Source organism: Actinomyces glycerinitolerans, assembly GCF_900098745.1.
Taxonomy (GTDB): Bacteria; Actinomycetota; Actinomycetes; order Actinomycetales; family Actinomycetaceae; genus Actinomyces; species Actinomyces glycerinitolerans.
In genome coordinates this window covers 518,717-576,387 of record NZ_FQTT01000009.1, presented here as the reverse complement: position 1 = coordinate 576,387, position 57,671 = coordinate 518,717, and the positions used below count along the sequence as shown (strand labels likewise).

At 67.3% G+C, this 57,671-nt stretch carries 45 protein-coding genes (1 of these 45 cut by a window edge); 33 read left to right on the top strand and 12 right to left on the bottom strand.

The features are described 5' to 3' along the window. The 9 genes from ACGLYG10_RS06435 to ACGLYG10_RS16615 all read left to right on the top strand — a co-directional run. Nucleotides 1-33, top strand: the 3' portion of a protein-coding gene (locus ACGLYG10_RS06435) for a nucleoside/nucleotide kinase family protein (RefSeq protein ID WP_073329180.1). 693 nt of this gene lie to the left of the window's left edge; the window shows 33 of its 726 coding nt (coding positions 694-726); the start codon falls outside the window, past its left edge; it ends in the stop codon at nucleotides 31-33. Further along, nucleotides 30-1,490: a PTS mannitol transporter subunit IIBC gene (locus tag ACGLYG10_RS06430; RefSeq protein ID WP_073329178.1), complete on the top strand. Its 1,461-nt coding sequence runs from the start codon at nucleotides 30-32 to the stop codon at nucleotides 1,488-1,490. Before ACGLYG10_RS06435 ends, ACGLYG10_RS06430 begins: the two co-directional genes overlap by 4 nt. Next, nucleotides 1,487-2,743, top strand: a complete 1,257-nt coding sequence (locus ACGLYG10_RS06425; RefSeq protein ID WP_073329175.1) for an alcohol dehydrogenase catalytic domain-containing protein — start codon at nucleotides 1,487-1,489, stop codon at nucleotides 2,741-2,743. The genes ACGLYG10_RS06430 and ACGLYG10_RS06425 overlap by 4 nt, the downstream gene beginning before the upstream one ends. 97 nt (nucleotides 2,744-2,840) lie before the next feature. Beyond that, nucleotides 2,841-4,553 (top strand): DNA repair helicase XPB, encoded by a 1,713-nt coding sequence (locus ACGLYG10_RS06420; protein ID WP_073329173.1) that lies wholly within the window; start codon nucleotides 2,841-2,843, stop codon nucleotides 4,551-4,553. Between the two features lie 124 nt (nucleotides 4,554-4,677). After that, the gene (locus tag ACGLYG10_RS06415) at nucleotides 4,678-5,178 is read left to right on the top strand and encodes a YbaB/EbfC family nucleoid-associated protein (RefSeq protein WP_170866471.1); all 501 of its coding nucleotides are present in this window, start codon (nucleotides 4,678-4,680) and stop codon (nucleotides 5,176-5,178) included. Nucleotides 5,179-5,249: 71 nt separating this feature from the next. Next, nucleotides 5,250-5,561 carry a type VII secretion target gene (locus tag ACGLYG10_RS06410; protein WP_170866470.1) on the top strand — a complete coding sequence of 104 codons (312 nt, stop codon included), beginning with the start codon at nucleotides 5,250-5,252 and terminating at the stop codon, nucleotides 5,559-5,561. Between the two features lie 65 nt (nucleotides 5,562-5,626). Next, complete coding sequence (locus ACGLYG10_RS16335; protein WP_244542593.1) at nucleotides 5,627-7,351, top strand: Tox-REase-5 domain-containing protein; 1,725 nt, start codon at nucleotides 5,627-5,629, stop codon at nucleotides 7,349-7,351. 128 nt (nucleotides 7,352-7,479) lie between these two features. Beyond that, a complete protein-coding gene (locus ACGLYG10_RS06400; RefSeq protein WP_083565645.1) occupies nucleotides 7,480-8,082 on the top strand; it encodes a hypothetical protein in 603 nt (200 codons plus the stop codon). Nucleotides 8,083-8,534: 452 nt separating this feature from the next. Next, nucleotides 8,535-8,843, top strand: coding sequence for an NTP pyrophosphohydrolase (locus tag ACGLYG10_RS16615; protein ID WP_244542592.1), 309 nt, complete (start codon nucleotides 8,535-8,537; stop codon nucleotides 8,841-8,843). Between the two features lie 34 nt (nucleotides 8,844-8,877). On the opposite strand, the gene ACGLYG10_RS06390 is transcribed toward ACGLYG10_RS16615, so the two are convergent. After that, nucleotides 8,878-9,786 carry a type 1 glutamine amidotransferase gene (locus ACGLYG10_RS06390; protein ID WP_073329158.1) on the bottom strand — a complete coding sequence of 303 codons (909 nt, stop codon included), beginning with the start codon at nucleotides 9,784-9,786 and terminating at the stop codon, nucleotides 8,878-8,880. 309 nt (nucleotides 9,787-10,095) lie between these two features. On the opposite strand from ACGLYG10_RS06390, the gene ACGLYG10_RS06385 reads away from it, so the two are divergent. The 12 genes from ACGLYG10_RS06385 (at nucleotide 10,096) to ACGLYG10_RS06330 (ending at nucleotide 27,135) form a co-directional block, all read left to right on the top strand. Continuing rightward, nucleotides 10,096-12,192: a TPM domain-containing protein gene (locus ACGLYG10_RS06385; RefSeq protein ID WP_073329155.1), complete on the top strand. Its 2,097-nt coding sequence runs from the start codon at nucleotides 10,096-10,098 to the stop codon at nucleotides 12,190-12,192. Between the two features lie 295 nt (nucleotides 12,193-12,487). Beyond that, entirely contained in the window at nucleotides 12,488-13,351 is an 864-nt protein-coding gene (locus ACGLYG10_RS06380; RefSeq protein WP_073329152.1) for a PspA/IM30 family protein, read from the top strand. 200 nt (nucleotides 13,352-13,551) lie between these two features. Then, complete coding sequence (locus ACGLYG10_RS06375) at nucleotides 13,552-14,376, top strand: alpha/beta hydrolase family protein (RefSeq protein ID WP_073329149.1); 825 nt, start codon at nucleotides 13,552-13,554, stop codon at nucleotides 14,374-14,376. Nucleotides 14,377-14,588: 212 nt separating this feature from the next. Further along, the gene (locus tag ACGLYG10_RS06370; protein WP_073329147.1) at nucleotides 14,589-15,044 is read left to right on the top strand and encodes a PTS sugar transporter subunit IIA; all 456 of its coding nucleotides are present in this window, start codon (nucleotides 14,589-14,591) and stop codon (nucleotides 15,042-15,044) included. A gap of 60 nt (nucleotides 15,045-15,104) precedes the next feature. Continuing rightward, nucleotides 15,105-15,413: a PTS sugar transporter subunit IIB gene (locus tag ACGLYG10_RS06365; protein ID WP_073329144.1), complete on the top strand. Its 309-nt coding sequence runs from the start codon at nucleotides 15,105-15,107 to the stop codon at nucleotides 15,411-15,413. Continuing rightward, complete coding sequence (locus ACGLYG10_RS06360) at nucleotides 15,410-16,702, top strand: PTS sugar transporter subunit IIC (protein WP_073329142.1); 1,293 nt, start codon at nucleotides 15,410-15,412, stop codon at nucleotides 16,700-16,702. The genes ACGLYG10_RS06365 and ACGLYG10_RS06360 overlap by 4 nt, the downstream gene beginning before the upstream one ends. Nucleotides 16,703-16,712: 10 nt before the next feature. Further along, a complete protein-coding gene (locus ACGLYG10_RS06355) occupies nucleotides 16,713-17,150 on the top strand; it encodes a hypothetical protein (RefSeq protein ID WP_073329139.1) in 438 nt (145 codons plus the stop codon). Nucleotides 17,151-17,222: 72 nt separating this feature from the next. After that, complete coding sequence (locus ACGLYG10_RS06350; RefSeq protein ID WP_073329136.1) at nucleotides 17,223-18,068, top strand: class II fructose-bisphosphate aldolase; 846 nt, start codon at nucleotides 17,223-17,225, stop codon at nucleotides 18,066-18,068. A 23-nt stretch (nucleotides 18,069-18,091) separates the two neighbouring features. Next, nucleotides 18,092-18,733, top strand: a complete 642-nt coding sequence (locus tag ACGLYG10_RS06345) for a P-loop nucleotide/nucleoside kinase family protein (RefSeq protein WP_211482989.1) — start codon at nucleotides 18,092-18,094, stop codon at nucleotides 18,731-18,733. 6 nt (nucleotides 18,734-18,739) lie between these two features. Next, nucleotides 18,740-20,650, top strand: coding sequence for a BglG family transcription antiterminator (locus tag ACGLYG10_RS06340; protein WP_073329131.1), 1,911 nt, complete (start codon nucleotides 18,740-18,742; stop codon nucleotides 20,648-20,650). A gap of 1,455 nt (nucleotides 20,651-22,105) precedes the next feature. Continuing rightward, nucleotides 22,106-26,653, top strand: a complete 4,548-nt coding sequence (gene hrpA, locus ACGLYG10_RS06335; protein ID WP_139240872.1) for an ATP-dependent RNA helicase HrpA — start codon at nucleotides 22,106-22,108, stop codon at nucleotides 26,651-26,653. A 212-nt stretch (nucleotides 26,654-26,865) separates the two neighbouring features. Beyond that, complete coding sequence (locus ACGLYG10_RS06330; protein ID WP_073329368.1) at nucleotides 26,866-27,135, top strand: ribbon-helix-helix domain-containing protein; 270 nt, start codon at nucleotides 26,866-26,868, stop codon at nucleotides 27,133-27,135. A 405-nt stretch (nucleotides 27,136-27,540) separates the two neighbouring features. Here the strand turns inward: ACGLYG10_RS06330 and ACGLYG10_RS06325 are convergent, their stop codons facing one another. Both ACGLYG10_RS06325 and ACGLYG10_RS06320 read right to left on the bottom strand, forming a co-directional pair. Next, nucleotides 27,541-28,923: an ABC transporter permease gene (locus ACGLYG10_RS06325; protein WP_073329128.1), complete on the bottom strand. Its 1,383-nt coding sequence runs from the start codon at nucleotides 28,921-28,923 to the stop codon at nucleotides 27,541-27,543. Then, nucleotides 28,920-29,792, bottom strand: a complete 873-nt coding sequence (locus ACGLYG10_RS06320) for an ABC transporter ATP-binding protein (protein ID WP_170866468.1) — start codon at nucleotides 29,790-29,792, stop codon at nucleotides 28,920-28,922. The genes ACGLYG10_RS06325 and ACGLYG10_RS06320 overlap by 4 nt, the downstream gene beginning before the upstream one ends. Nucleotides 29,793-29,932: 140 nt before the next feature. On the opposite strand from ACGLYG10_RS06320, the gene ACGLYG10_RS06315 reads away from it, so the two are divergent. Both ACGLYG10_RS06315 and ACGLYG10_RS06310 read left to right on the top strand, forming a co-directional pair. Then, nucleotides 29,933-31,330 carry a sensor histidine kinase gene (locus ACGLYG10_RS06315; RefSeq protein ID WP_170866467.1) on the top strand — a complete coding sequence of 466 codons (1,398 nt, stop codon included), beginning with the start codon at nucleotides 29,933-29,935 and terminating at the stop codon, nucleotides 31,328-31,330. Nucleotides 31,331-31,430: 100 nt separating this feature from the next. Beyond that, complete coding sequence (locus ACGLYG10_RS06310) at nucleotides 31,431-32,207, top strand: LuxR C-terminal-related transcriptional regulator (RefSeq protein ID WP_073329127.1); 777 nt, start codon at nucleotides 31,431-31,433, stop codon at nucleotides 32,205-32,207. A 66-nt stretch (nucleotides 32,208-32,273) separates the two neighbouring features. Here ACGLYG10_RS06310 and ACGLYG10_RS06305 read toward each other — a convergent pair whose 3' ends face one another. From ACGLYG10_RS06305 to ACGLYG10_RS06285, 5 genes are all read right to left on the bottom strand, one after another. Then, the gene (locus tag ACGLYG10_RS06305) at nucleotides 32,274-34,370 is read right to left on the bottom strand and encodes a phosphatase PAP2 family protein (RefSeq protein ID WP_073329124.1); all 2,097 of its coding nucleotides are present in this window, start codon (nucleotides 34,368-34,370) and stop codon (nucleotides 32,274-32,276) included. A gap of 92 nt (nucleotides 34,371-34,462) precedes the next feature. Further along, nucleotides 34,463-36,175: a hypothetical protein gene (locus tag ACGLYG10_RS06300; RefSeq protein WP_211482988.1), complete on the bottom strand. Its 1,713-nt coding sequence runs from the start codon at nucleotides 36,173-36,175 to the stop codon at nucleotides 34,463-34,465. 13 nt (nucleotides 36,176-36,188) lie between these two features. Further along, entirely contained in the window at nucleotides 36,189-37,043 is an 855-nt protein-coding gene (locus ACGLYG10_RS06295; RefSeq protein ID WP_073329119.1) for a carbohydrate ABC transporter permease, read from the bottom strand. Between the two features lies 1 nt (nucleotide 37,044). Beyond that, nucleotides 37,045-37,998: a carbohydrate ABC transporter permease gene (locus tag ACGLYG10_RS06290; RefSeq protein ID WP_244542591.1), complete on the bottom strand. Its 954-nt coding sequence runs from the start codon at nucleotides 37,996-37,998 to the stop codon at nucleotides 37,045-37,047. Nucleotides 37,999-38,071: 73 nt separating this feature from the next. Continuing rightward, nucleotides 38,072-39,430 (bottom strand): ABC transporter substrate-binding protein, encoded by a 1,359-nt coding sequence (locus ACGLYG10_RS06285; RefSeq protein ID WP_083565638.1) that lies wholly within the window; start codon nucleotides 39,428-39,430, stop codon nucleotides 38,072-38,074. Between the two features lie 306 nt (nucleotides 39,431-39,736). Between ACGLYG10_RS06285 and ACGLYG10_RS06280 the strand changes: the two genes are divergently transcribed. Further along, nucleotides 39,737-41,008 (top strand): glycoside hydrolase family 28 protein, encoded by a 1,272-nt coding sequence (locus ACGLYG10_RS06280; RefSeq protein WP_083565636.1) that lies wholly within the window; start codon nucleotides 39,737-39,739, stop codon nucleotides 41,006-41,008. 49 nt (nucleotides 41,009-41,057) lie between these two features. Here ACGLYG10_RS06280 and cls read toward each other — a convergent pair whose 3' ends face one another. Beyond that, complete coding sequence (cls, locus tag ACGLYG10_RS06275) at nucleotides 41,058-42,575, bottom strand: cardiolipin synthase (protein ID WP_073329114.1); 1,518 nt, start codon at nucleotides 42,573-42,575, stop codon at nucleotides 41,058-41,060. A 57-nt stretch (nucleotides 42,576-42,632) separates the two neighbouring features. After that, nucleotides 42,633-43,685 carry a hypothetical protein gene (locus tag ACGLYG10_RS06270; protein ID WP_244542590.1) on the bottom strand — a complete coding sequence of 351 codons (1,053 nt, stop codon included), beginning with the start codon at nucleotides 43,683-43,685 and terminating at the stop codon, nucleotides 42,633-42,635. 103 nt (nucleotides 43,686-43,788) lie between these two features. On the opposite strand from ACGLYG10_RS06270, the gene ACGLYG10_RS06265 reads away from it, so the two are divergent. Next, nucleotides 43,789-44,319: a SprT-like domain-containing protein gene (locus ACGLYG10_RS06265; RefSeq protein WP_073329111.1), complete on the top strand. Its 531-nt coding sequence runs from the start codon at nucleotides 43,789-43,791 to the stop codon at nucleotides 44,317-44,319. A 71-nt stretch (nucleotides 44,320-44,390) separates the two neighbouring features. On the opposite strand, the gene ACGLYG10_RS06260 is transcribed toward ACGLYG10_RS06265, so the two are convergent. Then, a complete protein-coding gene (locus ACGLYG10_RS06260; RefSeq protein WP_073329109.1) occupies nucleotides 44,391-45,401 on the bottom strand; it encodes a LacI family DNA-binding transcriptional regulator in 1,011 nt (336 codons plus the stop codon). 400 nt (nucleotides 45,402-45,801) lie between these two features. Between ACGLYG10_RS06260 and ACGLYG10_RS06255 the strand changes: the two genes are divergently transcribed. The 8 genes from ACGLYG10_RS06255 to ACGLYG10_RS06220 all read left to right on the top strand — a co-directional run bounded on the left by ACGLYG10_RS06255 (nucleotide 45,802) and on the right by ACGLYG10_RS06220 (nucleotide 56,877). Further along, a complete protein-coding gene (locus tag ACGLYG10_RS06255) occupies nucleotides 45,802-47,127 on the top strand; it encodes an MFS transporter (RefSeq protein ID WP_073329106.1) in 1,326 nt (441 codons plus the stop codon). A gap of 131 nt (nucleotides 47,128-47,258) precedes the next feature. After that, a complete protein-coding gene (locus ACGLYG10_RS06250) occupies nucleotides 47,259-49,769 on the top strand; it encodes an alpha-L-rhamnosidase-related protein (protein ID WP_073329103.1) in 2,511 nt (836 codons plus the stop codon). 898 nt (nucleotides 49,770-50,667) lie between these two features. Continuing rightward, nucleotides 50,668-51,186, top strand: a complete 519-nt coding sequence (locus tag ACGLYG10_RS06245) for a flavodoxin (RefSeq protein ID WP_073329100.1) — start codon at nucleotides 50,668-50,670, stop codon at nucleotides 51,184-51,186. 239 nt (nucleotides 51,187-51,425) lie between these two features. Beyond that, nucleotides 51,426-51,800 (top strand): hypothetical protein, encoded by a 375-nt coding sequence (locus tag ACGLYG10_RS06240; protein ID WP_073329097.1) that lies wholly within the window; start codon nucleotides 51,426-51,428, stop codon nucleotides 51,798-51,800. Nucleotides 51,801-51,856: 56 nt separating this feature from the next. Then, nucleotides 51,857-54,010 (top strand): DUF6571 family protein, encoded by a 2,154-nt coding sequence (locus tag ACGLYG10_RS06235; RefSeq protein ID WP_073329095.1) that lies wholly within the window; start codon nucleotides 51,857-51,859, stop codon nucleotides 54,008-54,010. Between the two features lie 33 nt (nucleotides 54,011-54,043). Further along, nucleotides 54,044-54,847, top strand: coding sequence for a hypothetical protein (locus tag ACGLYG10_RS06230; protein ID WP_139240870.1), 804 nt, complete (start codon nucleotides 54,044-54,046; stop codon nucleotides 54,845-54,847). Nucleotides 54,848-54,955: 108 nt separating this feature from the next. Next, the gene (locus tag ACGLYG10_RS16835) at nucleotides 54,956-56,116 is read left to right on the top strand and encodes a DUF6571 family protein (RefSeq protein ID WP_211482987.1); all 1,161 of its coding nucleotides are present in this window, start codon (nucleotides 54,956-54,958) and stop codon (nucleotides 56,114-56,116) included. A 62-nt stretch (nucleotides 56,117-56,178) separates the two neighbouring features. Then, nucleotides 56,179-56,877, top strand: a complete 699-nt coding sequence (locus ACGLYG10_RS06220; RefSeq protein WP_073329087.1) for a hypothetical protein — start codon at nucleotides 56,179-56,181, stop codon at nucleotides 56,875-56,877. 62 nt (nucleotides 56,878-56,939) lie between these two features. On the opposite strand, the gene ACGLYG10_RS16605 is transcribed toward ACGLYG10_RS06220, so the two are convergent. Then, the coding region (locus ACGLYG10_RS16605) for a hypothetical protein (RefSeq protein ID WP_244542589.1) at nucleotides 56,940-57,671 on the bottom strand (732 nt) is incomplete at its 5' end.

Below are 57,671 nucleotides of genomic sequence, written 5' to 3'. Positions count from 1 at the left end.
GACGGGCTTCTACACGAAAGTGACCACGCATGACCACTCACCAATCCACTGCACCCTCGCCCTCGGGACGCGCACGCCTGCAGGCATTCGGAGGTTTCCTCACCGCCATGGTCATCCCGAACATGGGCGCCTTCATCGCCTGGGGCCTGATCACCGCGCTATTCATCCCCGACGGATGGATCCCCAATGAGAGCCTCAATACGCTAGTTGATCCTCTCATCAAGTACATGCTCCCCCTATTGCTGGCGTACTCGGGAGGCCACCTCGTGCATGGCCAGCGCGGCGGCGTCGCCGGCGTCATCGGAACCATCGGACTCGTTGTCGGCTCCGACATACCGATGTTCCTGGGCGCGATGGTCATGGGCCCGCTCAGCGCCTGGATCATCAAGAGGTGGGACGGGATCATCCAACCCCGAATCCGCCCCGGCTTCGAGATGGTCGTGAACAACTTCGGCCTGGGCATCATCGGATTCGTCCTGTGCATCATCTCCTTCAAATTCATCGGCCCCGTCATCGAGTCGCTAAACAGCGGTCTGACCTGGGTGATCAATGCCCTTGTGAACACCGGCGTGCTCCCCCTGGTCGCTGTCCTCAACGAGCCCGCCAAGGTGCTGTTCCTCAATAACGTCATCGACCAGGGCATCTACTACCCGCTCGGAATGCAGGCCGCCCAGACGGCCGGCAAGTCGATCTTCTTCGTGCTCGCCTCCAACCCCGGCCCCGGCCTGGGCCTGCTCATCGCCTACTGGCTCTTCTCCGGCAACAAGATCATGAAGGAGACCGCCCCGGGCGCCATGATCATCCACTTCCTCGGCGGCATCCACGAGATCTACTTCCCGTACGTGCTCGCCAAGCCGATCACCCTGCTCGGCATGATGGCCGGCGCGGCCTCAGGCATCGCCACCGCGCAGGTCTTCAACGCCGGCCTGGTGGCCGGCCCCTCGCCGGGGTCGATCTTCGCCTACATCATGCTCACGCCCCGCGGCAACCACCTGGGCATCGTCGCCGACGTCGTCGTAGCCACCCTCGTTTCCTTCCTCGTCAACGCAGCCCTGCTGCGCGCCTCCGCCCGCAAGGACGCCGCCATCGGCGACGCCGAGTTCGAGCAGGCGCGAGCCCGCAGCGCCGCCATGAAGCAGGAGGGCAAGGGCCTGCTCGCGGCCGTAACGGCTGACGGAACGCAGGTTGCGACCAAGACCATCGGCAAGGTCATCTTCGCCTGCGACGCCGGCATGGGATCGTCCACCATGGGCGCCAGCCTGTTCCGCAAACGGCTTGACGAGGCCGGCATCAGCGTCGAGGTCGGCAACACCGCCATTGAGAGGGTTCCCGACGACGCTGACGTCATCGTCACGCACAAGAACCTCGCCGAGAGAGCAGCCAATGCCAACCCGGGCGTTGAGATCGTCTCCATCGAGAACTACCTCTCCGACGCCCACATCGACGACCTCTACTCCCGGATCGAGTCCCAGCAGGAGGCGGACAAGTGAAGACCAGGGCCGTCTACATCGCAGGCGCTCACAAGGCGGTACTAGCCGAGAATGAGCTGCCGCCGCTCGGACCCCGCGAGGTTCTCATGAAGGTAGCGGCATCGAGCATGTGCTACTCGACCTACAAGGCGTACTGCCTCGGCGCCGAGCACAAGCGCGTGCCCGACGACGTGGCCGAGCACCCAGTCATGACCGGCCACGAATTCAGCGGAGAGATCGCCGAGGTCGGCTCGGAGTTGACCGGCCGCTACCGGGTGGGGCAGCGCATCGTCATCCAACCCGCTATGGGACTGCCCTCGGGCTACTCCCCCGGTTACAGCTACCCGGCCTACGGCGGGGACGCGACGTACACGATCGTCCCCGAGGTCGCGATCGACAAGGACGCGATCCTCCCCTACGACGGCACCTACATGGCCAATGGCTGTCTCGCCGAGCCGCTCATGTGCATCATCGGCGCCTTTCATGCGAGCTACCACACAACCCAGTACGTCTACGAGCACGAGATGGGCATCAAGAGGGGCGGGGCACTCGCTCTCCTAGGAGCGGCGGGCCCCATGGGCCTGGCCGCCGTCGAGTACGCGCTCAACGGCCCGTACCAGCCCACTCTGATCATCGTCACCGACATTGACCAAACGCGTTTAGATCGCGCGCGACGACTCCTGCCGCCCGAACGGCTGGAGGGAACGGGCCGCCGGCTGGTGTACCTCAACACGGCGGGCTGCGACGACCCCGTTGATCTGCTGCGCGGACACACCCCCCATAGCATGGGCTTCGACGACATCATGGTCTTTGCCGCCAGCCGCCCCTTGTTGGAGATGGCGGACCGGCTCAAGGGCCGAGACTGCTGCCTGAACTTCTTCGCCGGGCCGACCGACAAGGACTTCTCCGCGACATTCAACTTCTACGACGTCCACTACGAGTCCGCGCACGTAGTGGGCACATCCGGTGGGGCACGGTCTGACATGCTCGAGGCCCTCCAGCTGACCGCCGAGGGCAAGTTGAACCCCTCCCTGATGATCACCCATGTGGGCGGGCTCGACGCCGTTCCCCACACTTTGGAGCACTTCAAGGAAACTCCCGGCGGGAAGAAGCTCTTCTACCCCTGGGCAACCATGCCGCTCGTGGCACTCGCCGATCTGCGAGCCAAGGCCGCCCAGGACCGCAGATACGCGACTCTTGCCGACATCGTTGAAGCCAACGATGGCATCTGGTGCGAGGAGGCCGAAGCCTTCCTTTTGGAGAACTTCTCCTGACCCCGCGACGCACTTCTCGTGGGCGCCGCTCCGCTGGCGGTGAAGGCGTCGCCTGGGTCACGGCGGGCGGCGGTCCACGGCTGCGATACTCCCGCCCATGTCAGATTCCGGCTACTCCCCCACCCTGCCCGACGGTCCCCTGATCGTCCAGAGTGACAAGACCGTCCTGCTGGAGGTCGCCCACCCCGACGCCCCCGACGCCCGCCGCGCCATCGCGCCCTTCGCCGAGCTCGAGCGCGCCCCCGAACACATTCACACCTACCGGATCACGCCGCTGGCCCTGTGGAACGCGCGCGCCGCCGGCCTGGATGCGGAGACGGTGGTCCACGTGCTCATCACCTACTCGCGCTTCCCGGTGCCGCACGCCCTGCTGACCGAGATCGCCGAGACCATGGGGCGCTACGGCCGGCTGCAGCTGGTGACCGACCCGGCGCACGGGCTGGTACTGCACGCCACCGACGCCCCCGTCCTGGCGGAGGTGATGCGCTCCAAGCGCACCAAGGGACTGCTGGGTACGCGCCTGGGCGATGCGGACGTGGTGGTGCACCCCTCCGAGCGCGGGCACCTCAAGCAGGAGCTGATCAAGCTGGGTTGGCCGGCCGAGGACCTGGCCGGCTATGTCGACGGCGAGGCGCACCCGATCGCGCTGCAGGACTCGGCGGCGGATGTGGCCGCGGGCGTGCCGGACGCCTTCGCGCTGCGCCCCTACCAGGCCCAGGCGGTGGACGCCTTCTGGGCGGGAGGCTCCGGCGTCGTCGTACTGCCGTGCGGGGCCGGCAAGACCCTGGTGGGGGCGGCCGCCATGGCCCGCTCCTCCACCACCACCCTGATCCTGGTGACTAACGCCGTTTCGGCGCGGCAGTGGAAGCAGGAACTGCTGCGCTTCACTTCCCTTACCGAGGACGAGATCGGCGAATACTCGGGCTCACGCAAGGAGATCCGGCCGGTCACGATCGCCACCTACCAGGTGCTGACTACCAGGCGGAAGGGCGTCTACCCGCACCTGGATCTGTTGGACGCCCGCGACTGGGGGCTGATCGTCTACGACGAGGTCCATCTGCTGCCCGCCCCGATCTTCCGCATGACGGCGGACCTGCAGGCCCGCCGTCGGCTGGGGCTGACGGCCACGCTGGTGCGTGAGGACGGGCGGGAGGACGAGGTGTTCTCGCTGATCGGTCCGAAGCGCTACGACGCCCCGTGGAAGGACCTGGAGAATCAGGGGTGGATCGCCCCGGCCGTGTGCACGGAGGTGCGACTCACCCTGGACGCCGGGGAGCGGATGGCCTATGCCACCGCCGAGGCCGACGAGCGCTACCGGCTGGCCGCCTCCACGCCGGCGAAGCTGCGCATCGTGGACTCCCTGCTGGCCCGGCACCCCGGGGAGTCGGCGCTGGTGATCGGCCAGTACGTGGACCAACTGGAGGAGCTGGCCGAGCACCTGGGGGCGCCGCTGATCACCGGGGCGACGACGGTGCGTGAGCGCCAGCGCCTGTATGAGGCCTTCCGCTCCGGCGAGGTGAGCACACTGGTGGTCTCCAAGGTCGCCAACTTCTCCATCGACCTGCCAGGCGCCTCGGTGGCGGTGCAGGTGTCGGGCTCCTTCGGGTCGCGGCAGGAGGAGGCGCAGCGGCTGGGACGGATCGTGCGCCCCAAGGACGACGGGCGGCAGGCGCACTTCTACACGGTGGTCGCCCGCGACACGGTGGACCAGGAGTTCGCCGCGCACCGGCAGCGCTTCCTGGCCGAGCAGGGCTACGCCTACGAGGTGGTCGACGCCGAGGATCTGGAGGGGCTTCAGGCCCCCAAGTAGTCGGCGCAGACGGCACCGGGGATCTCGCTGTGGTGGCTGCTTGATGGCCTCGGTGGTGGATTGTGGTTATTGTCACGTGGGGTTTGGGTGGTGCGGGCGTTATGGGGTCGTTTCCGTCGCGGGTGTGGAGGATGTTTCCCTGGGGGCGCGTTTGGCGCGGATTCGTGCGGATGTGGAGCGGTCTCGGCGGGATGCGCGGGCGGCTGCGCGGATGCAGGAGCGGGCTGAGGGTATCCGGGCTCGGGGTGTTTCGCGGGGGCGTGAGGTGCGTGTGGAGGTTGATGTGGCGGGCCGGCTGGTGGGGATCACGTTCCTGCCTGCTAGTGAGGGCTTGTCGTTGCGGGGCCTGTCGGAGGCGGTGATGGCGGCTTTGGCGGATGCGCGTCGGCGGGCGACCGAGCAGGTGCGGTTGGTGGTGGATGAGACCCTGGGGGCGGACTCGGCTCTGGGCCGCCGGGTGCTGGAGTCCTACCAGCAGGACACTGCTGGTGGTGGGGCCGGTGGGGGCGCGGCCGCCTCCGGTCCTGGCGGGGGCGCGTCCGGTGGGCGGCCTGCGTGGGGGGTGGCGCCCATGCCGGTGCGGCCTGCGGGCTGGGATGGGCCTGGCGGGTCGGGGCGGCGTTGAGGTCGTGCGGCTGTCTGGTGTTTGCCTGAGTGAGTGTTCGTTTCGTTTCGGTGCGTGGGGAGTTGATGATTGTGACTGCTGGTATTGAGGTTGATACCGGTGTGCTGCGTTCGGGTGGCGGTGACGCCCTGGGGGTGGCTGACGGTGTGGACGTGGCGTTGGATGCCGCAGGGCAGGCGCTGGCCTCGGACGCGTTCGGGGTGATGTGCTCGCCTTTGTTTGTGCCGGCTTATGCGTTGTTGTCTACGGCGGTCAATGGCGCGGTTACCGGTACGGGTGAGAGTGTGGAGGAGGCGGGCATGGACTTGCGCACTGTGGCGCAGGAGTTGGATGAGACCGACGCCGATGCTGCTGCCGGCGCCCGGGCGCTGAGCGGCTGGTAGCCGGCGGCCCCGGCACTGGGGCGTCGCTGCTGTTCCTGAATTCGTAGCTTTAATGGAGAGTCCCTGTGAATAAGTACTTTGAGCTGATGGGTGATCCGGCCACCGGCCAGCCCATCACCACCAGCACCGCCAGCGCCAGCGATGGTGGTGGCACCACCGGTGGCGCCACCACTGCTACCGCCACCGCCGGTACTGCTACCGCCACTACGGCTGCTGGTAGTAGCAGCAGCTTCGGCGCCGGTGGCGGTGGTGGTTTCGGTGGCGGTGGTGGCAGCTTCGGCGGCGGTGACGGTGCGGGTGCGGGTACTGGTGGTTTGCCTGCTGGGGAGTACGGGGGCGGTACCGATGGTTACGCCGGTGGTGGTTACGCCGGCGGGGGCGGGTTTGGTGGCTCCGGTGGTTACGCCGGTGGTGGTTCCTTCGGCGGTGGTGCTGGTGGTAATCCGTTGGTTGCGCAGGCGGAGGATTCGTCGACGGGGTTGTCGGGTCTGCGTCTGGTTGAGGATGGCCAGGATGTTGTTGATGCGTTGAAGACGGATTCGTGGGTGGATGATGCGCTGGCTGGTTTCGGCACGGTCGCCGACACGGTCGCTTTGGTTGCTGACCCGATCGGTGAGGTGCTGGGCGCGGGGATCGGGTGGGCGATTGAGCACCTGGATCCGCTCAAGACCTGGTTGTATGAGCTCACTGGTGATCCGGGTCAGGTGACTGCGGGTGCGGACACGTGGGCGAACATCGCCACCAAGCTGGATGCGTGTAGCGTGGATTTGACCGACTCGATCCAGGTGCGCCTGGCCGGGCAGTCCTCCGAAGCAGTCAATGCGTATAAGTCGTTTCAGACGGATAACGCGGCCCGGTTGTCGTTGGCGGCCTCCCTGGCTGGGGGTATCTCCAAGGGGTTGACGGTGGCGTCGGTGATCGTGCAGATCGTGCATGAGATGGTGCGTGATGCGATCGCTGATGTGCTGGCGAAGCTGACCACCAAGCTGGCCGCCACCGCCCTGACTGCGGGGGCGGCGGCTATCTGGGCGATCCCCTCCCTGGCGTCGGACGTGTTCAAGTGGGCTACCCGGTTGAAGCGTGAGGTCACCGCGGTGGTCAGGTCCGCCTCCAGCCTGGGGGACGTGTTCAAACGAGCCACCACGTTAATGGACAACCTGTCCGACGGGCTGAAGGGCCTGGGCCCCCACCCCGCCCTGGCCACAGCCGGCTCCACACCCCGCGCGCCCCGCACCCCGTGGGCCTCCCGGGCCTCCAGCACCCCCTCCCGACCCAAAGGAGGCGGGACAGGCACCGGCAGCGGTGGTGGGCGTCCGCGTGGGGGTAAGGGTGCTGATTGTCCGTATGCGCCGCGGGACGGGATTCATTATCCGGGTGTGCGCAAGCCCACCCGTGGTGCTAGTGATGGTGGTCCGGGCGAGTGGGGGCCGGGTAAGAATTACAGTAACTCTAATCGCTCCCAGGCGTATGAGGAGCAGGTCACCGGCGTGACTATTGAGGACTCCTACTATGTCAACGGCGTGGAGTTCGACGGCTACTACGACGACATCCTCCACGACGCCAAAGGCGCCTACTACAACCTCACCAAAACCCCATTCGGCCCAGACGTGCTTGATGAATTGGTGGACGGTGCGGAGCGGCAGGTACGGGCGGTGCAGGCGGTTGGCGCCAATACGCCTATACGCTGGCACATGGCCGAACCGGAAATGCTCGACCTACTCAAAGACTTGCAAAGCAAAGGGCGATTCCCGCCTGGGATTGATTTGGTGCACACCCCACCGAACTTCTAACCCACACCAGACGCATTCACCTTTGATATCATTAGCCGAGACAAGGAACACGGGGGAAGGGACACCTACTGATGGCCGTGAAGTGGGAACTTGCGTTCAGGATGCATCGTCCGGGGCAGGAGGAGCACATGGAGGAGGAGGCCGCGCGGTCCTGGGAGCTGATCCAGCAGCTGCGGGGCCTGCACCCCACACTGGACCCCTGGCGGCGAACCAATAGGATCAAGGCGAAGGCCGCGGCGAACCCGGAGATCACCACCCTGGAGGAGTTCCTCGCCGTCATGCGCACCAACATCAAACCCGACCTGTCCGGTGTCAGGTTCTCGCTGTTCTCCGGGGATGTGGACCGGGCCGACGGCGCCTCCATCAGCATTGCGATCGGTGGCTGGCAGCCCGATAAGGGTCACGTGGAACTTGATTTCCATAGTAGTGAGTTCGCTGATCTGCTCACCGGAGATGAGTCGCTGGCTGATCGCCTGGTCGCCATGGGAGCGGACATCCTGGAGCCGGAGATCGGCGCCCTTCGGCGTCGGGGGCATCCGGTTAAGGATCATCCTGAGCCGTATGACTATGTGCAGGGGTGGAAGCTGTTCTTCCCGGCCTCCTCACCGCACTGGGCGCAGGCGGGCGCCCTGGCCACGGCCTCCTACCCCACCGCCAACGGTGCGGTGTTCACCTACGGCACCCCCGATACCTACCCCACCATCCTGGACACCTGGCCCAAGAACGCCTGAACCCCCACCTCGTCACAGGGCGGCCCGCCCCGGGCGCTGACACGCGCCCCTGGGGCGGGCTACCCTGTCTTGCCTGACTCAAGTCAGGCAGCGCACGCCGGGGAGTACAGCAGAAGCCGTTCGACAGCCTGGTCTCGCCGGACAACCCTGCCCGGGTGACGCTGCCGGACGGACGCATCATCGAAATCACCGAGGTCGAACTCCTTCAAGCACCCAGACAATACTGACCAACCGCTTCAGAGCATGAAAGGAAGCGAATAGTGAATTACTTCGTAACTTGGAATGTGGATGCCCAGCACGGGAGGGGCGAGCGGTTCAAGGTCCGACAGACCCCAGAGATGATCGCCGACCAGATGCAAAGACAGCTCACCTACCCCACGTACTTCACTGAAGGCGCCTATTTTTCTTTAGGGGTTCAACCTCTTCCCGCGGGGGTGAGGTTTCCTGATGAGTTGGCTGATGATGACCCCGAGCAGATGCGGTACATGCAGGCGGCTGGGTCGAATCGGGCGTTGACGATCGAGGCCCGCGTACCCGACCCGGACGGGGGTTACATCCACTATGTGCTGGCCCGCGAACCCGTCGCGGACCCCGACCGGTGGGTGCCGCTGTCCTGGGACAACGGCTCGCCCGAGCTCTACACCATCCACCTGCACCCCGAGGAGATCTTCACCGGCCAGCAGGCCGTACCCGTCTTCCGCGACTACATCATCAACGGCCGCCTCCCCGACCCCCAGCTGCTGCGCGTAATCGACGTCTAGCCCCATACCCTGAGGACCGGTCAATACCGCCGATTCAGACGTTCGCCGAAGCTTTGTGCAGACGATGAGCGCGGGCCTGCCGCGCCAGCACGCGGGCGAGCGCCCGCCCGAATGCCTGGACCACGGGCTCGGCCCGCTCCGCGTCGGCGCGCACGCGTCGCCCGGCGGCCAGCGCCTCGGCAGGAAGATCAGCGTCGGAGAGATGCGTCAGCTCCTCCACGTCGTCAACCGCGCCCAGCTTCCACGCGGTTATGCGCGACTCCACCCGCTCCATCCGCACCGGCGTGGACTCCGGGTGGTGCTGAAGCGCCAGCAGGCGGCCGGCACGCCAGGCCTGCACCGGCGCGCCCGCGGAGGAGGCCAGCAGCGTGGCCGTCGCGGGCAGGCTCACGACGCCGTCGTCGTGGGAGACGAGTACCGGCAGCCGGGTGCCGTCGTGGGTGGAGATGCCTGCGCGCACGGCCGCGCGGACGGCCTCATCGACGATCTCGGAGAAGAGTGGGTCGGCGGCGGCCGCATCCTTAAGCTCCAGGTCGACGACGCCGCGCTCGGTTCCGTAGGGAGAGGGCGCGGCGGTGGTCCCGCCGATCGCTTCGGCGGCGATCTGGGCGCCCAGGCAGATGGCGACGGCGGGCACCCGCGTCTCGACGACGCCGTGCAGGAGGTCGCGCAGCGGGGTGATCCAGGGGTGGTCGGCCTCGGCGTGGGCGCTCATGGGGCCGCCGAGCACCACCAGGCCATCACCCAAGTCGTCCAGGCTCGGCAGCGGATCCCCGGCCTCGGGGCGCACCATGCGCAGGGTAAGCCCCTCCGCGGCCAGCCATTCGCGCAGGCGGCCGATGGGCGCCTGCGGCTCGGGCTCGATCACCGTGATGATCGGGGCGGTGGACGTGGGGACGGCGGCTAGAGCCGCGGCGTCGACAGGGACGGTGGCGTCGGTCATGGGGACAATTGAAGCCGCGAGCGCGGTCAGCGCAAGCCCGACGTCGCAGCTGTGAGCCGGAAGACGCACGGTCGCACTCCCCACCCCGCCCCGCCCAATCACCGAGGTCGGCTGATTTTACGTGCCGAGGTCGTTTGTTGTTACGTACTGAGGTCGGCCGGCATGGCGTGCCGGGGGCGAAACCGCTTGCCGCCGCGCCTGCTAGCGGGGACGATGTCCCCGATGCGATCAAATGCCCGCCCGTCCACGGGCGCCACTGCCTCTGCCGGCACCTATCGTTCTTGCAGGACCCGCAGACCCGCGGCCTCCTTGAGCACGCCCGCGGCACGCCGCGCCGTCCGGCTCGTGCTCGGCGCTGTGCTGCTCGTCGGCGCGGCCGGAACCGCGGCGACGGCGACCGCCGCCCCATATGCCGGGCCTCACGCCTTCGCCACCGCCTCCGGTGGCACCGGTGGTGCCGTAAACACCGCGGTGGCACCCGCCGAGGTGTCAACCCGCATTGCCGACCACGTCACGGACGACGCCGACGTCCTCGACGATGACGCGGCGCAGGCGGCCGTAGACGAGCTGGCTGAGGACGGCGTCGGCCTGTGGATCGTCACCATGAGCGATGACTCCCAGACCGCCGAGCAGTACGCCGCCAAGGCCTGGGAGGCCTCCGGGTTCGACACCACCGACCTGCTGCTGGTGATCAACCTGCCCGCCGACGGCGCCAACAGCTTCGCCTTCGGCGGCTCCGCCTACGACTCCGTCTGGTCCGACTCCAAACTCGACTCCGTACGCGGCGACATCCAACAAGCCCTGAGGAACGGCGACTACGACGGCGCGGTTACCGCCATCGCGGACGCCGCCGGCTCCGGCTCGGGCGTCTCCGGCACCGCCCTGGGAGTGGGCCTGGCCGTCGTCGGTGCGGGCGCCGTGGGCGCCGTCGCCTACAACCGCAGCCGCAAGCGGAAGAAGGGCGCCGGCAAGGCCGTCCAGCCCGCCGAGCCTCTGGAGGCGTTGCGCACCCGCGCCGGCGCCACCCTGGTCAGCACCGACGACGCCGTGCGCTCCGCGGCCGAGGAGCTGTCCTACGCGCAGGCCCAGTTCGGCCTGTCCGCCACCGATGACTTCACCGCCGCACTGACCGCCGCCCAGGAGCAGGTGGCGCGGGCCTTCGAGCTGCGCGGCCAGCTGGACGACGCCCCCGGGGATGAGACCCGCCAGCGGCAGCTCTGTCAGGAGATTCTGTCCCGCTGCAACGAGGCCACCGCCGCCATCCAGGCGCAGGAGGCGGCTTTCAAGGAGCGGCGCGGCATCGAGGAGAACCTGCCACGCTCCATCACCGAGACCGCCCAGCGCGCCGACGAGGCCGAGCAGGCCATCGCCGCGGCCGACACGCTGCTGGTCACCCTGCACGCCACCTACCCCGACAGCGCACTCACCTCCATCTCCGAGGCGCCCGCGCGCGCCCACAAACTGGTAGAGGCGGGCCGCGTTGCGCTGGACCAGGCCCGGGCCAGCATGGACGCCGGCAATCAGTCCACCGCCGTCGAGCAGGTGCGCATCGCCCAGGCCTCAATCGCCCAGGCTGGCGAGCTCGCCGGGCAGGTGAGCGGCGTGCGCGAGCGGCTGGAGCGGGCCGACGCCGACTTGAAGACGGCGATCGCCTCGATCTCCGCCGACCTGGTGGACGCCCAGCGGCTGGCGGGGCAGGTGCCCGCGGCGTCGTTGCAACCGCTGGTGGCCGACGCCGAGGCGGCCGTGGCCGAGGGCCGCGCCGCGTCGAATCCCGACGGCGACCCGCTGGCCGCCCTGGACCACCTGGCCCGAGCCGAATCGGCGCTCGACGCCGCCCTGGCGCCGGCACGCCAGCAGGAGGAGAACGACTCGCGTGCCCGCGCCTCCCTGGTATCTCGCCTGGGGCGGCTCAACTCCCAGATCTCCGCGGTGACCTCCTACATCACCAGCTATCGCGGCGCCGTCGGCTCCCCCGCACGCACCGCCCTGGCCGAGGCCTCCCGGCACGCGGCGGCCGCCACCTCCCTGCAGAACACCGACCCGACGGCGGCCCTGGCCGAGGTCACCTCCGGGGAGTCGCTGGTGGCACAGGCGCAGGCGCAGGCGGAGGCCGACGTGCGGCGATCCGGCTCCTGGGGCTCCGGGTCGGGCGGCTCCTCCAGCTCTGGCGGCATCGACCTGGGCTCACTCGTGCTCGGCGGCATCCTCCTGGGAGGCAACCGGAACTACGGCGGCTGGGGCGGCGGCCCGCGCCCGCCACAGCCACCACGGGGTGGCGGCTTCGGCGGCCCACGGGGAGGCTCCTTCGGTGGCGGCCACCGCGGAGGTGGTTTCGGCGGCGGAGGCGGCAGCTTCGGTGGCGGCCGCGGGGGCGGCTTCGGTGGTGGCGGCGGCCGTTTCTGAATCGGCTGGTCGCGTCGCCTCGGGGCTACACCACACGTCGGCACGCCCCACCGTGGGCGGACCACAGACGGGCCGGATAGAGGAATCGTCGTCGACAATGCCGGTCGTTTTCCGACGATCGGGCGCGGTTTCCTGGAAGTATGGCCCGGTGACGGCGCCGGCAGACCCACTCCGTCGGCTGCTGCGCCTATGCGCATAGTCTGCTCATAAGGTGGACGCATACAGCCCGCAAGGGCATCCATACCCATACCATTCGCTCCCCGGCCGTCGGGCGAGCACGACGAAGGGAAACCACATGGCTGAGAAGCAGTCGATCCTGGGGCGCATCGCCCAGCTCACCCGCGCCAACATCAACGCCCTCATCGACCGCGCCGAGGACCCGGAGAAGATGCTCGACCAGCTGGTGCGCGACTACCGGGCCTCCATCGCCGAGGCGCGCGACGCCGTCGCCCAGACAATCGGCAACCTGCGGTTGGCGGAGAAGGACCACGACGCGGACGTCGCCGAGGCCAAGGACTGGGGCAACAAGGCGCTGGCCGCCTCCCGCAAGGCCGACGAGCTGCGTGCCGGCGGGGACGCCGCCGGGGCCGACAAGTGGGACTCCCTGGCGAAGATCGCGCTGACCAAGCAGATCGCTGCTGAGAACGAGGCCAAGCAGGCCGAGCCGATGATCGCCTCCCAGCAGCAGGTCGTCGACCAGCTCAAGACCGGTCTGCAGCAGATGGAGACCAAGCTCGGTGAGCTGCAGACCAAGCGCGACCAGCTGGTCGCCCGGCAGAAGAACGCCGAGGCCCAGGTAAAGGTGCAGGGCGCCATCCGCTCCATCAACATCATGGACCCCACCAGCGAGCTGTCCCGCTACGAGGACCAGGTGCGCCGCGTCGAGGCGCAGGCCGCCGGGCAGATGGAGATCGCGGGGGCCTCGCTGGAGGCACAGTTCGCCGAGCTGGAGTCCTCCGACCAGCAGTTGGAGGCCGAGGCGCGTCTGGCGGCCCTCAAGGCCGGCGGCAACACCGCCCTGCCCGGCGCCTCCGCCCCCGCGCAGATCACCGATGGGGATGTCGACGCCGCCTTCGAGGCACTCAAGGCCGAGAGCGCGCAGGACGCCGAGGACGCGCAGGACGCCGCCGAGACCGACGACGACGCCTCCTCGTACTGAGCCCGTGCCGGCGAGGCCGTCTGGCCGCCTACCGGCTTGCGCGTCGGTGCCCGTCCCATCCGTGGGACGGGCACCGATGCGGCATCGGCCACCCGGCTGCAGCTGACGCCGGGTCGCCATAGTCACGCTGCCAGCGCAATCGCTCCTGCGAAGCGCTCCATGCTCGTGACTTGCGTCGGGCCGTGCCTTAGTTTTGCCCTATGCCGAATCTGCGCATCGACACCGCCCGCGGCATCAATCTCGCCGCGACGATGCACCTGCCCGACGGCGCCGCCCCCTTCGACCCCGATGCCTTCGACGAAGAAGCCATCAATTCCGGACGTCCCGTTCCGCCGCGCGAAGAAGGCGTCGTAATCCTCGCCCACGACTTCCTCACCGACCGCCACGGCCTGGACCATCGGCTGGACGCACTTGCCGAGCAGTACCGGCGCGCCGGCCTAGCCACGCTCCAGTTCGACTTCTCCGGCCTGGGTGAGTCCGACGACGACGTGATCACCCTGGCCGGCGAGATCGAGGACCTGCAGGCCGTGTCCGCCTGGCTCGCCAACCGCGGCTACGTCCGCCAGGCCATCCACGCCAACGGCTTCGGCGCCACGGCCGCCCTGTTGGCCCGTCCCGCGCAGGTGCGCACCGCCGTCGTCGCCGGGGCCGTCGTCGGCCCGCAGTCCATCCTGTGGGAGAACGTCTTCTCCCCCGAACAGCTCGACGAACTCGACCGGCACGGCCTGACCCGCCTGCCCGACGACAACCCCAACTCGCGCGAGTGGGACGTGCTGAGCAAGGAGACGCTCGCCGACGTCTCCCTGCAGACGCCGGAGAAGACCATGGCGGATCTGCCCTGGCCCATCCTCATGCTGCACGGCGCGCTGACCGAGGAGTTCCCGGACACGGCGGAGGCAGCCACCGAGGCCTTCCCGCTCCTGCCGGAGGGCAGCCGCCTGTACCAGGTACAGGCCGACGGCGAGGACGCCGCTCGTGAGGTCGCCCGGCTGAGCACCGAGTGGGTCATCCGCCGTTTGAGCTGAATTCCGCACTCACGGCCCCGCGCTGACCCTCCCCCTACCTTCGCCGAGGTCGGCAGGGGTTACCTGCCCGGGTCGGTCGGATCCACGAGGCGCACCCACCAGGCACGTCGCCCCGCCCACTTTTTCCGCCAAGGCACCCACAGGCGGAAAAACTTCTGTTGGCCAGCTCACGCCGCCGGCTCCGATACTCATGCGCACGGAGGACCAAACGCATGAGCACAGCACTGACCGACCTGATCACCGATGATCACGTGATCATCCATAAGCACGTGGCGACCTGGCAACAGGCGATTGCCGCCGCCGCCCAGCCGCTTCTCGCGGACGGTGCAATCACCGCCGCGTACATCGACTCAATGATCGACGCAGTTGACCGGTTCGGCCCGTACATCGTGCTCTCGCCACACCTGGTTCTCGCCCACGCCCGGCCCGAGGCGGGAGTGGTGCGCCAGGCCATGAGCGTCATGACCTTGGCGGACCCCGTCAACTTCAATCACCCGGAGAACGACCCCGTCGACATCGTCTTCTGCCTGGCGGCCGTCGACGACGACTCCCACCTCAAAGCGCTCCGAGAATTCGTCGCTATCGCCGGCGACCGCCCGAAGCAGGAGCGGCTCATCGCGGCGAAAACCGTCGATGAATTTCAGCGAATCCTCCGGCAGGAGGACTGACCCGAGCTGGGGCACCCACCCCATTTCAAACGGCAAGGTCACGACACGAAGGAGTATCCCATGACCAGACCACTCGATATCTACTTCATCTGCGGCGCCGGACTCGGCAGCAGCCTGGCCTGCCAGATGGAAGCGGAAGAGGTACTAGCCGACGCAGGCATTCGCGCCAACCTCGGACACGAGGCCATTTCCGGAATCCCGGGCGTGCGCGCGGACATCATCGTCTCCGCGGAGAACTTCAAGCCCACGATCGAGAAGTACGAGCTCGACCCCGCTATCTCATTCGTATTCCTCAAGAACATCGTTGACAAGACCGAGATCGCGGAGAAGCTACTCCCGGTCGTGCAGGAGAAGGAGGCCCGAGCATGACCGTAATCAACTGGATCATCAACAACGTCCTCACCCAGGCCGGGATCATCATCGGCTTGATCGCCATGCTCGGCCTCATCCTGCAGAAAAAGGGTGTCGGCGCCGTCATCATGGGTACGTTCAAGACCATTCTCGGTTTCTACGTGCTCTCGGCGGGATCGGCCGTACTGGTGACCACACTGACGTACTTCGGCGTGATGTTCCAGGCGGCATTCCACACCACCGGAATCGTGCCGAGCATTGAGGCCGTCAACGGCTACGCCACCAACAACATGGGCCTGGGAGGGCAGATCGCGCTGGCGTTCCTGGGCATCTTCGTCGTCAACATCCTGCTGGCGCGATTCACACCGTGGAAGTACATCTTCCTCACCGGTCAGGCCCTGCTGTGGATGTCCACGATGACCGTCATCTTCGGCTACGCGGCCGGACTGCGCGGTGCCGGGCTCATCCTCGCCGCCAGCGTGGTGGGCGGCTTCTTCTGCGTCGCCATGCCCGCCCTAGCCCAGCCCATCGTCCGCCGCATCACCGGTAACGACGCGATCGCGCTGGGACACTTCTGCACCATCGGTTACCTTGTTGAGGCGGGGGTCGCCTGGCTGGTGCGCAAGCGCAACGTCGAGAAGCAGCCCTCCACGGAGGACATCAAGCTCCCCCGCTCCCTGGAGTTCCTGCAGGACACCTACATGTCCCTCGCCGTGGTCATGATCCCGCTGTTCCTCATCGTCGCGGCGGTCGCCGGACCCGAGCCGGTGGCCGAGCAGGTCGGAACCATGAACTACATGATGTACGCCTTCCTGCAGTCCATCCAGTTCGTCGTCGGCGTCTACGTGCTGATGACCGGTGTGCGGCTGCTGCTGGGTGAGATCGTCCCCGCCTTCCGCGGTATCTCCATGAAGCTGGTGCCCGACTCCAAGCCCGCGCTGGACTGCCCGGTGCTGTTCCCCTACGCCCCCAATGCGGTGGTCATCGGCTTCATCACCACCACGATCGGCACCCTGATCGCCATGGTGGCTCTTCCGGCCGTCGGTTTCGCGGTGATCGTGCCCGGCATGCTGACGAACTTCTTCGCGGGCGGCACCGCCGGCATCTTCGGCAACACCGTGGGCGGGCGCCGCGGCGCCATCATCGGCGGCGTGGTGCACGGCCTGTTCATCACGCTGCTGCCGGCACTGCTGGTGACCACCTTCATGAACCTGGGCTTCCCCAACCTGTCCGCGACCGACGTCGATACCATCACCGCCGGCCTGCTGTTCGCCTACATCGTCCGCCCCATCATGAACGCATTCTGAGGGCGGCGAGATGAGACTATTCCGCAGAAACCGGAAGCAGGCCGAGCACCGGTCGACGGCGTCCGCCGACGCCGTCGAGACGGGCGAGGCGGTTGAGACACCAGCGGCGCAAACCGCTTCCGACCAAAAGGCCCTGCGCGAACGCGCCGCCGCGCTAACCGTACAGCTGGAAGAACAGGCCGATCCCGAGGCGCGGATCAAGCTCCTCAACGAGCTCGGCGGCCTCCAGCAGGAATTGGGCGACGCCACCGCCGCGATCGACAGCTACGAGGCGTCCATGGCGATTCGCGAGCAGTTCGGTCCGGCCTACAACGGCCTGCTCACGCTTTACAACGACCAGTTGAGGCAGGCCGCCAGGGCCCGCGACGACGCCGCCATCCAGCAGTGGACCGTGAAGCTCGACGAGCTGACCGCCCTGTCCAAGCGCGTCATGCGCTCGCAGTTCTAGACGAGCGCCCCCTGCCGGGCGCACTGCCCGCAGCAATCGTTCACCCATTCAATCCCAAAAGGAAACGCCCAAATGTATATCCCCATCACCCCGATGCTCGCCGAGGCCCGGCGCCTCGGTTACACCGTCGGCGCCTTCAATGCCCACAACCTGGAGATGGTCCCCGCGATGATCCGCGCCGCCCGGGATCTGGGCTCCCCGATCATCATCCAGACCTCTCCCGGCACCGCCCGCTACGTGGGCATGAAGAACCTGGTGGCGGTGTGCCGAGCCATGGCGGAGGACGAGATCGTCGACGTCGCCCTGCACCTGGACCACGCCACCGATCTGACCGATATCCGCGACGCCATCGCCGCCGGATACTCCTCGGTCATGTTCGACGGCTCCCAGCTGCCCTTCACCGAGAACGTCGCCAAGTCGCGCCGCGTGGTCGCCTTCGCCCATGAGCACGGCGTCTCCGTAGAGGCGGAGATCGGCACGATCGGAGGCACCGAGGAGGGCATCCGCAACCGGGAGGGCAAGTACACCCAGCCGGAGGAGGCCCAGCAATTCCTTGCCGAGGTCGACTGCGACGCGCTCGCCGTCAGCATCGGCACCAACCACGGCCAGTTCAAGTCGAAGACCAAGATCGACCTGGACCTGCTCGGCCGCATCAACGACGCCGTCGACGTGCCCCTGGTGGTGCACGGCGGCACCGGCGTGGACGAGGCGGACTACCCCGAACTGACCGCCAAGGGCATCCGCAAGTTCAACGTCGGCACCGAGCTGCTGGTCGGCTGGACCCGCAAGGCGCAGGAGACCTTCGGGGCCACCAAGGTCAACAGCTCGCTGCGCAACAACATCGTGCCCTGCAACGACGTCGTCGGTGAGATCGTCGCCCACAAGATCGCGTTGTTCATGGGGCGTCGGCCCGAATGACCCCGGCGAGCTGCGAGGCGACGGTGAGTGGAGCAATCCTCGTCCTGGTCGCGGGCCTGCCCGGCACCGGTAAGAGCTACTTGTGCACGCGCATAAGGGAACGCTTCCCCGGCTGCACGCAGGTATCCATCGACGACATCAAGGAGAAGCTGTGGGAGGAGCACGGGTTCGACAACGCCGAGCAGAAGCAGGCCCTGGACCGCAGGGCATTGGAGATCTTCTTCGGTGAGATTGAAGCCGCGTTGAGCCGTGACGCTCACAGTGGCGACACAAGTGACGACTCCGAACGTCCGCTGGTGCTGTCCGACTACCCGTTCAGCATTAAGCAGCTGCCGACGCTGCGGGCACTGTGCGAGCGCTACGGCGCCACCGCGTTGACAATCCGCCTGACCGCCGACCTGGAGGTGCTGTTTGAACGGCAGCAGCGGCGGGACCTGGATCCCTCACGGCATCTGGGCCACATCGTCGACCGGTACCACCGCGGCGACTCGCTCCCGGATCGCAGCAAGGCCGCCGGCCTGCTGAGCCGTGAGGAGTTCTACCGGCGCTGCACCACTCGCGGGTATGACACCTTCCGGCTCGGCGAGCTGTTGGAGGTGGATGCCACGGATCTGGACACCGTTGATCACGAGGCGATCCTCGACTGGATCGCCGCGCGGAGCTGAGCCGTCATGACGAGTTTCGAGGATCTGCTGCAGATCCTCTCCGAGGAGCCACGGCCGTTCTCCTCCGGCGAGCTGGCGGCGCGGCTGGCGGTATCCACGCGCACGATCCGCAACTACGTGACTGCCGCCAATGAGCGCTACGGGCGGGTCATCACCGCATCGCACTCCGGTTACCGCCTGGATGCATGCGCTTTGGAACGGGCACGGATGCGGCCGGCGCCGGCCGGGTCTCGGGATGATGGTCCCGAGGCCCGGCTGGCACATATCCTGCGCGTATTGGTCGCCGCCCAGGGGCCGGTGAGCGTATTCGAGTTGGCGGAGCAGCTGCACGTCTCCGACTCCACAATCGAGGCCGACCTGGGCAAGGCCAGGCCGCTGGTGGCCCAGTTCGGTCTGCGCCTGGCACGCGACCACGAGCGACTGTCGCTTCAGGGGGAAGAGGCGGCGCAGCGCCGTCTCATGCGGCGCATCCTCACCGGGGCCGCCGTGCGTCGACGCCAGTTCATCGACGTCGCAGAAGTCGCCCACCGGCTTCGGGAGCCAGAACTGCTGGGCTTCAAGAAGCAGCTGCGCGAAGTGCTGGATGGCTTTCAGTTGTCCATCAACGAGTGGACCGCCGACGAGCTAGTCGCCCACATCGCCATCATGGTCGACCGGGTGCGGCACGGGCGCTCCGTTCACGATTCGCAGCTGCCCCCGGACGACGCGCTCGCCCCGGTGTCTCGCGCGGTGAGCGAGCTGGTGGCGAAAGTATTCGGGGTGCAGGTGCCGGAGCGGGAGGTCTCCTACCTGGCGCTCCTGCTGCTGACCAAGGCCGCCCCCGCCTATCCGGAGGAGACTTCCAACCCGGAGGTCAGGGCCTTCCTCGACGAGCACTATCTGGCCATGGTCACCCGGATCGTCGCGAAGCTCAACGCGAACTACCTGGTGGACCTCGCGGACGACAGGTTCATCGCCTTCCTCGCCATGCATGTGCGGAGCCTGGTGCAGCGGGCAGCGCACCATGACTCCGCCCGCATCCCGGTGGGGCAGTCCGTGAAGAACACCCACCCGCTGGTGCACGAATTGGCGGTGTTCATCGCCCGGCAGATTCAAGTGGAGACCGGCATCCAAGTCAGTGAGGACGAGATCGGCTTCATCGCCTTCCACGTGGGCGGCCGCCTGCTCTCCATGCACGCGCAGGACGACGAGGTCGCCGTAGCCGTCGTCGTTCCCCGCTACTACGACGTCCACGTCTCCCTAATGCACGCCGTGGAGATCGCGGTGGCTGGAACCGGGCGAGTGGACCGGGTGATCACGGACGTCGACGACGTCGGGCCCGACCTGGCCGCCGACCTGATTGTGAGCACAGTGCCGTTGCCGAACGCGCCCGATGTGCCGGTGATCCGCACGGGGCTGCTGCTGACGGACGCAGATCTGGAACGAATTCGAGAGATGACGGCGGATATCGCGGCCGGCCACAAGCGGTTCAAGGCCGCCGCCTGGCTGACTACGGTGATGGAGCCGGAGTTGTTCACCCGGATCCCGGACGGACAGGACCGCGATACCGCACTGGAAAGTGCGGCGAGTCTGCTCGCCCGTGCCGGCGCCGTCGGCCCGGAGTTCCTGGATCAGGTCAAGGAGCGGGAGCGGTTGTCCACCACGGCCTTCACCTCCGGTGCCGCGATTCCGCACACGATTGAGATGACTGCGGCGCGCACTGCGATTGCCGTGTGCCTGGCCGATCGGCCCGTCGACTGGGACGGCACGCCGGTCAAACTCATCGCCATGCTGTGCCTGTCCGCGGACAGCCGCGACGCCTTCGGAGATGTGTTCGACGCGGTGATCAAGGCGCTGGTGGATCCCGCCAAGGTCGCCCGCCTGGCCGCAGCCGACTCCTACGACGCCTTCGTCGCAACCATGCTGGACGTGCTGTAACCCTGCCCACGCCACGCGCGCGTGCGGGGCATGGCGATTATCGCCCAGCTGTCACAGATTGCAGCACTTTACTTGCCCGGACGCGAGTCACCTAACGCAAATCCGTGAAATCACGCGCTTCTCTCGACCGAGTTTCCGGCCTGTCCCAGTAAAACTGCTGCAATCTGTGACAGCTGCGAGCACCATCGGACGTTTCCGGCTCTTCGTGTTTGTGGGTGTGGTGGGTGGGGTGTCTGGATGGTGGTTTGTGTGTGTGCTCCGGCGGGTGCGATGAGCGGGGATGGGATAGTTCACCGCGAATCTCGGTGAATCTCGGTGGATCACGGCGGACAGCGGTGGATCACGGCGGACAGCGGCGGATCGTGCGTGAGGGTTCGTGCCTTCGCCTGACGGTTCGTACGTTCTGGTCGACGGTTCGTGCCTTCGCCTGACGGTTCGTACGCTCGGGTCGACGGTTCGGCACATCCGGCGACGGTTCGTACGTTCTGGTCGACGGTTCGGCACATCCGGCGACGGTTCGTGGGGTAGGGGTACGAACCGTCGTGGTTCATGCCGAATCGTTGGTACTACCTGACGAACCGTCACCGGAACACACGAACCGTCCACCCCATGACGCCACCATCATGACGCCACCCCCTGACGCCGACCAATGATGGCCCGCGCGTAAGAGCCCTCCGAAGTACCCTCCGCCGCTGCACTCGGCAGTCCGCCTGGCCCGCGCCCGGCGGTGCGGGTCAGCGCCCGGCTGAGTGGCTCGTCGGCGTGGGCCTGGGCTTCAGGGACGGGGACCCGCCCCCGTGGCCCGGGGTTGGTGGGGCCCGTGTTCCCCGGCCGGCTGTGCTCCCGTGAGACGACCGCCATGTCGATTTACGACCTTGGGGTGCGAATCACGACCACCCCGGAGTCGTAAACCACACCCCAAGGTCAGAAACCAGCACTGACCAGCGCTTCGCACTCGAGGGTGCGACCGCACGGAACCACCACGCGGCAGGCCCCCCTCGGACGCGGCAGGTCGCCTCCGGGAGCCGCAGGCCGTCCACGGGCAGGCCGCCCTCGGGCACGGGAGATGGCCTTCGGGCACGTGAGGCTGCGCGCGGGCGCGGGAGAGGTCGTCCTCGGCAGAACTCGTTCTCAGGCCAACCAGAACACACCACCAGCCACACCCCCAAACACGAAACGCCGGTAAACCCATCGGAAGGCTCGGCCTCCGACGCAGCAGTCTCCTACACAAGGGGCTGATCTATGCTCCGGACTACGGCGTCGCATTTACTGTCCCAGGGATGTCCGGCTTCATCAGCCGCCAATCTGAGTAACAGCCGCAAAGCGTTGGACGCCCCCTCTAGGACATGCGCCTGTTTTGGCCGACCTCGGCACGTAACTTCCACCGACCTCGGCGAGGGGCGCGGCCGCGGCAGCTTCGGCCGGAGGCGGGGATGGGGGACAATAGGCGGCCTGATGAGTGACAACGAGCGACCAACCCGGCGCGCGGACCGCCCTGAAGTCGGCAGCAACAACGGCGGTGGCAGGCGTGGGCGGCGTTCCCAGGGGCATCGTCCCCGACGCGGCCGGCACCACCAGTGGCGGGGCTTCACCCCCGAGCAGATTGAGTCCCGCCGCGCCGCCGTACCCATGATCGCCTACCCCGAGGAGCTGCCCGTCAGCGCCCGCCGCGAGGAGATCGCCGCCGCCATCCGCGAGAACCAGGTGGTGATCGTGGCCGGGGAGACCGGCTCCGGCAAGACCACCCAGCTCCCCAAGATCTGCCTGGAGCTGGGCCGCGGCATCACCGGCATGATCGGCCACACCCAGCCACGCCGTATCGCCGCACGCTCGGTGGCCGAGCGCATCGCCTACGAGCTGTCAACCCCCATCGGACCCGACGGCGTGGTCGGCTACCAGGTGCGTTTCACCGAGGAGACCGGCCCCAACACGCTGGTCAAGCTCATGACCGACGGCATCCTGCTGGCGGAGATCCAGTCAGACCCGCTGCTGCGCCGCTACGACACGATCATCGTGGACGAGGCGCACGAGCGCAGCCTGAACATCGACTTCATCCTCGGCTATCTGGCCCGACTCCTCCCCCAGCGCCCGGACCTGAAGGTCATCATCACCTCCGCCACCATCGACTCCGAGCGTTTCGCCGCCCACTTCGGCCATGACGCCCCACTCGCCGGAGGCGGCCATGACGCCCTCGCCGAACATGGCGACACCGCCACACAGTCCCGCCCCACACGGGTGCCCGCACCGGTGATCGAGGTGTCCGGGCGCACCTACCCGGTGGAGATCCGCTACCGGCCGCTGGTTCTCGACCCCACGGACCCCGACGACCCCGACGCCGACGCCTCCGGCGTCCAGGACTCCTCCCCCGCCGCCCGGGGACGGCAGGGCACCGGGGCGGCGCAACCCGCGCCGGAGACCGACCGCGACCAGGTCACCGGCATCCTCGACGCCGTCGACGAGCTCATGGCCGCCGGCAGCGGCGACATCCTGGTCTTTCTGGCCGGAGAGCGGGACATTCGCGATACCGAATCCGCCCTCATCGACCACCTGGGTCCGCGCTACACCCCGCACGGGCGCACCTCCACCCCCGGCGCCGTCGAGGTGGTGCCGCTGTTCTCGCGCCTGTCCGCCGCCGAGCAGCACCGCGTGTTCGAGGCGCACACGTGCAGGCGCATCGTGCTGGCCACCAACGTGGCCGAGACCTCCCTGACCGTGCCCGGCATCCGCTACGTCGTCGACCCGGGCCTGGCGCGCATCTCCCGCTACTCCAACCGCACCAAGGTGCAGCGCCTGCCGATCGAGCCGATCAGCCGCGCCAGCGCCAACCAGCGCTCCGGACGGTGCGGGCGCGTCGCCGACGGTATCGCCATCCGCCTGTACTCCCGGTCCGACTTCGAGTCGCGCCCGGAGTACACCGAGCCGGAGATCCTGCGCACCTCGCTGGCCTCGGTGATTCTGCAGATGGCGGCGCTCGGCCTGGGCGATGTGCAGGACTTCCCCTTCCTGGACGCCCCCGACGCCCGCGCCGTGCGCGACGGCATCCAGCTGCTGGGCGAGATCGGCGCCATCGAGACCTCCGGCCGCGAGGGCTCGGGGCGACGGCGGGGAGGCCGGGGCGACGGCGTCCGTGGGCCGCGGCTGACCGAGGTGGGTCGACGCCTGGCCCGGCTGCCCATCGACCCGCGACTGGGGCGCATGCTGCTGGAGGCCGGTGAACGCGGCTGCGTCAGCGAGGTCATGGTGATCGTGGCAGCGCTGTCCATGCAGGACGTGCGCGAGCGCCCCGCCGACCATCAGGAGGCCGCCGACGCCCTGCACCGGCGCTTCGCCGAGCCGACCAGCGACTTCCTGACCTACCTGAACCTGTGGCGCTACCTGCGCACCCAGCAGCGCGACCTGTCCGGCTCCGCCTTTCGGCGCATGTGCCGCTCCGAGTTCCTCCACTACCTGCGAGTGCGCGAGTGGCAGGACGTGTACAACCAGCTGCGGCAACTCGCCCGCCCGCTGGGACTCGCCGCCGCCCCCGTCGACCTGCCCACCGCGAGCGCCGTGCGCGCGGCGGCCGCCGGCCTGGAGCCGGGCACGCAGGCGGCCACCATCGCTCACGGGGATGTGGCGGCAGCCGTCGTCGCCCTGGGGCGCAGTGCGGACACGCCCAGCGCGGACGCCATTCACCGTTCGCTGCTGGTGGGGTTGCTGTCCAATGTGGGTACCTGGGACGAGCGTCGTCGCGAGTATGCGGGCACCCGCGGCAGCCACTTCGTGATCTGGCCGGGCTCGGGTCTGCGCCGCAAGACCTACGACTGGGTGATGACCGCGGAGCTGGTGGAGACTTCCCGCCTGTTCGCGCGGACAGTCGCCAAGGTGGATGCCCGCTGGATCGAGGAGGCGGCAGGGGCGGCCGGGCTGCTGCACCGGGTGTATGGGGAGCCGTACTGGTCCACGCGCCGCGGTGCCGCCATGGTGCACGAGAAGCTGCTGCTGTACGGGATGACCCTGGTGGCCGACCGCCCGGCCACGCTCGCCTCGGTCGGCACCGCCGATGCGCGCGAGTTGGCGCGGGAGATGTTTATTCGCTCCGGGCTGGTGGAGGGCGGCTGGCATGCCCGCCACGGCTTCGTGGAGCGCAACCGGGCGCTACTGGAGGAGCTGGCCGACGTCGAGCAGCGGCGCCGCGAGCACGGGCTGCTGGCCGGCGACGAGGCCCTGTTCGACTTCTACGACGACCGCCTGCCCGACGACGTCTACGGCGCGAACGACTTCGACGCCTGGTGGAAGCGCGAGCGCCGCAACCATCCGGACCTGTTCGACTTCACCCGTGAGCTGCTGCTGCCCGGCGGGGACGACACCGCCGGTTACCCCGACACCTGGGTGCAGGGCGATCTCACGCTCGGCCTGGAGTACGTCTTCGAGCCGGGGACGCCCAACGACGGTGTGAGCGTGCTGGTTCCGGTGGAGGTGCTGGGCCGTCTGGAGCCGACGGGCTTCGACTGGCTGGTGCCGGGTCTGCGCCCCGAGCTCGTGGTGGCAACCATCCGCGCCCTGCCCAAGCGGGTACGTCGGGCACTGGTGCCGGCGCCCGACGTCGGGGCGCAGATGTGGGAGGAGATCCGCCGGGACGTCCCCGGTGCGGCCGGAGGCGCGGGGGCGCCGTCGGCGCCGGGGGTTCCCTTCCGGGAGGCCTTCACGGATGCGGTGGGGCGCCTGCGGCAGGTGGAGATCACCGAGGCCGACTGGGAGGAGGCCGCCGCGCGGCTGCCCGACCACCTGCGCATCGCCTTCGTGGCCGTGGATGGGGCCGGCCGGGAACTCGACCGGGATAAGGACCTGGTGGTGTTGCAGCGCCGCCAGGCCGGACGCACCGAGGCGGCCGTGCGCGACGCCGTGCATGGCGCCATCGCCCAGGCCATGGCCGACGCGCAGCGTTCCCAGGGGCGGCGTCGCGGCGGACGCGGCAGGCGGCGCGGCCAGGGCGGCGGCCCGGACGCGGGCGCGTTTGCCTCCCGAAATGCCGGGGGCAATACCGCACCCGCGGCGAATGACAAGGGGACCCGCGCCGTCGGGCCGGGACTGGCCGAGCGTGCGGGACTGACGGACTGGCCAAAGGACGTCACCGGCCTGGAGGGTCCGGAGCGCTCCACGATTCCGGCCACGATCGAAACCCCGGGCACGGCCGGCCTGGTGGTGCGCGGCTACCCGGCGCTGGTGGCCGTGGGGGCGCGAGGCGCGGATCTGCGGATCCTGCCCGACGCCGTCGCCCAGGAACGCGCGCACGGCGCCGGGGTGACGGCGCTGGCGCTGGCGCGTACCGCCCTGCCCGCGGCCCGCATCACCTCCCGGTGGAACCCCACCGAGACGCTGACGTTGGCGGCCAGCCCCTATCGGAGCACCGAGGCACTGGTGGAGGACATGCAGCTGACGGCCGCGCGGAGCATCGCCGACCGCTGGGCCGCGGCGCGGCGCACGCCCCTGGCCGGCGTGCGGGAGCAGACCATGTTCGAGCAGCTGGTGGCCACCATGCGTCAGGAGCTGGAGGACGAGGTCTACCGCGTGGCGCAGGTGTCCGCCAAGACGCTCGCCGCTCAGCGGGAGGTCGAGCGGGAGGTGTCGACCCACACCTCATTGGCGCTGCTGAATACGCTGCAGCAGGTGCGGGAGCATGCGGCGGCATTGGTGTACGACGGTTTCATCGCCGACACCCCGCCGGAGCAGCTGCGGCACCTGCCCCGCTATTTGCAGGCGCTGGCAATGCGCGTGGGTAAGGCGGAGTCCTCCCCCAGCCAGGATGCGGCGCTGGCCTACCAGGTGGAGCAGGCCGAGCGGCTGTTGGCCGATGCCCGGGCCCGGGCTGCGGCGCTACCGACGGATCCCGAGCGGGAGGCCGTGCTGGTTGAGGCGCGCTGGCTGATCGAAGAGCTGCGCGTGAGCCTGTTCGCCCAGACGCTCGGCACCGCCCGCAAGGTCAGCGTGCAGCGCATCAGCAAGCTGCTGGCCAAGGTCTGAGCGGAGCCGTCATCGCTAGGCCCCGGGAGGGGCCCCGCACGGCGGTCTCCGCTATCTCCTCTGTGCGTAGCTCGCGTGTTCAGTCAGTGCCGATCGTGTCTATGACGGCCTTGGCGGTCTTGAGGTCGGCGCCGGGCAGCTTCGGGCTGTGCTCACCGCCGGAATCGCACGCCGTCGACGACCAGACCCGTAATTTCGTATACAAAAAAGCCGTGGATAAGCACCTGTTACATGGCGACTCCGTCAGTGATGACCAGATCCAGGCCTGGGCCGATGAGGCCGAGGCCGGCTATGACCTATCCAAGCTTCCAGCTCCACGACGTGGGCGTCCGCCACTGGGCAACGGCCCCACTTCGGTTCTGACTGTGCGCCTGGACGCCGAAACGATCGCTGCCCCGACCGCACGCGCCGAGGCCGATGGGATCACCACGCGCTCGGAGGCTATCCGTACCGCCGTGCGCGAGTGGGCACACGTTGCCTGACATCCACCGCTCCGCACGCAAGCACTACCAACGAGGCCACCTCAACGATGATGACATCCACTACGCAGCGGAACATGTCCTCTACTCCCGGACGAGCGCCTGGGATGTCAGAATCGATGACAAACGAGGCAGGCGGGTGTCGACGTCCGCAAACAAAACCTTGGAATCATGCGGGCTCCAGATCAGGCCCGGCGGGCGTGGGCGGTGTTTGTCATCGATTGTGACAACTACATGAGCATCACCGCACCCCCGGCGGGGCTCCTAGCCCGCACGCCGCCCATCGGGGCCCATCCGAACCACCGTGCGGCCTTCACCCGGCAACCGCCACCCCGCCAAACCCTCAAGCTGAGAACTATCGAAATACCCGTCGGCGTTTTCCGATCAAGGTCACGTCCGGGGCAGCCATCACTCCCGCGCCCGCAGAACCTCGCCGACGCTCCGCCGCCGTCCCGCCCGCGCCGAGGCCACGACGGCCAGGCAGGTCGTGGCCAGTGCCAGCCCGCCCACCACGCCGAGTTCTCCCCACGGACCGCGGACGATCGTGGCCAGCACGCCCGCCCCGGACGCGGCCGCCATGAAGGCGCTGGTCGCCACCGACACAAGCAGTCCGAGAATCACGGCTGCGCCGGCATGCAGCGCCCCCTCCAACACCTGCGCCGCGAGCACCGTGCGCTCCCGGGCACCGGCCGCCTCCAGCAGCGCCGCGTCGCGTCGCCTGCCGCTCGCGCTCATGGCGATCACCGCGACACCACCACTCCAGGCGGTCACCAGCGCCAGGCTGAACATCGCCAGGAAACCAGACAGGCGCATGTTGCCGAAACCGGCGTGCGTGGCACCGAACATGACCGCAACCAGTCCGATCGCCACCAGGAACGGCAGCACCGTGGCGGCCGAGCGGCGCGACTGCAGGGAGGCCGTCCTGGTGGCCACCAGCCAGGCCGGGCCGCGAGCCGGCAGCAGCCCGAGCAGCCGCTCAAGGAGGGGAACCAGCCCGGGCGTCAGCACGCACACCAGCCCCAAAGCGCTGAAAGAGCCCAAAATCACGGCATCAATGGCTTCGTCGGTCATGGCCCCGGCGCTGCGAGCCGTCACCGCCGCGGCGACCACTCCGGTCGCGAACCCGCCGACCAGAGCGATTCGGGTCAGTACTCCGAGCAGGCGCCGCAGACTCCATGCGTTCCCGGCACCGCCTCGGCCGGCGATCAATTCCATCTCCGTGGCCCGGGCGGCCCGCCGTGCGGGCCCCCAGCCGCCGATCATCTCGGCCCCGGCGACCACCACCGCGGTCCAGATCAGATCACCCGTCTCCCACTGCGGCGTCGTCCCGGGCAGTGCCACCTCCTGGTCGATGAGCAGCGGCACCATTGCGCGAGCGACCGGCCACCCGAGTGCCCCGCCGCCGAGGGAGCCGACGGCGCCAACGACGGCCAGCTGCCCGAGCAGAATTGCGCGCAGTGTTCCCGGGCGCATCCCCAACGCCCGCCACAGGCCATGGTCCCGCTGGTGCTCAGCGATCACGAGTGCGGCCGTCGAAGTGAGCACCGCCGCCGTCGCCAGCACCACGGAGGCGATGATGAACGCACTTACCGTGTGGGCGGCGTCGGTCATGTCGGCGCGAATGGAAATGCCCCACTGGTTGACGCCGGTGGCTGCCGACGCCGTACGCAGCGAGCCGTGCATGACCATGAACTGGCCGGATACACATGCCCCGGCCACAACCGCGACCACGCAGGCCCAGGTCCAGGAGGAGGCGTGCCGCCGCAGGTCGGCGAACAGTAGGTGCATCATCGCGCCTCACCCGCCCCACGGGTGAGCAGGACGGCCCGGGCGACGGCGTCGGCGTCACCGCCCGGCATCTCGGACATGAGGCGGCCCGCTCCCATCACCAGGACTTCGTCGGCGCGTGCCGCGGCCGAGGCGTCGTGCGTGACCATGAGCACCGTCGTGCCCATGGCGCTCAACTCAACCAACCAGTCCAACACCTCCGCACCGGCGGCGACGTCGAGTGCCGCGGTGGGCTCGTCGGCGAACACGAGCGCCGGCCGGGAGGCCAGGACCCGGGCGATGGCTACCCGCTGCCGTTCGCCGCCGCTGAGTTCGTGGGGCAGGTGGCGGGCCTGACCGGTCAGCCCCAGTCGTTCCAACGCCGCATCGACGGCGGTGCGTGGCAGTGGGCGCCGCCGCAGCCGCCCGGGCAGGGCGACGTTGTCCCTGGCGGACAGGGCCGAGACGAGGTTGTCGTCCTGGAAGATGAAGCCGACATGGTCGGCTCGGAAGCGGGCGGCGTCGCGGGGGCGCAGGGCGGTAGTGTGGGTGCCGAGGAGCCGCACCGTCCCGGAGGTGGGCCGGTCCAGTCCCGCGATGCACTGCAGCAGCGTCGACTTCCCGCAGCCAGAGGCCCCGACCAGGGCGGTGAAACTCCCCGCCTGCAGGTGTAGGGCGACGTCGTCGACGGCGGTGACGGCCGCACGACGCCGTCCGGGCAGCGTGAATACGCGCCGGAGTGCGGCCACGTCGATTGCCGGCGCCTCGTGCCGGATTGTCGGTCCACCGGGCGGGCCAGTGAGCGGGGCGGCTGCGGGGCCGCGCGCCGCTGTCTGCGCCGCCGGTGCGAGTTGCGTCGGTTCCGGGTCGGTTCGGGATGCTGAGGCTGCCATGGCAGTCAGGAAACCCGAGTTGCCCGGGTCCGGTCACTGGTGCCGACGCCCGTCCCGCCGGCAGCCCGGTGGTGCCAGGTCCACTCCGGGCGGGTGCTGGCACCCGTGTAAGGCGCGGTCGGCCGCCATAGGGTCTACACATGGCCATCGCAGCCGTCCCCGCCGACATCGCACCCCACAGCGAAACTCCCCACCGCTGGGGGCGCCGCGGCATGCTGGTGCTCATCGAGCTCCTTCACGCCGTGGCATTCCTGCCCCTAGTGGTCGCCGCGATACCCCTACTGCTGGCCTTTCATCTGACGCTGCCGCTGTTGGCCGAGGCCGACCGTGCCCTGGCGCGCCTTGCCGGCGCTAACGCCCCGCGCGCCCTACCACCCGGGAAACTGTGGGCGTGGCTGCGGGGACGCGTGGTCCAGGCCGCCTTCTGGAAGCAGGACGTCCCGCTGGTTCTGGGCGGCACGCTGCTCAGCGCCGTAGGCTTCTTCGTCGCCGGTATAGGCGGGATACTGGTTGGCGTCCTGGCCGTCGGCCCCTTCATCGCCTCGCCCGAGCAGCCGCTGGAAGTCAGCCTGCGCGACCTCGTCGGCTGGTCGTACTCGGCCACCTCCTTCGGTCAGGTCTGGTGGCTGGAGCCGATCGCGCTGGTATGTCTCATCATCCTGCTGGGACTGCTGTTGGTCATAGGTAATCTGCGTTGCCGCATGACCGCGGCCCTGTCCCGCCCCGATGAGGAGGCCCGTCTGGATGCCCTGGCCGCGGAGGTCGGCCACTTGACCAGCGGCCGAGCCACGCTCGTGGACGCCTTCGACGCCGAACGCGCCCGCATTGAACGCGAACTGCACGACGGCGCACAGCAGCGGCTGGTGGCGGCGGCCATGCACCTGGGCGCGGCCGAGCTGCACGCCGGTCGGCTGGCGGGAATCGGCTCACCCGCCGGTCGCGCGGCGGGCCCCGCCGTCGCCCCCGCTGGCGTCATCCCCTCCGACAGCTCAGGCAACCCCGCCTCCACGGGCCGCCAGGCCGAGGCGCTTGCGGCGCTGCGGGCGGACGTGCGTTCCGCGCAGGAGGAGGTCGAGGCCTCCCTGCGCAGCCTGCGGGAGACCGTGCACGGCATTCGGCCGGCAATCCTGACCGAACGCGGCCTGGCACCGGCGCTGCGCGACCTCGCCGGACGGGCGCCTCTGCCCACATCCGTGACAGTAGTCGGCGGGGACGACGATCTGGCCGCCATCACCTCGCCGGTGGCGACCACCGTCTACTTCGCGGTCGCCGAAGCGCTGACCAACGCCGCCAAGTACGCCGGTCCGGCGGCACAGGCGCGGGTCGAGATGGTCGTGACCGCAGACGGACTGACCGTGACCGTCGGCGACGACGGGGCGGGCGGCGCCGATCCGCTCTTCCCCGGTTCGACCGGCCTGGCGGGCATGACGCAGCGCGTGGAATCCGTCGGCGGACGCCTGCTGATCGACTCGCCTCCGGGAGGCGGCACCAGGTTGACGTTGACCGCGCCGCTGATCCCGCCATGGGCCCGGGGCTGAACCCATCCGGGCGCGCTCCGGGCACAGTCCGACTGCGGTCCGCTCCCGGCGCCGCGGTCGTCGTTCCGACCGGGGCCACCGCCTACGGCAGGATGGGCCCATGAGGATCGTGCTCGCCGACGACGCCGCCCTCCTGCGCGAGGGCCTGGCCGGGTTGCTCACCGCGGCCGGGCATGAGGTAGTGGCGCAGGTTGCGGACGCCGATGCACTGCGCACGGAGGTCGAACAGCTGGCCACGGCGGGGGCACTGCCCGACGTCGTCGTAACCGATGTGCGCATGCCTCCGACCGGCACCGACGACGGTCTTCGCGCCGCCATCGCCCTGCGTGCCGCTTATCCGGGACTGCCCGTCGTCGTCCTTTCCGCCTACGTGGCCGGACCCTACTTACGTGAGCTGCTGGATGGACCCGATGCCGGTGCGGGCGGGGTCGGCTACCTGCTCAAAGAGCGCGTCGGCCGGGTCAGCGACTTCATGCGGAGCCTGGACGTGGTGGCGGCAGGCGGGGTGGTGGTCGACCCGGAAGTGCTGTCCCGGCTCATGCGTGCGGGCTCGTCCCTGGAGCTCACCCGGCGTGGTGGCCTCGAGGCCGCGCAGGGGGACGCGCACGCCGCCGATGGACGGCGCGCGGAGGCTGCGTACGGCCGCGGCCGAGCTGCGGAGGGCACGGCGCTGGCGCGCCTGACCCCGCGCGAGCAGGAGGTGCTCGCCCTTATGGCCGAGGGACTGTCCAACTCGCAGGTGGCCGAGCGCCTGGTGGTGTCCGACGGCGCCGTGGCCAAGCACGTCGCAAACATCTTCGCCAAGCTGGACCTGCCGCCCGAGGAGGGCAACCGCCGCGTGCGCGCCGTGCTGACCTGGCTGCGCGCCCACGCCTGAGCCGACCGGGCAGCATCCCTCGCCGAGACCACCAACGAGGCAATAGGCGGTGAGTGGTCTCAGGCTTCAGCAAGCACGGTGGCGCCACCGGCGCCTGGTCGTCAGGACAGCCCCGATGAGGACCAGGCCGGCAGCGGCAGCGAGTTCGGGCAGCACGGACGTGCCCGTACGGGCAAGATCCTGAGGGCGAGAGACCGGCGTCCCGACCGAGACGACGGATGTAGCCTCGTTGGGGGACGCGTTGTCGGTGGGCGCACTCGGATCCGTCACCGCCACCGATGTGGCCGCCGATGAAGAAGCGCTGGGCGGGATCGTTGTGCTCACCCGTACGAGCCACAGTTGTCCATTACTGAAGATCATCTTGAATGATCCGTCAACGCCCTCAACAGTTATCGAGTCGAAGGCGCCGGATACGGAGCCCGTCACAGTCGCGAGGAGTAGCGAGCCTCCTTCGGCCAGAACCGTCGTGTCACCGGAGACTACCAGTGCCCCATCGATGGCCATGTCTCCCGTGACAGTGAGGCTCGGGGACTGGGCAGACGTGGTGGCAGTACTCGCAGGCGAGCCTGGCGTCGCGCTCCCTGCGACTACCGACAAATTGAGCTCCGCAGCGTCGGAGAGTGCAACCGTGCCCGTCACCTCGACCGGTTCGTCGACGGTCTCCGAGAGCACGCCGTCATCGACAGTGATGTCTCCGCTACCGACGGCGGTCATCGAGTCGGCAACGAGGGTGCCGCCGTTCACGGTCACGCCGCCGCTGAACGTGTTGTCACCTGAGAGCGTGAGTCGGCCTGTGCCGTCGAGCTCGAGCGACCCGGTGCCATGGATGTCGTTGCGCCATGTGTCCGCCGCCTCATAGCCGGGGGCCGAGGCATCAAGGCTCACGACGGTCGCACCGTCGAGTGACCCGTAGCCGCCGGAGGCTGCGAGGAGGTTGAGCCGTCCCCATCCCTCGGAGTCGTCGAGCAGGACATGCCCGGATTCGATGGCGGTGGTCCGCAGAACCTCGCGCCGCTGGTCCCGACTTAGGTAGGGGAATCTGGTCTCAAGGAGGACCTCGGCCCCCATCGGCACTACCGCCGGCTCATCGGTCGAGTCGGTGAGGGGCAGCCCGTACGTCATTCGCTCCGTGTAGACGGCCAGGAGAGACTCGTACTCGTCCTGGGTCATCGTGTCGGTAGCATCGAGAGCGGTCGCGGCATCGGCGACGGCCTGCTCCTTGACGCCCGCGTTCTCCTCGTTCGAGAGCGTCGCCGCGGCCAGTGCCGTCCCGAGGGTGCGCCCACCGATCACGTCGCCGGCGGAATGCATGCCGGAGATAATGCGGTAGTCGCCAATCGTGGAGGCGTTGGCGACCAGCTCGGCGTAGTGCTCGGGCACGGCGTAAGCCAGAGCGAGAGAGGCCATGTAGCCGGCACTCGTGTGGCCGGAGGGGAATCCGCCGTCCGTAAGTGAATCTGACGCCAACTCAACGCCCCCGAGGACGTCCGCGACTCTGACATCCGTGCTCCAGCGGAACGGACGCGGATACCGGAACGCCAGCTTCGCCGGATTCGAGCTGGTGTTAGCCCCGCGCACGGCGTTTACCAGTGCGACGACGGCGCCCAGGTCCGAGTCCGTGTCCGCCCACGCTCCGTTGGAATTCCCTGTGTCCGAGTACTTGACGGTCGTGGAGTCTGCGGGGATGTCCTCCGTTATGGAGGTGCCGGCGTTAGCGAGTTGTCGGAACAGCGGTGCGTCCACGCCGAGACCGTCAATCGCACTGTAAGACTGGTTGCGACGATCTGTAAGGTAGGCCTGCACCGCTTGCTCCTCGGTCCGCTCGGAGGTGGCGTTCTCCGAGTAGGCAATATTGGCCTGTTGAAAGGACTCGTTGAGGATGGTGCCGTCGGCGGGGGTCTCACCGGGCTCCCACACCTCATAGAACTCCGCGAGCAGGCTCACCGCGGCATTGGTGTCCGCCGCGAGATTGGCGGTCGTATTCGTCGAATAGGACTCAACGAAATACGATCCGTTAGCAGCAGGCACGGGATCAAGCGGATCAGTCGCCGCGGTCTGTGCGACGGCAGTGGGGATCAGGAACATGGCCAGCACGAGCACCGTCGTGAGCGCGATACCGCCGCATTGATAGTCGTGACGGTCATGCCGGAAGGAAGACATCATTGGCTCCTTGGGGATTTACGTATGGCATTGGGATCAAGTGGTCTCAGCCCGTACGCCAGTCGACGCGAGTCCGGGAGGGCGATCCGCCCGCCTCACACCGCGCGCGTGAGGCGCAGCGTGAGCGTGCCGGGGATGTCGATGGTGACGTAGAGGCGGGTCCCGGCCAGGGCGTCGGTGCCGCCGAGGTAGCGGTACTCCTCACCGGGTTCATAGAAGGCCGGAACACGGCCCACACGGTCGGCGACGACGTCGATGACGGTTCCGTCATTACCGCTCAGCGTCGCCGTTCTGTTGAGGACGAACGCCTCCTCCCCCAGCGCGCGGGCACCGTCGACCTCGACGTCATCGCCGAGCGCGATCTCGAGACAGGCTCCCGTACAAGGGCCCTTAAGGTCGACGGAGAGTTCAATACCGTCGCGCAGATCGCGGATGCTCACCTCCGTGTCAAGACGAAGTGAGATGGTCTTGCGCCGGGAGAATGCCATCCGGGCCGCGAAGCGTCCCTCGAACTCCATGTCGTAGGTGCCGTCCTCATGACGCGAGGCAGCGTCGAGCGGCAGGTAGTAGTCGGCGCTTGCGCTCTCTCGCAGGACAACCGTGTCATCGCTCGTCTCCCAGTCAGTGGGCCGGAAGGGACCGAGACCGAAGAAGTTCCGGGAGAGGCGCAACGAGCGCAGCTCAACGCCGCCGAGCCAGGCGTGCATGAACGTCGGGTTGCATGCGAGCCCGGATGCAATACGTCCCGCTGCTGGGTAATCGGAGTAGCCGTCGACGACGAGGCGCTGGTCTCCGTGTGTTCGCACAACCAGGCCCGAGTCGAGAACCCGGACGCCGTCAGCAGGCGCCACGGGCGTCGGCATCAAACTGGCTGTCACGGGGTGCAGGAGAACGCAGGCCAACTCGTCGCCCCCGCTGGGAATGCCGAGGTCCCAGGCGCGCTGCGCCCACCATGCGAGGTCTGAGCGATTGCGCTCGATCGCGATGCGCCGAAGCTGGTGGTGAAAGCGCCCAAGGCTCACGGTTACGTCCCCACGCTGATCCTGCCGGCGCGAGTGCATGGTCTCGACGTTCCCGGCGGGGTCGGTGAGCAGGGTCATCGTTGTGAGGTTGTGCTCGACGATGTCAACGAGAGCTGGCAGCCCGAGGGCGGTCGCGATACTAAGCAGGCTACGATTGGAGACGTCGATCGCGTAGTTGGCCGATCGCTCGGAGTACTGCCCGTCGGTATCGACATCAATCCCCTCGGCTAGCCACTCATCGATGCGTGCACGACGCGCCGGGTCAGGCCAACGCCGCTCCAGATGGGTGAGCGCCTCAACCAACTCCCAACGGTGGTTGGGTGTGTGCACGCCGCCGGCTTGGAGGGCTGGATCGAGCCTCCGTACCATCGCCTCGAGCCGCCGGCTAAGGGCCCGTACGTCGTCGCCGGCGTCGGCATCGAGGAGCTCGAGGCTCTCCATGAGGTCGTTGGCCGTGAAGGACGAGTCGGGCGGAGAGTCCAGATTGTCGCCACTGAAGAGGCCGGAGTCACCCTGAAGTGTCTCAAGGGACCTCGTCAGGCGATCGGCGTAGGCGATGAGTGACCGGTCGCCGTGCAACCGGCTGCCCGCCGAGAGGTGGCAGGCGACGGCGATCTTCATCGCCCGCGCAAGCCGCCTATGAGAGGGCCTCGCGGCTAGGAACGACTCCTCAGTGGCGAGGAGGGTGTCGGCCTCCCACGCCGCATTCTCATGCAGAGCAGCGAGGTAGGTGCGATCAACCCCCGTAGGCCCTGCCGGAGCGGTCATACCAACCGTTGCCGTCACGACTCGACCTCTTTCAGTCCTTGATTCCGGATCCAAGGTTCGCGTCCATGATGTTGCGCTGGAACACGAGGTATATGACTAGCAGCGGCAGGATCGAGATCACGGAGGCCGACAGCAGCACCGACCAGTTGATGTTCTCGGCGCCGACGATCGAACGCAGCGCGACCTGGAGGGTGTACTTGTCGTTGTCCGAGATGACGATGAGGGGCCAGATGTAGTCGTTCCAGCGCCACTGGAAGGAGAAGATGGCCAGGGTAACAGCCGTGGGCCTGGCGAGCGGCAGCATGATCCTGAAGAATGTCTGGAATTCTCCGGACCCATCGATGCGAGCGGCTTCCAGGAGCTCGTCGGGAACGCCCATATAGAACTGACGGAACATGAAGACGCCGGTGGCGGTCATGATTGAGGGCATGATGAGGCCTGCGAGATTGTTGTACAGGCCCAGATCGCGGATGACGAGGAAGGTCGGAGAGAGGATAACCTCGGTGGGCAGCATCGTCGTCATGAGGAGGCAGACGAAGAGCACTTTGAGCCAGCGGTTCTTGTACTTCGCCAGGGCGTAGCCCGTGGCGGCCGACACCATGACTGTAAGAACGGTCGTCGTGAACGCGACAATGAAGGTGTTCTTGAAGTAATTGGCGAAGTTGAAACGGGTCCACGCCTCAGCGTACCCGCCGAGCGTCCAGCTCCTCGGGAGGAAGGACAGCGGGAACGAGAACAACTCGCCGTTCGATTTGAATGATGACAGGACGAACCACAGGACGGGGAACGCGTAGATAGCGGCGACAACCCACATGAGGAGCGTTAATGTGATGGATTTGCGCTCCTGCGGGCCACCCTCTTTGATGCGCTTGGATCTCGTAGCCATATCATGCCTCGTTGTCACGGTTAAGGCGAAGCTGGACGAGGGATAGGATCAGCAGGATGACCATGAGGACCATCGATGCAGCGCTGGCATAGCCGACCTTCGCCCGCGAGAAACCGGTGGTGTAGATGTACTGGACGATGAAGTTGTTCGACGTTCCGGGGCCTCCGCCGTTAACGGCCTGGACGAGGGCGAACTCCTTCATTGAGCCCAGGGTGCTCAACAGGATAACCATGAAAGATGTCGGCCGGATAGACGGCAGGATGATGTGCCAGAAGGTCTGCCAGGAGGAGGCGCCATCGAGGGCGGCAGCCTCCTTGACGCTGGTCGAGACGTTCTTGAGGGCGCCGATGAAGAGCAGCATATTGAAAGCCGTCCCCGCCCAGGCACCAGCGAAGATCACGACAGCCAGGGACAAGTTCGAGCTAGTCTGCCACGACGGCTGTCCGAGTCCGACCAACGAGAGCAGATAGTTGATCAGCCCGAAGCTCTCTCCGAACATCCATCGCCAGATGACGCCGACTACGATCGGGGAGATGAGCCACGGCATGAACAGCAGCATGCGGGCGGGGGCCGCACCGACGACACGCTTGCTTGTGAGTATGACCGCGGAGAATAGCGAGAGGACGTACCCCAGCGGCACGGCGATAACCGTGTATTCGAAAGTGCGCAGCAGCGCCGAGTAGAAGTCCTTGTCAGATAACAGCTTTGCGTAGTTCGATAGCCCAACCGCACTGAAGCTGCCCCGCCCCTTGTAGTTCGTGAAGGAGTAGAACAATCCACTCGCGGCAGGCCACACGAAGAACACAAGGTAGAGGATAATAATCACTGCAACGAAGACGAACGGCTGCCAGTGGTACGTCCCCGGGGACCTGCCCCAGCGCCGCTTCTTATGAGTTCTTTCCAAGTTTGTTTCTGACGCCATAGCTCTTCCCAACGCCATGTCGGCCTCTGTCACCGGGGCGCCTCGAGTTCCCGCGGTGACGTGTTGGGAGGAGCGGCTCGACGCCGCCCTCCCGGCAACCGTCGTGTCAGCCGTTCGCGACGGCCTCGTCGTACTGCTCGATGATTCTGTCGATCGTCGTATTGACGTCCTGCTCGCCGGACACGTACTTGATCACCTCGTCGCGCAGCGGGTCGCCGTCGACGATCAGCCCGCGATTCTGCCAGTCAAGGCCTTGAGTCACTTGGTAGCCGGCGATATCAGGCGACGCGGCAATCTCCTTCGCATAGATTTCGAAGGAGTCCTGTGCGAAGTCGTAGTCGACTTGCATGTCCTCAACAGCGGGGATCGCAGCAGCCAGCTTGCAGTACTTCCGGTACTGGTCCTCGGCGAGCGCCCAAGAGATGAATTCCTTAGCCGCCCCACCGTTGCCATTGGTATCGAAAGCGGTGAGGAAGCCACCGGTACCGATGTTGGTCGAACGGGTCGGCTGCTGCGGCATGTATGCCGAGGCCCACTCGAAGTCGGTGATGTTCTCCTCGAAGTCGGCGAGCTGCCAACAGCCGGAGTAGTAGGCGACGACCTCGCCGGACTTGAACAGGGCGGAGGGGTCGTCCTCGCTCAGCCACACGGAACGCGGCATGATCGCGTCGTCGTTCATGTTGCTGAAGTACTCCAGAGCCTTCTTCGTGTTGTCGTTCGTGGAGTAGGTCCCGTCGTCCGCCTCAACAAAACCCTCGGACCCGAACTGGTAGAGGAAGGCGCGCAGACGGTGCGATGTGCGGTCCATGACCAGGTTGTAGCGGGCGCCGGTGGCCTCCTTGACCTTCGTCGTCGTCTCGATGAATTCATCCCAGGTCCAACTCTCGTCCTCGGACGTCGGGTAGGAGACCCCCGCCTGCTCGAACAGGGACTTGTTTACAAAGAGCCCAACGGAGGTAACAGCGGCAGGGATGGTGAGGACCTTGCCGTCGTCGTCCGGCAGCAGCAATGAACTCATGATGTTGCGTTCGCTCGCGACATCGGCGAGGTCGACAAGGTCCTCGGAGAAGGTCGGGTCGACCGAGGGGATACGACCGATGTCCGGCAAGTCACCGGCTAGCGCCGCGTTGACCAACTTGGTGTTGAAGTCATCGTAGGCGACGTCAACGATTTCGATGTGGATGCCTGTGGCGGCCTCGTAGTCCTCGGCGAGCGCGGCGTAACCGCCGCCCTCGTTGGCGTCTCCGGACAGCCAGAACGTCAAGCTGCTCGGTGTCTCCGAGTTTGAGGAGGAGTCGCCGTCGGAGCCGCAGGCGGCGAGCGCCAAACCGGATGCTGCCAACAGGGCGCCTTTGGCCAGCGAGCGACGTGTTATGGCCAAAGACGCCGGGAACGTCTGCGCATCGTCGGTAGGGAGTGGGATGGATGTGGGGGGCACTGTCGGCTTGCCCTTAACAGCAGGCATGGCGGATCTCCTTCCCTTCGTTGCAAACGAGATCGAACGAAGAGTAAGCGACCTGTTTCGATCTGTCAAACTTCAGTTTCATGGGTATCCTCATGCTGCACGCCCGAGTCAACGACCCGGCCGTACCGGTCATGCCACCACGCCCCGCTCAGCAACTGCGCTCCCCCATGCCGAGCGCGTTACTGCCCGGGACCCGGTCGAGGACGCGGGGCACTGCTCGCAGCTTCGTCCGGCGTCACGACTGCACTCGCACTCATCGCGGCGGGCTGCGCGCGCGGACATCGTGGTGAGATTCTGAGACGCACCATGAGCGCTACTTTCTTCTCCCGTCCCCGTTTGACCCCGTTGGCACCCCTGGCTGGTCTCCAGGAGGCCAGACGCGATCCGTGCACCGTGACCCGGGCGATCCAGGGCTCCATTGACGCCGCGGCCGCCCGTGGCGGCGGTGACGTTGTCCTGTCATCCGCGGGCACCTGGCTCGTCGATGGGCTCGTCCTGCGCGACCATGTCACCCTTGTCCTCGGGGAAGACGTAACACTGAAGGCGAGCGGGGACGAGCAGCGCTATACCCGGCGTCCCGGCCCGTTCGAGCTGCTCAGTCACGACACCCCGATCAGCGCACTCATCTACGGCAAGTCCCTAACCGGCGCCGGTGTGCGCGGCCGGGGCCGTATCGACGCCAGCTACGAGCGGTTCATCCCCCCGAACCAGGGCGATGCTCCTCATCTGCGGTTCTACGACTATCCCCGGCCGATGACTGTTTACTTAGAGGACTGCCGCGGTCCTCTCATCAAGGACATCACCATCATCGGGGCGCCCTTCTGGACGATCCATCTCGTCGGGTGCGTCAACACGGCGGTGCAGGACGTGACGATCCGCAACGAGATGCGCATGCCCAATACTGACGGCATCGACATCGACCGCTGCACGAACACCCTCATCGACGGCTGCACCATCACCACCGGTGACGACGCGATATGCGCCAAGTGCACCGAGGAGACCGCGCGCTACGGCCTGTGCGAGAACCTCACCGTGCGCGATTGCGTGCTCGAGTCCCAGAGCTCGGCGATCAAGTTCGGCTCCTCGAGCTTCGGCGGCTTCGCCAACGCTCTTTTCGAACGCATCACCATCAACCGCTCCAACCGCGGAATCGCCTTCCAGCTGCGCGACCCGGGCACCGCCCGCAGCATCGTCTTCCGCGACATCACGATCTCCACCAGACGGTTCTCGCCGGAGTGGTGGGGCTCTGGCGAACCGGTGCACCTCACCCTAGTTCCGCGCGATATAGGAACAAACCTCGCCGACTCGTGCATTGAGGGCGTGCGCTTCGAGCGTGTGCAGGCGCACAGCGACAACGCGGTCGTCATCCACGCCGCTGCAGGTCGCATCGAACACGTCTCCTTCCACGACTGCACAATTCAGTTGAACCGCCAGGAGGGCACTCCGTCAGACTTCGACCTGCGTCCCTGCATGGGTCCGCACACTCTCGTCGCGCCTGCACGCCCGGTCGTGACCACCGTCGGCTGCGTCAGTTGGGACGGCACTCCCGTGCCCGTCATCGGCCCGCGGGCCCGCTGACCGGGGATGCCCAATACCGGGCGTCCGGCGCCATGCGCCAACCGGGACCTCACAGGACCGCGGAGACCAACCGGCACACGTTGTCGATGTAGCGCCGCCACCAGGGTTCTTTCGCCCACTCCGCAGCGGTCAATTCGGTGGACACACGCCGGTAGTAGGCGTCGTTGTCCCTGAGCAGCGCATCCAGGTCGCCGCCGAAGGAAAGCAGCATCATCTCGTAGTTCAGGGCGAAGGAGCGGAAGTCCATGTTCGCGCTGCCGATGACGCCGACCTCGCCGTCGACCGTCAGGTACTTGGCATGCAGAACCGTCGGCGCCGGGTACCGGTAGATGCGCACACCGGCGGCGAGCAGCGCCCCGTAGTAGGAGCGTTGAGCGTGGTTGACGATCAGATGGTCGGATTCCTTGCCGACGAACAGTTCTACGTCGACCCCGCGGTAGGCGGCCGTTGTCATGGCGGCCAGCAGCGCCTCGTCGGGGATGAAGTAGGGGCTGGTGATCGACACGCGCCGGGTGGCGTTCTCGATCAGGGATACGAACATCCGGCGATTCGGTTCGGTGGGGTAGCCGGGCCCGGAGGGCACCAATTGCATGGCGTTGACGACGGCGTCGGGCCGGTCCGGCTGCGGCGCGGGCGTGCCGACCGAGGGCCTACGGGCCAGTAGTTCGGTCACGTCGGGCGTCCCCGGAAGCGCGTCCTGCACCTGAAGCACCTCGCCGGACTCGAAGAACCAGTCCATGGCGAAGACCGTCTCGGCCTCCACCACAATGTCCCCGGTGACCTCCACGGACAGGTCGGCCCAGGTGCGTCCGGCCCGGATGTTGGAGCGCAGCCGGTAGGTGGGGTCGATGATGTTGTGCGAGCCGATGAAGGCGCGCTCACCGTCGATGGTGAGGACCTTGCGGTGGTTGCGCAGGTCGGGGCGGCGGAAACGCCGTTTGTGCGGCAGCAGCGGCATCATGAGCCGCCACTGGATACCCGCGGCGGTGAGCCGTCGGCCGAAGTCCTTCCAGCCGGGATACTTGCGCGAGCCGAGGTGATCCACCAGTAGGCGCACGGTGACGCCGCGGGCGGCGGCCCGGGCGAGCGCGTCGTAGAAGACGTCGGTGACCTCGTCCCAGCTCTGGATGTAGAACTCGACGTGCACATGGTGCTGGGCCGTATCGATGATGCGAGCCATGGTGGCGTAGGTCTGGGCGGAGTCCCGGTGCAGGGCGACGACCTCCCCGGTGACACAGGGCAGGCCGGTGAGTTTACGGTTCATCCGCAGCACCGAACTGAGCTGCGGTGACGGCCGCGCCCCGGCGGGCACATCGGTCATACCCGAGGCGAACTCGTTTACGACCGCATTGGCCTCGAGCTGCTGCTGGTAGCGCTTGCCGTGCACCCAGGGGCTGCCCAGGAAGAGGTACAGGGGCAGGCCCACCACGGGCAGCAGGAAGATCAGCAGCAGCCAGGCGGTGGACGACGATGGGCGACGGTTCTCCGGGACGGTCCCCAGCGCCACGAACTTGATCACATACTCCAGGACAACCCATACGGTCGTCAGCACCGGATGCCAATCCATGCAGGCAATCCTCACACGCTTGCGGCCAGCACCGCACCGCCTCGACGGCGCGCCGTATCAGTCGGCGGTCGAGGGCGTGGGGTCGCCGAACAACGTGCGGTAGTAACCGTAGAAGTTCCAGTTGCCCCAACTGGTGCAGTCGTCGCCGCCGTCGGCCGCAGCGATGTTGGCCAGGTAGGGCGTGTAGTTGTACAGGCCCGCCGTCGCCTGGTTGGCGGGCGTAAGCTCGCCGCTGCCGCACAGCGCATCGGGCGAGTAGGCCAGCTGCGTGGTCGTGCCGGCAACCACCTGGAAGCCGGCCGGGTCGAGCCGGTAGGTCTGGAACTGGGAGGCAGCGCCATACAGCTGGCGGAAGAAGCCGGCGTATTCGGGGTCGCACTCCTGCCCGTCGGGGCAGGCGTAACCGGTGGCCGCCTGGTAGCGGCTCTCGTTCAGGGTGAGCCCGGAGGCGGTGAGCAGTCCCTGTTCTTTTTGCAGCAGGACCAACAGCACGCGCGGGTTGATGTCGCAGGAGGTGGCTACCTGGGAGATGACCTCGGCGGCCGTCTCCCCCGTGGCGGCGGTGTAACCGCCGGGGCAGGCGGTGCTGGCCTCGCGGTCCTCGGTGTCGAAGGTGGCCTCTGCCAGGCAGGGGGTGCCGTCGACGCCGCTCTGACAGCCCGCGTTGACGGTGTCGATGAAGGCGGCGACCTCGGTGGCGGTCATGGCGGAGGAGTCGTAGAAGACGTCGTCGTCGATGATGTGCTCGGCGTCGTAGCCGGTCATGTCGCGAGCGATGGCGGTGGGCCTGGTGGCCGCCGTGGGAGCGGGTGAGGCCGGCGTGGTGTCAACGGCGTTCATCACCAGCAATCCGACCAGCAGCGTGGTCAGGAAGGCGGTCAGGAAGACGCCGACCGGGCCGAGTCGGCGGGGGTGGCGTCGCCCTCCGCGGCGCCGGCGGGAGCCATGTCCGCGCGCCCCGGCTCTGGCCGCCCTGGCCAGCCGGGTGCCGCGTGGAGCCGTTGAACGGCTGCGGGCGGATGCTCCGCGTACCGCGCGGTGGTCGGCGGCGGTGTGGCGCGTGCGGCTTTGCGGGGAGCGGCGCGTCGGCCGGTCGGCGGGACGTGACATCGCAGCAATGTTGCCATACGCCGGTGCCGACTGCGCGAAGCCGGACGCGGCGGGGGCCTCGACAGTGCGTCCGGACCCGACATGGATCAACTACGCTCGGGGCGTGAACCTGCCCGACGTGCTGCCGCTGGCCCAACTCTTGATGGAGGAGCACGACGTCGCCGACTGGTCGGTGTCATTCGACCGCGCGCGGCGCCGGGCAGGGCAGGCCGACCACTCCCGTCGGCGTATCACTCTGTCCCGGCAGCTGATGGCGCTGTATGACGAGTCCGAGGTACGTGAGACCGTGCTGCACGAGATCGCTCATGCCCGCGTGGGTGCGGCCCATGGGCACGACGCCGTGTGGCGCGCGGAGGCCCGCCGGATCGGTGCCTCCGGCAGGCGGCTGGTCAGCGGTGAGGCACCGCGCGTGCCGGGACGCTGGGTGGGGACCTGCCCCGCCGGGCACACCGTGGACCGGATGCGTCGCCCGGCGCTGCCGTGTTCCTGTTCGCGTTGCGCGCGGGGCTTCAACGCCGAGCATCTGCTGAGCTGGTCCTACGACGGCGTGCCGGTCAGCCCGCAGGAGATCGGCGCCGGTTATGCCCGGGCCCTGGCCGGGATTTCCCGCGCCGGCCGCCGTGCGGCCGAGTGACCACGCGGTACGCCGCTTGGCCACGGGGCTGGCTGGCGGTCCGCTAGTACCCCGGTGCCGCGGCCGACGACTCACTTGCCGGCGGTGGACTCACGGACCACGAGCTCGGGCGGGAAGACGATGTGGCGCACCGCGCCGTCGGCGGACAGCAGGAGGTCGGCGGCGGCCGCCCCCATCTCCCGCATGGGTTGACGCACGCTGGTCAGCGGGGTGATGAGTTCGGAGGCGACGGAGACGTCGTCATAGCCGACGAGGGCGACGTCGCCCGGGATGCTCAGGCCGCGACGGCGAATCTCCCGCATGGCACCGATGGCGAGCTGGTCGTTGGCGCAGAACAGCGCGGTCGGCCTGGGGTCGCCTCCCAGCAGCGCTGCCGCTCCGACGGCGCCGGCATCCGCGGTGAAGCCCTGTCCACCGCTGACGGCCTCGATCTCCGTGAGGGACCCCTCCGGGTCCAGGCCCGCCTCCGTCAGCGCGGCAATGACGCCGTCGCGCCGGTCCACCGCCTGGCGCACCGTGAGCGGGCCGTTGACGAACCCGATGCGGCGGTGGCCGAGTTCGATCAGGTGGGCGACGGCGGCACGGGCACCGGCGACGTCGTCGCCGGAGACGGTGGACAGCTCCGCGGAAATCGGGGGGTGATCCATCAGCACCACGCGGATGCCGCGACCGGCGAGGACGGCGAGGTTGTCGAGCGTGGAGGCGGACGGGGTGACGATGACGCCGTGCACGTCCATGCCGGCCAGCAGGGTCATCAGTTCGCGCTCGCGCTCCGGATCTGAGTCGGTGGAGCCGAGCATGGGGATACGGCCGTCCTCACGCAGGCGGTCCTCAATGCCGCGGGCGGCCTCGGTGAAGAAGGGGTTGGAGATGTCGTGGACGAGTACGCCCACCAGAGAGGAGCCGCCGTGACGCAGGCGGCGGGCCGCCTCGGAACGGACGAAGCCGAGCTCGTCGATGGCGGCGCGCACGCGGTCGAGGGTGGGCTGGGCGACGCGTTCGGGGTGGTTAAGCGCGTGTGAGACCGTGCCGACCGAGACTCCCGCCCGTTCGGCCACATCACGCACCGAGGGCCGTGCCATGTTTGCTCCTGACTTTGCGCTCTGCCGGGGACGTATGCGGCCGTCCCGCCACTTGCTTCACGTACGACCGCCGGACTGCAGGGGCAGCGGCGTGTGCACAGGCCCATCATTCCAGGTCTGCGATAAGGCCGGAGCCGGACCGTCGGTAAGGCGCATCATCGCAACAAACCTCCGCCCACTCCGTGCGTCGCGCCCACGCATTCCACTCCCAAATGGCGGCACACCCAACTATTAAACGATTCAACTTGGTCGCCGTACCTCTTGTGCAAACCCTTACTTACTGCTACCGTGATAGCGGTTGATTCGTTTCAAGGCGATGTCGCACGCGAGTCAATCGGCTCCACAACCAACTTGTCGGTCCGATCCGAACAAGCCCCACCCCACGCTCGAAGGAGAGCACATGTCCACAGCAACCTCGACGCGTAAACCGCCTAACCCGTGGTACGTAGGCGCGGTCTCCGGCATGGCGTCCTACATCGACTCCTGCGCCATTGTCTCCGCCGGTACCGCACTGACCATCTACCAGTCGGTGCTCGGCCTCTCGGACCCGCAGGTCGGCATGGCGGCGTCGGCCCTCACCATCGGCATCGCTTTCGGCGCACTCTCGGGAGGACCGCTCGGGGACCGCTTCGGCCGCAAGCACGTGTTCTCCTTCACGATGCTCATGATTGTCATCGGTGCCGCCTGTCAGGTATTCGCCCCGAACTACACCGCCCTGATGGCGGGCACCATCCTCGTCGGTCTCGGCACCGGCGCCGACCTGCCGGTCTCGCTGGCAACAATCGCCGAATCCGCCACGGACGACAACCGCGGCAAGATCATTGGTCTGTCTAATCTCCTGTGGACCGCGGGAATCGTCGGCGCCACCGCCGCAGGTGCCATCGTCGGCGACTGGGGCCGTCTCGGCGCCCAGGTCATGTACGGCCAGGTCATGGTCGTCGCCCTGGTCACGCTGCTGCTGCGGCTCCCGATTCCCGAGTCCGAGATCTGGCTCACCGCACGCCGCGAGCGCGAGTCCGGCAGCGGCACCGTGCGCGCCGAGCGCGTGACCATCGGCACGCTGCTCAAGCCTCCCTATTTCAAGCCCTTCATTGCGCTGATCTTCTTCTACGCGCTGGTCAACATCCCGGCCAACACCGGTGGCCAGTTCACCACCTGGATCAACCACAACATCATCGGCATGGACGTCGCCTTCTCCAACCAGATCGGCCTGCTAATGATGCCGCTCGGCTTCATCTGGGGCATCTGGTTCATGCGGATCGTGGACACGCCCAAGCGCATGACCTACTTCTACATCGGTGCCGTCTGCTACGCGGGGGCCTACTTCATCTACATCATCGGCGGCTTCCACGTGTGGAGCTACATCGCGGTCTCCCTGATCAACGGCTTCGGCGGCGCCTTCGCCTTCGAGGGCGTGATGAAGGTGTGGACGCAGGAGTCCTTCCCGACGCTCGTGCGCGCCACCGCCCAGGGCGACATCGTGTTCGTCGCCCGCATCGTGGCCGCGGTCGCCGCCTCGGTCACCCCGTCCCTCATGCATCTCAGCCCCCGCCTGGCCTACATCATCCTGGCGAGCTTCGCCATCGTCGGTTACGCCTTCGCCATCTGGGGCTTCCACGGCAAGCAGCGCAATGAGTTCGCCGTCGAACGCCATGCGGAAGCCGACGTCGCAGCCGCCGAAGAGGCCGGCCTGGACTTCAGCGTCTCCCCCGAGCCCAAGCACTGACCCTCGCATCCCAACCGTTCCCGTCGTCGCCCTCCTGCCGGGCAGGTATGAGGGCGACGACGGCCCCACTTCACACTCCCACCGTAAATCCGAGACCAACGCTCGCCCAAACAACCGGAAAGCCCTCGCTCATGCCCGTCACCGCCACTCCCGCACCCCTCACCCCGCTTGAGGTCCCCCACCTGCCGCCCAAGTGGACGGCCGTGTGGATCACCAGTCTGGAGGAGATCTCCGACGCCAAACTCGTCGACCTCGGCTACGAGCACGACATCCGCCCCTTCGGCCGGGCCGTCTTCTCCCGCGAGGTCGCACTGGACGCCGTTCCCGCCCACGCCTGGTGCCATGTGGCCGCAGACTCCCGGTACGTGCTCGCCATCAACGGCACCGAGGTCGGCGCCGGCCCGGTGCGATCCCAGCCCGACCGGCTCTGCTACGACACCTACGACGTCGCGGCCCTATTGCGTCGCGGCACCAACACGATTGAGGCGACCGTCACCTACTACGGCACCCCCAATGCCTTCTGGATGCCGCCGCGCGGCTCGGTCAACTTCGGTAAGGCCCCCTGCCTCGCCCTGGAAATGCGCGACGGCGACGGCACGTTGCTGACCGCCACCGACGCCTCTTGGACCTGCACGCCGCTGACGGGGTGGAGCCTGGCGGAGGAGCCGAGCGTCATCGGCGCCGGCGGGCTCATCTCCGTGCCGAACGAACGCTACGACGCCACCGTGGCACCCGCCGCTTCCCGTCCCGCGAGCGTCCCGATCACCACGCACCACAACTCGGTCAACCGCTCGACGCCGGCCGTCTACCCCTACAACCTGCTGCGCCCACGTCCCATCGCCAATCCTGAGACGACCCTGCGTCTCCCCGCCCGCATCACCGTGCAGAATTCCGCCGAGTCCCTGCACGAGGTCAATCCCGTGCTGCGTGCCGCCGAGTACTTCACCCAGGCCGACCTGACGTCCACACCTCCCGCAGACTGGTCCGGCTCCGTGACCGTCACGGTGCCGGAGTCGGGGACGATCGGGGTCGGCTTGGACTTCGGCCGGATCGTCTTCGGACGCACTCGCCTGGACGTACGCACCGGCGGGGAGCGTGACGAGTGGCGGCTGTCCGCCTCTCAGCGCGAGACCTATTCCTTCGCGGACCGCATGAACACCGTCGGGCAGGTGGCCGGCTTCGGCGCTCACGCCGTCGGCGAGCTCGCCTACCGGGGATTCGAGTCAAACGGCTTCCGCTACCTGCTGCTGCTTATTGAAGCGGCACCGGGAACCGAGGTGACCCTGCGGGAGATCACCGTTGCCGAGGCCCTCTACCCGTTCACGGGAGACCACGCCTTCACCTGCGACGACGCCGAGTTGAACGCGCTGTATGCGGCGGGGCGGCGCACCGTGGCGCTGAACTCCAAGGATGCCTTCACCGACTGCCCCACCCGCGAGCAGCGCGCCTGGGTGGGCGACGGCTGGGTGCACCAGCTGGTGCACCTGACCTGCTCCGACGATTGGCGGCTGGCCGCACGCTACGTGGACCTGGCGGACTCGCCCCGCTCCGACGGGCTGCTGCCGAAGGCGGTCTCCGGGGAGACCGAGTTCGGCGGCTGGTGCACCATCCCCGACTGGTCGCTGTACTGGATTCACGGGCTCGCCCAGCTGCACGACTACGCGGGCGACCTTGCGGTCACGGCCCGTCACCTGCCAACGGCGCGGCGCATCCTGACCTGGTATGCCGACTACGTCGACGACTCCGGGCTGGTGGCGGACGCCTCGGAGTGGAATCTCGTGGACTGGTCCGCGACCTTCCTCGACGGTCGTTCGGCGCTGATCAACGGCCTGTTCGCGCTTGCGCTGGGCGAGTACGCCCGCATGAGCGCCGACGTCGGCAACGCGGCGGACGCCACCTGGGCGCGCGAACTGCTTGCCGGCGTGAAGGCCGGCTTCGAGGACCTGTGGGATCCGCAGCGGTGCTGCTATGTGGACCATGTGGACGGCTCCGGCGACGCCCGGGCGGCCTCACAGTTGGCCAACGCACTGCCCCTGCTGGCGGGAATCGTCCCGGAGGACCGCACTGAGGACGTGGTGCGGCTGCTCACCGACACCGAGCACCTGGTGGTCCGCTCCTGGATCGGCGCCAACGGTGTGTACGACGAGCAACTGATCATTGACAACATTCATGGCGTCCAGCGGGTCACCTGGGACACGGAGACCGAGCACGTGCGTGCGGAGCCCTTCGCCTCCGCGCTGGTGCATGAGGCTCTGGCCGCGGCCGGAAGGACGGACGCCGTCGTGGACGATATGCGCCGGTGGAGCGAGTTCCTGGCCGACGGCTACGACACCTTCGGAGAGTGCTGGGGTTGGGGCACGCCGTGCCACGGCTGGAGCTCCTGTCCCACGTCCGACCTGGTCCGCCACGTGCTGGGAGTGCGACCGGAGCAGCCCGGTTTTGCACGCGCCGTCGTCGCCCCGCGGCCAGATCTGGCACCCGGCCTGCACGGCAGTGCCCCCACCCCGGCCGGCCCGATCACGGTGTCCTGCACCGCCGACGCCGTCCGGGTGACTAGCCCGGTCCCCTTCACCTTCATAACGCCGTCGGGCAGCACCAGCCGACACGATGCGGGCGAATACGTACTGCCGCTACAGGTATAAGGGCTCTTCGTGTTTGTGGGTGTGGTGGGTGGGGTGTCTGGATGGTGGTTTGTGTGTGTGCTCCGGCGGGTGCGATGAGCGGGGATGGGATAGTTCACCGTGAATCTCGGTGAATCTCGGTGAATCTCGGTGGATCACGGCGGATCGTGCGTGACGGTTCGGGTGCTTGCGTGAGAGTTCGCGCCTTCGCCTGACGGTTCGTACGCTCGGGTCGACGGTTCGGCACATCCGGCGACGGTTCGTGGGGTAGGGGTACGAACCGTCGTAGTTCATGCCGAACCGTTACTGCTACCTGACGAACCGTCACCGGAACACACGAACCGTCCACCCCCTGACGCCACCCCCATGACGGCCCGCAAGTCAGAACCCTCTGCCGCTGCACTCGGCAGTCCGCCTGGCCCGCGCCCGGCGGTGTGGGCCAGCGCCCGGCTGAGTGGCTCGTCGGCGTGGGCCTGGGCTTCAGGGACGGGGACCCGCCCCCGTGGCCCGGGGTTGGCGGGGCCCGTGTTCCCCGGCCGGCTGTGCTCCCGTGAGACGGCCGTCATGTCGATTTACGACCTTGGGGTGCGATTCACGACCACCCCGGAGTCGTAAACCACACCCCAAGGTCGGAAACCAGCGCTGACCAGCGCTTCGCACTCGAGGATGCGGCCGCACGGAACAACCACGCGGCAGGCCATCCACGGGCCCGGCAGGCCGTCCACGGGCAGGCCGCCCTCGGGCACGGGAGATGGCCTTCGGGCACGTGAGGCTGCGCGCGGGCGCGGGAGAGGTCGTCCTCGGCAGAGCTCGTTCTCAGGCCAACCAGAACACACCACCAGCCACACCCCCAAACACGAAACGCCGGTATAGGACGCATAACCGACCGTATAATCGCTTGCCGACGATTGGAGTTCGAATGCCCACCAGTAACACCTCTGATTCCCAACCCAAGACGCTCGTCGTGCACTACTCCGCCCACGGGCACACCCGCCGCGTGGCGGAGACCATTACCCATGCGCTCGGAGCCGACGCCTTCGTGTTGTCCCCCACCGAGGCCTACTCCGAGCCCGAACTGGACTACAACGACCCGCGCAGCCGGGTCTCGCGCGAGCACGTCGACCACAGCCTGCGTCACGTGGAGCTGGTACAGGACACCCCGGATGGATTCGCCGGCTACGACGTCGTGCTGGTCGGCTACCCCATCTGGTGGGGCGAGGCCTCCTGGGTCATGAACGAATTCGTGAAGAACAATGACTTCACGGGTAAGACCGTGATCCCGTTCTGCACCTCGTTCTCCTCCCCGGTCGGCGCCAGCGCCCGCGATCTTGCCGCTCTGTCCAGCACCGGCGACTGGAGGCCCGGCACCCGCCTGGAGGCGAACATTGATGCCGTCGGCGTGCGCCGCTGGCTGGAGCGGCTCGGGGTCGACGCGTAGGGGCAATGGACCCCGACGGCATATGTCTAAGCCGACGAAGTCCGGGCCACAAGGCTGACGTCCCGCCTATCGGCGTCATCGGGCAGTCGTCCGTCTGTGCCTGCGTACGGCTGGCGACCGCTCTTGTCGTATCGTGACGGGGGCGTGATGTGTGGGGTAGGTTGAGGCCGTTGCCGAGAGGCCGGCCCGCTACCCGCGCACCTGCCCCTGCCCGATACGATCTGAGAGTTGAGGCCCTGATGCCGTCCTCCCCCACCTACGACGCTGACGATGATGACGTCCGCATGGTGCCCAACCGCAAACTGGAGGCAATTCGAGAGGTCAAGCACTACGCACAGGGCTCACGGCCCCGTCTGGACGCCTGGGAGCCCGCCTCCACCACGGCCTCCACCACCCAAAACAGTGAGACCTTCAACGCCGGACTGAACGATGAGGTGTGGACCTCACCGGTCGCCGACGACTACCGCACCAGCATCGACGCCGCCGACTCCGGCGCCTATGAGGCGATCGGCGACATCGTCTCCGACCTGACCGACGCGGAAAACGCCTTCTACGACGCCGGGCTGGACATGGTTCCTGAGGACTCCGCCCTGGCCAGGTGGCCCCTCACCTAACCACCCCCTGCCCCGTATCCCTCTGAACCGCTCTCGAAGCAAGGAAGCGCAGTCCCATGGCCTTCATCAAGATCGACACCGACAAGATGCAGACGGTCATCGACAACCTCGAAGACCGCGCCGAAGCGATCGACCACGAACGCAACGGCATCAGCCAGACCAGCGCCTACTACCACGACCCGGTGCAGTCCGTGGTCGACGCAACCCAGGTACTGCCCGGCTTCCTGATCCCGGGGCCCGGATCGGGGACCATGGCGGCCTACGCATCCACCATGCGCGATCTCGCCGAGGAGCTGCGCTCGCGCCGCCAAGAGGCCATCGACATCAACGAGTCCGGCATCACCATGACCAACCCCGACGGCACCCTGTCCTACTACCTGCCCGACCCACCACCAGGCACCACCGACGAAGCCGCCTACTGGCGCAACATGGACACCGCCGCCAACGTCCACGCCTACAACACCGGCTCCGCAGAAACCGCCAAGGCCGAAGCCACCGAACTCCAAGAAGCACTCGCCAACGGCACCTCCTCCCAAGGACGCACCGTGGAGGAAATCCTCGTCCAGATCGACAAGCACCGCGACATCCCGATCTATGGGGCGGCGTTCGTTGATGCGCTGGGCACCGAAGCCTTTCTCAACCTCACCATTGACGCTCAGACCGCGTATAAGAACATCGACCAGTACGGTTACTGGGTGACGAGAAGTGAGGAGGATGACGCTTCATTCGAACGAACGATCACGACGCTGGGCCACGTGTTTGCGGCCGCTTCCCAGCCGGAGGTGAACGGGGAGTCCCTGACCAGCGGCCTGAGCCGGGAGGTGGGCGACGTCATCACCACTGATGGCAAGCAGGGCCTGGCCTCGGCGGTGACCGCACTGATGTCCGTGCAGGACACGACGTACGGAACAGACTTCGTGGTCAACCTGGCCAGCGACATGGAGACCACCGACTACGACCCGATGGAGGTGGGTAACCCGCAAGCGACCGGGACCGGCAACTACCTTGACGATTACTCACCCGATCCGATGGCGGGGCCGCTCTTCGCCATGAGTCGTAACTTGGAGGCGGCCAACCGGTATTTCACGCCGACCCTGGTCAACCCGCCCATCGTGATTGATGAGGATGGCAACGCGACCATCCCGATCACCGACTACGACCCGAACCTGCCGTTCACCACGCGGGATGGCCGCACCATCACCGCACAGGGCCGTGCCGACCTGTTGTTCTCCCGGACCTGGGTCTACGGCAATGAGGACGCACTAACCGCTGCTTATGCGGCGGTGTCAAGTCAGCGCGGGAGCACCGACGGCGCCCTGGACGGACGCGCTACTTGGGCGTGCGGCCAGGCGCTGGAGTACTTCGGCAGCCACGACTTCTCCAAGTCTTCTGAGCGGACCAAGGTCAACCTCGGTGTGTTCGCCGGCAACCACGCCGCCGAAATCACCGGCATAGCCACCGCCGATAAGTCCCCGGATCTTCAGTACGGTTACGTCACCGCCAACGACTACGCCCACGGCCCCAAAGCCAAACGCGCAGCGTTGAAGCATGTGGTCGCGTCCTTCGCCGACTCCGACGACGCGGTGTCCGCGGCCGGGCAGGGGATCGCAAACTACACCCACCGTGCCGCGCACGCCGAGGCCGCAGAAGACCTCCCCACAGACGGATCGACCCCGACCCCCGAGCAGGTGACCCAGGCGCAGACGGGCATGACCGGCGCCTATACCAATGGGCGTAGCGCGGCGGCGTGGGTGGATGAGGTAGCCGACCAGGCCAATGAGCGCTCGGATACTCGGCGCGACAAGGAGCGGGCGCAGGCCGGCGCGGCCTTCGCCATCGTCGGGGCGATCCCCCACCCCGCCGCCGCAGCCGTGTCCGCCGGGGGCTCCACCGGACTGTCACTGTGGGAGGCGGCCTCCAACGACACCGTCACCGACCTGCAGATCGACGCGACCGCCTACAACGCCAGCATCACCGAGGTCGCCGTCCAACACGGGCTCGTAGACGAAAGCTACTTCCCCGACGCCGATAACCCGCAGTCCTGGTACGACCCGGAAACCAAGACCATCACCATCACCGACGACACCCAGAAGGAACAGTTCCAGCAGTGGTGGGCCAGCTACCGCGACGACATCGGCCTGTCCACCGACCTAATGACCGTCAGCCAAACCGCGGCCGACCCCCAAGACACCGAACTGCCCGAAGACTAATAACACAACCACCAACACCGGTAACACACAGCCATGAACCCAACCACCACAGACAACAACAACAGCACCCGCCCCACCGGCGCCACCGCCCAGGCCCCTGACACAAGCACGAGCCGCCCAAGACGACGCATGCTGGCGGTCCTGCTCACCATCACGGTCCTGTGCGCCGGAGCCCTGACCTGGTGGCACCCATGGGACCAACCGGAGGAGGTAACGCCGCCGGAAACCGTGTGCGACGGTCTCTATGAAACCGCCGAACTCGACCGAATCCTAGGCAGCAGTATCGGAGACTACTGGGCAGTCCGCTCCGGCCACCTGATTCACAACTGCACTATTCAGTCAGGTAAACCCATAGCCACGGACGCCAGAGGCTACGAACTGGACGACGCCATCGTCGTCATACGATATTGGCCCTCCGACGAGTACGACGCCGGCAACGGCGTTAAGTGGACCGATGAGTCCATGGCGGCGGACACCGAGAACGGCGTCCAGAAGCTAGACATCCCCGAGCTCGAGGGCAACACCTACCTCTGGCTCAGGCAACTAGAGTCGGAAAACTATGTGTATGGATTCTGGTTCGGGCACGACTTCACCATTGTAATCAACCTAGGCGACCCGGAAAACAGCTTGGACGGCCCCAAAACCACCCAGGAGGCTATGGATGTTATGCCTGAGCTGCTGACGTATATCGTCACCCAAGCACAAGAACACAACGCCATCCCAAACCCTAAGCTCAGCAAGACCCCTGTAAGCGAACCGACCGACACGGCGGATACACCCGCCACGGACTCGACAGCCATCAGAAACCAGCCCACCAGCACCCCGTCCGCATCCTGACCCATGGAATCCACCACTCCCGCACCCGCCCCGAGCGCTCCCCTCCCGGAGTCCGACCACCGACCTACCCATGGCGCTCGGCGTCGCGTCGTTGTGGTTGTGTTGATCTTGGCGCTCGTCGTGGTGGGGGTTGCTGGTGGTGCGTGGTGGCGGGTGTGGGTGGAGGATCCGCTGGAGGCACAGCTGGCCGAACTCGCCAACGACCCGGCCGCCGCCCTGAACTACCTCGCCCCCACAGACGGCAACGACGATGACTCCGATGACGATGACTTCAGTGACGGGTGGGTGCCGTCCGATGAGGCCCGAACCCGGTGGGACCAGCTAACCGGACGGCACTGGGGCACCAAGGGCATCACCGCCCTCACCCAGGCCCTCGCAGCCGCCTCATCCCTCAGAACCGACACGGGCGAGGACGGCCAGCGCGCCACCTGGGTTACTGCCCAGGGCATCATCCTCCTAGCCAACCACACCAACCGCCTCACCGACCAGGCCAAGGCCAACACCGGCGTCATCCTGGGCAACTGCCCCACCGAACTCATAGCCCTGGCCCAACGCTTCCCCATAACCAGCACCGGACCCGACAACTACTACGAGGCGTTCCCTATAACAACCGCGGGCACCGACGAACAGACCCTCACCACGGCTACCGCCCACCTACTGTACGAAGTAGCAGACTCAACCGAAGCGGCCTACGAGATCGCCCGCGCCACAACCGCCTACACCGCCGCACGAGCCTCCCAATACATGAACACCCACGGCACCTCAACCGACACCCTGGCCGACTTCTACGCCCGCAACGCCGACGCCCTGAACCTACTCACCCTACTAGGCGGCACCACCGACATCACCGACGCGGCCAACGCCGGAGCCGCAGCCTCCACCGACCTGTTAACCATCACCACCAACACCAACGGCCAACACACCATCACCCACACCCCCACAACCACACCCCAACCCAACCCCACCATTCCCACAGGCACCCCCGGCCTACCCGCACCCATCTACACCAATGCGTTCAACGCAGGTCTCATTAACAACCCACCAGACCCCAACACCGCCACCTGGTACACCACAGACACCAACGGCGCCCACCACGTTATATTGGAAACTAACGAACAGCAAAGGAACTTCTACACCTGGGTAACCGACGGATCCGGAAACAGCCTCGACGTCAAACACGTCATGAACCGAATCGGTATTAACGGCAATCCAGAAAGATGGCGTACCACCGACGATTTTAAAGATACTTACGGTGGTGACGACTGGTGAAACACACCGACACTGCCCCACGAAGCCGGGAAATCAGGCCGAGACGACGCTGGCTGGCAATCGTGTTCACCATCACGGTCCTGTGCGCCGGGGCCCTGGCCTGGTGGCGCCCCTGGGACCAGCCGGAGGAGCCGCCCGTACCGCCGGAGGCCGTATGCCAGGACGTCTACAACACCGCCGAGCTCGACCGAATCCTGGGCAGCAGTATCGGCAGCTCCACGATACAGAGCTACGGCGGTTGGGATAGGCGTTGCACTGTTTCGTCGGGCAGGCCACCGGCTACGGACGCCAGAGGCTACGAAATGTATGGCACCATCGCGTTCATCGAATACTGGCATGACGACGAGTACGACGCCGGAAACGGTTACAAGTGGACCGACGAGACCATGGCCGCGGACACCGAAAACGGCGTCCAAAAACTCAACACCCCCGACCTCGAGGGAAACACCTACCTCTGGGTCAGGGAGTCCGGCTCAGAAAACTATGTGCACGGTATCTGGTTCGGAGACGGCTTCACAATAGCAGCGGTCATTCCTCATCCAGAGGATAACCTAGACGGCCCCAAAACCACCCAGGAGGCCATGGCCGTCATGCCCGAGCTGCTGACGTACGTCGTCATCCAAGCTCAGGAACACCACGCCATTCCAAACCCCAACCCCAGCCAAGACCCCGGCACCCCCGAAACCTCTAACGCCGTCAATACTCCTGCCGCGGCCCCGATGACCGCCAACGACCAACCCACCAGCACCCCGTCCGCATAATGACACAAGCGCAAGCGATCCACAGCTACCTTCGGTACGACAAGTAGAGATTAGCCGGCGCCTTATGGTTGTTTGGTGGGTATGGTGTTCAGGGCCTGGATCTCCGCCACCGGGATGCTGGTGGTCGTGGACGTAGTATGCGTGTCCATGGTTCCGGCGGCACCGTCGGTGGCCGTGTAGGTGATCGCGTAGGACACCTTCACATCCACCGGAGTCACACCGTCCTTGAAGTGCGCACTGGACCGGTCGAACACGATCAGGCAGTCCGTACCCTTGGCGTCATTGTCCTCACTCCAGGGGATGCCGAAGCCGGTGCACTTGGCGGTGCCATCCTTGGACTGGAGCGTCAACCACTTCGCGGTCGCCGTGATCGTGGCGGTGGTCGACCCCGCCGTAGCCGTCACCTGCACCTCCTTGGGGGTATCACCCGTGGCCCACACCCAGGTATCCATACCCACAATCGTGGCCCCCACATCCCCAACCATCGGGTTATACGAGATCGTCGCCGTAGGGATCGTCACCGCATCCCAGGCGGCCTGCGCGAGCGTCGCCCCATCCACCTCCGGAACGGGAGCAGACTCGCCTGCGGGAACCCACACCGGGCTATTTTCCGCATAGTACGCCTCAGCGATATCGCCAATGCTGCGCTCGTCATCGTTGGCCATATACTTCGACGAGCACGTCGGCATATACCAGCGCCCTTCCGTGTCATCCGCGTGCAACCGGTAGTCGGGGTAGTCTAGTTTCTGCTCCTCCACACTCTTCCCATCAAAGTTCAAGTTCCGGGTATCCTC

Bases quoted from the DNA above. Each gene is read 5' to 3' on its own strand.
- ACGLYG10_RS06325 (WP_073329128.1), bottom strand. From the start codon at position 28,923: ATGATGCACCTACTGTTCGCCGACCTGCGGCGGCACGCCTCCTCCTGG.
- ACGLYG10_RS06360 (WP_073329142.1), top strand. From the start codon at position 15,410: ATGACCGTAATCAACTGGATCATCAACAACGTCCTCACCCAGGCCGGG.
- ACGLYG10_RS06390 (WP_073329158.1), bottom strand. From the start codon at position 9,786: ATGACCGACGCCACCGTCCCTGTCGACGCCGCGGCTCTAGCCGCCGTC.
- ACGLYG10_RS06240 (WP_073329097.1), top strand. From the start codon at position 51,426: ATGCCGTCCTCCCCCACCTACGACGCTGACGATGATGACGTCCGCATG.
- ACGLYG10_RS06365 (WP_073329144.1), top strand. From the start codon at position 15,105: ATGACCAGACCACTCGATATCTACTTCATCTGCGGCGCCGGACTCGGC.
- ACGLYG10_RS06430 (WP_073329178.1), top strand. From the start codon at position 30: ATGACCACTCACCAATCCACTGCACCCTCGCCCTCGGGACGCGCACGC.
- ACGLYG10_RS06260 (WP_073329109.1), bottom strand. From the start codon at position 45,401: ATGGCACGGCCCTCGGTGCGTGATGTGGCCGAACGGGCGGGAGTCTCG.
- ACGLYG10_RS06280 (WP_083565636.1), top strand. From the start codon at position 39,737: ATGAGCGCTACTTTCTTCTCCCGTCCCCGTTTGACCCCGTTGGCACCC.
- ACGLYG10_RS06305 (WP_073329124.1), bottom strand. From the start codon at position 34,370: ATGATGTCTTCCTTCCGGCATGACCGTCACGACTATCAATGCGGCGGT.
- ACGLYG10_RS06355 (WP_073329139.1), top strand. From the start codon at position 16,713: ATGAGACTATTCCGCAGAAACCGGAAGCAGGCCGAGCACCGGTCGACG.
- ACGLYG10_RS06340 (WP_073329131.1), top strand. From the start codon at position 18,740: ATGACGAGTTTCGAGGATCTGCTGCAGATCCTCTCCGAGGAGCCACGG.
- ACGLYG10_RS06370 (WP_073329147.1), top strand. From the start codon at position 14,589: ATGAGCACAGCACTGACCGACCTGATCACCGATGATCACGTGATCATC.
- ACGLYG10_RS06250 (WP_073329103.1), top strand. From the start codon at position 47,259: ATGCCCGTCACCGCCACTCCCGCACCCCTCACCCCGCTTGAGGTCCCC.
- ACGLYG10_RS06320 (WP_170866468.1), bottom strand. From the start codon at position 29,792: ATGGCAGCCTCAGCATCCCGAACCGACCCGGAACCGACGCAACTCGCA.
- cls (WP_073329114.1), bottom strand. From the start codon at position 42,575: ATGGATTGGCATCCGGTGCTGACGACCGTATGGGTTGTCCTGGAGTAT.
- ACGLYG10_RS06420 (WP_073329173.1), top strand. From the start codon at position 2,841: ATGTCAGATTCCGGCTACTCCCCCACCCTGCCCGACGGTCCCCTGATC.
- ACGLYG10_RS06295 (WP_073329119.1), bottom strand. From the start codon at position 37,043: ATGGCTACGAGATCCAAGCGCATCAAAGAGGGTGGCCCGCAGGAGCGC.
- ACGLYG10_RS06315 (WP_170866467.1), top strand. From the start codon at position 29,933: ATGGCCATCGCAGCCGTCCCCGCCGACATCGCACCCCACAGCGAAACT.
- ACGLYG10_RS06235 (WP_073329095.1), top strand. From the start codon at position 51,857: ATGGCCTTCATCAAGATCGACACCGACAAGATGCAGACGGTCATCGAC.
- ACGLYG10_RS06310 (WP_073329127.1), top strand. From the start codon at position 31,431: ATGAGGATCGTGCTCGCCGACGACGCCGCCCTCCTGCGCGAGGGCCTG.
- ACGLYG10_RS06245 (WP_073329100.1), top strand. From the start codon at position 50,668: ATGCCCACCAGTAACACCTCTGATTCCCAACCCAAGACGCTCGTCGTG.
- ACGLYG10_RS06380 (WP_073329152.1), top strand. From the start codon at position 12,488: ATGGCTGAGAAGCAGTCGATCCTGGGGCGCATCGCCCAGCTCACCCGC.
- ACGLYG10_RS06230 (WP_139240870.1), top strand. From the start codon at position 54,044: ATGAACCCAACCACCACAGACAACAACAACAGCACCCGCCCCACCGGC.
- hrpA (WP_139240872.1), top strand. From the start codon at position 22,106: ATGAGTGACAACGAGCGACCAACCCGGCGCGCGGACCGCCCTGAAGTC.
- ACGLYG10_RS06350 (WP_073329136.1), top strand. From the start codon at position 17,223: ATGTATATCCCCATCACCCCGATGCTCGCCGAGGCCCGGCGCCTCGGT.
- ACGLYG10_RS06285 (WP_083565638.1), bottom strand. From the start codon at position 39,430: ATGCCTGCTGTTAAGGGCAAGCCGACAGTGCCCCCCACATCCATCCCA.
- ACGLYG10_RS06270 (WP_244542590.1), bottom strand. From the start codon at position 43,685: ATGTCACGTCCCGCCGACCGGCCGACGCGCCGCTCCCCGCAAAGCCGC.
- ACGLYG10_RS06400 (WP_083565645.1), top strand. From the start codon at position 7,480: ATGGAGGAGGAGGCCGCGCGGTCCTGGGAGCTGATCCAGCAGCTGCGG.
- ACGLYG10_RS06375 (WP_073329149.1), top strand. From the start codon at position 13,552: ATGCCGAATCTGCGCATCGACACCGCCCGCGGCATCAATCTCGCCGCG.
- ACGLYG10_RS06255 (WP_073329106.1), top strand. From the start codon at position 45,802: ATGTCCACAGCAACCTCGACGCGTAAACCGCCTAACCCGTGGTACGTA.